At 65.9% G+C, this 55,028-nt stretch carries 58 protein-coding genes (2 of these 58 cut by a window edge); 31 read left to right on the top strand and 27 right to left on the bottom strand.

Features of this window, described 5'->3' with window-relative positions; genetic code table 11:
- The 4 genes from G6N75_RS06920 to G6N75_RS06900 form a co-directional block, all read left to right on the top strand.
- On the top strand, window positions 1–488 hold the 3' portion of the coding sequence (locus tag G6N75_RS06920; RefSeq protein WP_165347620.1) for a hypothetical protein. It extends 52 nt beyond the left edge of the window; only the last 488 of its 540 coding nucleotides appear in the window; its start codon lies beyond the left edge, outside the window; it ends in the stop codon at window positions 486–488.
- Window positions 489–756: 268 nt separating this feature from the next.
- Window positions 757–1,056, top strand: a complete 300-nt coding sequence (locus tag G6N75_RS06915; protein ID WP_165347619.1) for a DUF4258 domain-containing protein — start codon at window positions 757–759, stop codon at window positions 1,054–1,056.
- A 6-nt stretch (window positions 1,057–1,062) separates the two neighbouring features.
- Window positions 1,063–1,506, top strand: coding sequence for a transcriptional regulator (locus G6N75_RS06910; protein ID WP_165347618.1), 444 nt, complete (start codon window positions 1,063–1,065; stop codon window positions 1,504–1,506).
- Window positions 1,507–1,963: 457 nt separating this feature from the next.
- The gene (locus tag G6N75_RS06900; protein WP_165347617.1) at window positions 1,964–2,503 is read left to right on the top strand and encodes a nuclear transport factor 2 family protein; all 540 of its coding nucleotides are present in this window, start codon (window positions 1,964–1,966) and stop codon (window positions 2,501–2,503) included.
- A gap of 146 nt (window positions 2,504–2,649) precedes the next feature.
- Here G6N75_RS06900 and G6N75_RS06895 read toward each other — a convergent pair whose 3' ends face one another.
- The 5 genes from G6N75_RS06895 to G6N75_RS06875 all read right to left on the bottom strand — a co-directional run bounded on the left by G6N75_RS06895 (window position 2,650) and on the right by G6N75_RS06875 (window position 8,313).
- Window positions 2,650–4,860 (bottom strand): tetratricopeptide repeat protein, encoded by a 2,211-nt coding sequence (locus G6N75_RS06895; protein ID WP_165347616.1) that lies wholly within the window; start codon window positions 4,858–4,860, stop codon window positions 2,650–2,652.
- Window position 4,861: 1 nt separating this feature from the next.
- Entirely contained in the window at window positions 4,862–5,614 is a 753-nt protein-coding gene (locus tag G6N75_RS06890; RefSeq protein WP_165347615.1) for a hypothetical protein, read from the bottom strand.
- 387 nt (window positions 5,615–6,001) lie between these two features.
- Window positions 6,002–6,451 (bottom strand): hypothetical protein, encoded by a 450-nt coding sequence (locus tag G6N75_RS06885; RefSeq protein WP_165347614.1) that lies wholly within the window; start codon window positions 6,449–6,451, stop codon window positions 6,002–6,004.
- A 395-nt stretch (window positions 6,452–6,846) separates the two neighbouring features.
- The gene (locus G6N75_RS06880) at window positions 6,847–7,512 is read right to left on the bottom strand and encodes an exopolysaccharide biosynthesis protein (RefSeq protein ID WP_165347613.1); all 666 of its coding nucleotides are present in this window, start codon (window positions 7,510–7,512) and stop codon (window positions 6,847–6,849) included.
- A gap of 348 nt (window positions 7,513–7,860) precedes the next feature.
- Window positions 7,861–8,313 (bottom strand): hypothetical protein, encoded by a 453-nt coding sequence (locus tag G6N75_RS06875; protein ID WP_206202981.1) that lies wholly within the window; start codon window positions 8,311–8,313, stop codon window positions 7,861–7,863.
- 247 nt (window positions 8,314–8,560) lie between these two features.
- Between G6N75_RS06875 and G6N75_RS06870 the strand changes: the two genes are divergently transcribed.
- From G6N75_RS06870 to G6N75_RS06835, 8 genes are all read left to right on the top strand, one after another.
- On the top strand, window positions 8,561–8,845 hold the full coding sequence (locus tag G6N75_RS06870) for a CDK5 domain-containing protein (protein WP_165347612.1): 285 nt from the start codon (window positions 8,561–8,563) through the stop codon (window positions 8,843–8,845).
- A 419-nt stretch (window positions 8,846–9,264) separates the two neighbouring features.
- The gene (locus tag G6N75_RS06865; protein WP_165347611.1) at window positions 9,265–9,744 is read left to right on the top strand and encodes a hypothetical protein; all 480 of its coding nucleotides are present in this window, start codon (window positions 9,265–9,267) and stop codon (window positions 9,742–9,744) included.
- A complete protein-coding gene (locus G6N75_RS06860; protein WP_165347610.1) occupies window positions 9,741–9,950 on the top strand; it encodes a helix-turn-helix transcriptional regulator in 210 nt (69 codons plus the stop codon). The genes G6N75_RS06865 and G6N75_RS06860 overlap by 4 nt, the downstream gene beginning before the upstream one ends.
- Before the next feature lie 373 nt (window positions 9,951–10,323).
- Complete coding sequence (locus tag G6N75_RS06855; protein ID WP_165347609.1) at window positions 10,324–10,812, top strand: hypothetical protein; 489 nt, start codon at window positions 10,324–10,326, stop codon at window positions 10,810–10,812.
- Window positions 10,813–10,956: 144 nt separating this feature from the next.
- Entirely contained in the window at window positions 10,957–11,253 is a 297-nt protein-coding gene (locus G6N75_RS06850; protein WP_165347608.1) for a hypothetical protein, read from the top strand.
- A 37-nt stretch (window positions 11,254–11,290) separates the two neighbouring features.
- Entirely contained in the window at window positions 11,291–11,512 is a 222-nt protein-coding gene (locus G6N75_RS06845) for an amphi-Trp domain-containing protein (protein WP_165347607.1), read from the top strand.
- A gap of 16 nt (window positions 11,513–11,528) precedes the next feature.
- Window positions 11,529–12,515 (top strand): calcium/sodium antiporter, encoded by a 987-nt coding sequence (locus G6N75_RS06840; protein WP_165347606.1) that lies wholly within the window; start codon window positions 11,529–11,531, stop codon window positions 12,513–12,515.
- Window positions 12,516–12,864: 349 nt separating this feature from the next.
- The gene (locus tag G6N75_RS06835) at window positions 12,865–13,560 is read left to right on the top strand and encodes an outer membrane beta-barrel protein (RefSeq protein WP_165347605.1); all 696 of its coding nucleotides are present in this window, start codon (window positions 12,865–12,867) and stop codon (window positions 13,558–13,560) included.
- Between the two features lie 555 nt (window positions 13,561–14,115).
- Here the strand turns inward: G6N75_RS06835 and G6N75_RS06830 are convergent.
- The gene (locus G6N75_RS06830) at window positions 14,116–14,583 is read right to left on the bottom strand and encodes a GNAT family N-acetyltransferase (RefSeq protein ID WP_165347604.1); all 468 of its coding nucleotides are present in this window, start codon (window positions 14,581–14,583) and stop codon (window positions 14,116–14,118) included.
- A 35-nt stretch (window positions 14,584–14,618) separates the two neighbouring features.
- Window positions 14,619–15,155 (bottom strand): hypothetical protein, encoded by a 537-nt coding sequence (locus G6N75_RS06825; protein WP_165347603.1) that lies wholly within the window; start codon window positions 15,153–15,155, stop codon window positions 14,619–14,621.
- Window positions 15,156–15,293: 138 nt separating this feature from the next.
- Here G6N75_RS06825 and G6N75_RS06820 point away from each other — a divergent pair, with 138 nt between their 5' ends.
- On the top strand, window positions 15,294–16,019 hold the full coding sequence (locus tag G6N75_RS06820) for a hypothetical protein (RefSeq protein WP_165347602.1): 726 nt from the start codon (window positions 15,294–15,296) through the stop codon (window positions 16,017–16,019).
- Window positions 16,020–16,124: 105 nt separating this feature from the next.
- Here G6N75_RS06820 and G6N75_RS06815 read toward each other — a convergent pair whose 3' ends face one another.
- Both G6N75_RS06815 and G6N75_RS06810 read right to left on the bottom strand, forming a co-directional pair.
- Complete coding sequence (locus G6N75_RS06815; RefSeq protein WP_165347601.1) at window positions 16,125–16,607, bottom strand: acyloxyacyl hydrolase; 483 nt, start codon at window positions 16,605–16,607, stop codon at window positions 16,125–16,127.
- Between the two features lie 51 nt (window positions 16,608–16,658).
- A complete protein-coding gene (locus G6N75_RS06810; RefSeq protein WP_165347600.1) occupies window positions 16,659–17,165 on the bottom strand; it encodes a TlpA disulfide reductase family protein in 507 nt (168 codons plus the stop codon).
- Window positions 17,166–17,286: 121 nt separating this feature from the next.
- Between G6N75_RS06810 and G6N75_RS06805 the strand changes: the two genes are divergently transcribed.
- Entirely contained in the window at window positions 17,287–19,203 is a 1,917-nt protein-coding gene (locus tag G6N75_RS06805) for a toll/interleukin-1 receptor domain-containing protein (RefSeq protein ID WP_165347599.1), read from the top strand.
- Here G6N75_RS06805 and G6N75_RS06800 read toward each other — a convergent pair.
- Together G6N75_RS06800 and G6N75_RS06795 are read right to left on the bottom strand one after the other, a co-directional pair.
- Window positions 19,200–20,174 (bottom strand): sulfurtransferase, encoded by a 975-nt coding sequence (locus G6N75_RS06800; protein WP_206202980.1) that lies wholly within the window; start codon window positions 20,172–20,174, stop codon window positions 19,200–19,202. The genes G6N75_RS06805 and G6N75_RS06800 overlap by 4 nt on opposite strands.
- 289 nt (window positions 20,175–20,463) lie before the next feature.
- Complete coding sequence (locus tag G6N75_RS06795; protein WP_165347598.1) at window positions 20,464–21,150, bottom strand: PEP-CTERM sorting domain-containing protein; 687 nt, start codon at window positions 21,148–21,150, stop codon at window positions 20,464–20,466.
- Between the two features lie 281 nt (window positions 21,151–21,431).
- Here G6N75_RS06795 and G6N75_RS06790 point away from each other — a divergent pair, with 281 nt between their 5' ends.
- Window positions 21,432–21,632, top strand: coding sequence for a DUF2905 domain-containing protein (locus tag G6N75_RS06790; protein WP_165347597.1), 201 nt, complete (start codon window positions 21,432–21,434; stop codon window positions 21,630–21,632).
- A 60-nt stretch (window positions 21,633–21,692) separates the two neighbouring features.
- Here G6N75_RS06790 and G6N75_RS06785 read toward each other — a convergent pair whose 3' ends face one another.
- Window positions 21,693–23,075: a serine hydrolase gene (locus G6N75_RS06785; RefSeq protein WP_165347596.1), complete on the bottom strand. Its 1,383-nt coding sequence runs from the start codon at window positions 23,073–23,075 to the stop codon at window positions 21,693–21,695.
- A gap of 106 nt (window positions 23,076–23,181) precedes the next feature.
- Here G6N75_RS06785 and G6N75_RS06780 point away from each other — a divergent pair, with 106 nt between their 5' ends.
- A complete protein-coding gene (locus G6N75_RS06780; protein WP_165347595.1) occupies window positions 23,182–23,724 on the top strand; it encodes a DUF1566 domain-containing protein in 543 nt (180 codons plus the stop codon).
- A gap of 22 nt (window positions 23,725–23,746) precedes the next feature.
- On the opposite strand, the gene G6N75_RS06775 is transcribed toward G6N75_RS06780, so the two are convergent.
- A complete protein-coding gene (locus G6N75_RS06775) occupies window positions 23,747–24,235 on the bottom strand; it encodes a DUF6644 family protein (RefSeq protein WP_165347594.1) in 489 nt (162 codons plus the stop codon).
- Window positions 24,236–24,259: 24 nt separating this feature from the next.
- On the bottom strand, window positions 24,260–24,631 hold the full coding sequence (locus G6N75_RS06770) for a hypothetical protein (protein WP_165347593.1): 372 nt from the start codon (window positions 24,629–24,631) through the stop codon (window positions 24,260–24,262).
- 141 nt (window positions 24,632–24,772) lie between these two features.
- Between G6N75_RS06770 and G6N75_RS06765 the strand changes: the two genes are divergently transcribed.
- Window positions 24,773–25,567, top strand: a complete 795-nt coding sequence (locus G6N75_RS06765; protein WP_165347592.1) for a hypothetical protein — start codon at window positions 24,773–24,775, stop codon at window positions 25,565–25,567.
- 128 nt (window positions 25,568–25,695) lie between these two features.
- On the opposite strand, the gene G6N75_RS06760 is transcribed toward G6N75_RS06765, so the two are convergent.
- Together G6N75_RS06760 and G6N75_RS15295 are read right to left on the bottom strand one after the other, a co-directional pair.
- Window positions 25,696–27,084 (bottom strand): S8 family serine peptidase, encoded by a 1,389-nt coding sequence (locus G6N75_RS06760; protein ID WP_165347591.1) that lies wholly within the window; start codon window positions 27,082–27,084, stop codon window positions 25,696–25,698.
- 177 nt (window positions 27,085–27,261) lie between these two features.
- Entirely contained in the window at window positions 27,262–27,624 is a 363-nt protein-coding gene (locus G6N75_RS15295; RefSeq protein ID WP_240900985.1) for a hypothetical protein, read from the bottom strand.
- Between the two features lie 41 nt (window positions 27,625–27,665).
- Between G6N75_RS15295 and G6N75_RS15290 the strand changes: the two genes are divergently transcribed.
- The 3 genes from G6N75_RS15290 to G6N75_RS06740 all read left to right on the top strand — a co-directional run bounded on the left by G6N75_RS15290 (window position 27,666) and on the right by G6N75_RS06740 (window position 29,707).
- Window positions 27,666–28,163, top strand: coding sequence for a hypothetical protein (locus tag G6N75_RS15290; RefSeq protein ID WP_240900984.1), 498 nt, complete (start codon window positions 27,666–27,668; stop codon window positions 28,161–28,163).
- An 84-nt stretch (window positions 28,164–28,247) separates the two neighbouring features.
- Window positions 28,248–28,592: a hypothetical protein gene (locus G6N75_RS06745; RefSeq protein ID WP_165347588.1), complete on the top strand. Its 345-nt coding sequence runs from the start codon at window positions 28,248–28,250 to the stop codon at window positions 28,590–28,592.
- Window positions 28,593–28,630: 38 nt separating this feature from the next.
- A complete protein-coding gene (locus G6N75_RS06740; RefSeq protein ID WP_165347587.1) occupies window positions 28,631–29,707 on the top strand; it encodes an NAD/NADP octopine/nopaline dehydrogenase family protein in 1,077 nt (358 codons plus the stop codon).
- Between the two features lie 25 nt (window positions 29,708–29,732).
- Here G6N75_RS06740 and dbpA read toward each other — a convergent pair whose 3' ends face one another.
- The 5 genes from dbpA to G6N75_RS06715 form a co-directional block, all read right to left on the bottom strand.
- Window positions 29,733–31,106 carry an ATP-dependent RNA helicase DbpA gene (dbpA, locus tag G6N75_RS06735; protein ID WP_165347586.1) on the bottom strand — a complete coding sequence of 458 codons (1,374 nt, stop codon included), beginning with the start codon at window positions 31,104–31,106 and terminating at the stop codon, window positions 29,733–29,735.
- A 29-nt stretch (window positions 31,107–31,135) separates the two neighbouring features.
- Window positions 31,136–31,702, bottom strand: coding sequence for a hypothetical protein (locus G6N75_RS06730; RefSeq protein ID WP_165347585.1), 567 nt, complete (start codon window positions 31,700–31,702; stop codon window positions 31,136–31,138).
- Window positions 31,699–33,072 (bottom strand): MipA/OmpV family protein, encoded by a 1,374-nt coding sequence (locus tag G6N75_RS06725; protein ID WP_165347584.1) that lies wholly within the window; start codon window positions 33,070–33,072, stop codon window positions 31,699–31,701. The genes G6N75_RS06730 and G6N75_RS06725 overlap by 4 nt, the downstream gene beginning before the upstream one ends.
- 81 nt (window positions 33,073–33,153) lie before the next feature.
- The gene (locus tag G6N75_RS06720; protein WP_165347583.1) at window positions 33,154–33,651 is read right to left on the bottom strand and encodes a hypothetical protein; all 498 of its coding nucleotides are present in this window, start codon (window positions 33,649–33,651) and stop codon (window positions 33,154–33,156) included.
- Window positions 33,652–33,684: 33 nt separating this feature from the next.
- On the bottom strand, window positions 33,685–35,874 hold the full coding sequence (locus tag G6N75_RS06715) for a tetratricopeptide repeat protein (protein ID WP_346765502.1): 2,190 nt from the start codon (window positions 35,872–35,874) through the stop codon (window positions 33,685–33,687).
- A gap of 223 nt (window positions 35,875–36,097) precedes the next feature.
- Between G6N75_RS06715 and G6N75_RS06710 the strand changes: the two genes are divergently transcribed.
- A complete protein-coding gene (locus G6N75_RS06710; RefSeq protein WP_165347581.1) occupies window positions 36,098–37,876 on the top strand; it encodes a TIR domain-containing protein in 1,779 nt (592 codons plus the stop codon).
- Between the two features lie 51 nt (window positions 37,877–37,927).
- Here the strand turns inward: G6N75_RS06710 and G6N75_RS06705 are convergent, their stop codons facing one another.
- The gene (locus tag G6N75_RS06705) at window positions 37,928–38,545 is read right to left on the bottom strand and encodes a glutathione S-transferase family protein (protein WP_165347580.1); all 618 of its coding nucleotides are present in this window, start codon (window positions 38,543–38,545) and stop codon (window positions 37,928–37,930) included.
- A 117-nt stretch (window positions 38,546–38,662) separates the two neighbouring features.
- Between G6N75_RS06705 and G6N75_RS06700 the strand changes: the two genes are divergently transcribed.
- The 6 genes from G6N75_RS06700 (at window position 38,663) to G6N75_RS06675 (ending at window position 46,108) form a co-directional block, all read left to right on the top strand.
- Window positions 38,663–39,127, top strand: coding sequence for a nucleotidyl transferase AbiEii/AbiGii toxin family protein (locus G6N75_RS06700; protein WP_165347579.1), 465 nt, complete (start codon window positions 38,663–38,665; stop codon window positions 39,125–39,127).
- The gene (locus G6N75_RS06695; protein ID WP_165347578.1) at window positions 39,124–39,375 is read left to right on the top strand and encodes a CopG family antitoxin; all 252 of its coding nucleotides are present in this window, start codon (window positions 39,124–39,126) and stop codon (window positions 39,373–39,375) included. Before G6N75_RS06700 ends, G6N75_RS06695 begins: the two co-directional genes overlap by 4 nt.
- A gap of 149 nt (window positions 39,376–39,524) precedes the next feature.
- Window positions 39,525–41,558 carry an alkyl sulfatase dimerization domain-containing protein gene (locus G6N75_RS06690; RefSeq protein WP_165347577.1) on the top strand — a complete coding sequence of 678 codons (2,034 nt, stop codon included), beginning with the start codon at window positions 39,525–39,527 and terminating at the stop codon, window positions 41,556–41,558.
- A gap of 21 nt (window positions 41,559–41,579) precedes the next feature.
- Window positions 41,580–43,010, top strand: a complete 1,431-nt coding sequence (locus G6N75_RS06685; RefSeq protein WP_206202978.1) for a coniferyl aldehyde dehydrogenase — start codon at window positions 41,580–41,582, stop codon at window positions 43,008–43,010.
- A 133-nt stretch (window positions 43,011–43,143) separates the two neighbouring features.
- The gene (locus G6N75_RS15550; RefSeq protein WP_165347576.1) at window positions 43,144–44,922 is read left to right on the top strand and encodes a TIR domain-containing protein; all 1,779 of its coding nucleotides are present in this window, start codon (window positions 43,144–43,146) and stop codon (window positions 44,920–44,922) included.
- Window positions 44,923–44,968: 46 nt separating this feature from the next.
- Window positions 44,969–46,108 (top strand): hypothetical protein, encoded by a 1,140-nt coding sequence (locus G6N75_RS06675; RefSeq protein WP_165347575.1) that lies wholly within the window; start codon window positions 44,969–44,971, stop codon window positions 46,106–46,108.
- 1 nt (window position 46,109) lies between these two features.
- Here the strand turns inward: G6N75_RS06675 and G6N75_RS06670 are convergent, their stop codons facing one another.
- Window positions 46,110–47,120, bottom strand: a complete 1,011-nt coding sequence (locus G6N75_RS06670) for an L-threonylcarbamoyladenylate synthase (RefSeq protein WP_165347574.1) — start codon at window positions 47,118–47,120, stop codon at window positions 46,110–46,112.
- Window positions 47,121–47,191: 71 nt separating this feature from the next.
- On the opposite strand from G6N75_RS06670, the gene G6N75_RS06665 reads away from it, so the two are divergent.
- From G6N75_RS06665 to G6N75_RS06655, 3 genes are all read left to right on the top strand, one after another.
- The gene (locus tag G6N75_RS06665; protein WP_165347573.1) at window positions 47,192–48,112 is read left to right on the top strand and encodes an SDR family NAD(P)-dependent oxidoreductase; all 921 of its coding nucleotides are present in this window, start codon (window positions 47,192–47,194) and stop codon (window positions 48,110–48,112) included.
- 147 nt (window positions 48,113–48,259) lie between these two features.
- Entirely contained in the window at window positions 48,260–48,730 is a 471-nt protein-coding gene (locus tag G6N75_RS06660) for a hypothetical protein (protein ID WP_165347572.1), read from the top strand.
- A gap of 30 nt (window positions 48,731–48,760) precedes the next feature.
- Complete coding sequence (locus G6N75_RS06655; protein WP_165347571.1) at window positions 48,761–49,735, top strand: transporter; 975 nt, start codon at window positions 48,761–48,763, stop codon at window positions 49,733–49,735.
- Here G6N75_RS06655 and G6N75_RS06650 read toward each other — a convergent pair whose 3' ends face one another.
- The 3 genes from G6N75_RS06650 to G6N75_RS06640 all read right to left on the bottom strand — a co-directional run bounded on the left by G6N75_RS06650 (window position 49,736) and on the right by G6N75_RS06640 (window position 53,509).
- The gene (locus G6N75_RS06650; protein WP_165347570.1) at window positions 49,736–51,775 is read right to left on the bottom strand and encodes a hypothetical protein; all 2,040 of its coding nucleotides are present in this window, start codon (window positions 51,773–51,775) and stop codon (window positions 49,736–49,738) included.
- 167 nt (window positions 51,776–51,942) lie between these two features.
- Complete coding sequence (locus G6N75_RS06645) at window positions 51,943–52,329, bottom strand: cupin domain-containing protein (RefSeq protein ID WP_165347569.1); 387 nt, start codon at window positions 52,327–52,329, stop codon at window positions 51,943–51,945.
- A 286-nt stretch (window positions 52,330–52,615) separates the two neighbouring features.
- Window positions 52,616–53,509 (bottom strand): DMT family transporter, encoded by an 894-nt coding sequence (locus tag G6N75_RS06640; RefSeq protein WP_165347568.1) that lies wholly within the window; start codon window positions 53,507–53,509, stop codon window positions 52,616–52,618.
- 121 nt (window positions 53,510–53,630) lie between these two features.
- Between G6N75_RS06640 and G6N75_RS06635 the strand changes: the two genes are divergently transcribed.
- Window positions 53,631–54,596 carry a hypothetical protein gene (locus tag G6N75_RS06635; RefSeq protein WP_165347567.1) on the top strand — a complete coding sequence of 322 codons (966 nt, stop codon included), beginning with the start codon at window positions 53,631–53,633 and terminating at the stop codon, window positions 54,594–54,596.
- Between the two features lie 17 nt (window positions 54,597–54,613).
- On the opposite strand, the gene G6N75_RS06630 is transcribed toward G6N75_RS06635, so the two are convergent.
- A protein-coding gene (locus G6N75_RS06630) for a DMT family transporter (protein ID WP_165347566.1) crosses the window boundary here: on the bottom strand, window positions 54,614–55,028 show its 3' portion. Its footprint extends 479 nt past the window's final position; 415 of the gene's 894 nt are visible here — the last part of the coding sequence; its start codon lies off the right edge, out of view; it ends in the stop codon at window positions 54,614–54,616.

Raw genomic sequence — 55,028 nt, 5'->3', positions numbered from 1 at the left:
GTACCTGCCCTTCCCTGTCCGGCAAGAGCCAGATCACCTACCAGATCGGAAAGCATCCCGAGGGGACTGTTCACTTAAGGGTCGTCGCCAACACCGGCGGCGGGTTCTTCAGTCCCGAGTGGGTGGCACTTAGCGATCTACAGAAATGCATCGACGACGCACCCAAGGACAGGCCGCTGTCTTCCTGGACGCTGCACCCGATCTTCCGGGGCAAGTCAGTGAACACGCCGGCGTTCCTCTCGGCGGCACTCGTCCATGAGAAATGGTTGCGAATACTCAAAGGCAAGAAACGCGGCCTGGAGGTTTACGACCCGAAGGCCTTCGAGGCCAAGCTGGAGAAGCTGACGGGCGGCAAAGCGGGTACGGCATCGTCGGGTCGTCAGGTCGCGAAAAAGAAAATCACGACGAAGAAGGCACCTATGCGTCAGCCCGGGGCCGCCAAGAAGAAGGCTATGCCCGCCAAGAAGAAGAAAGCGGCAAGCGTCTGAGTGGTACTACCTGTCCCTTGGTTTCCACTCGTAACTCACAGAAAAACAACAAGAAAAATTTGGCCACTTAGGGTCGCCCGATCTTATACCGACCCGGCCGTTTTCCGTTTCCATTCAAGCACTTAAGCGAAAAGGGCGCATTTCCCACGTTTTCTTGGGCTCCCGTTGATTAGGACCTTCTGCTGGACTGCTTCCGAGGGGTTGTCCACGAGACCCAACGGGCGTAGCATGACCGTTAAATTTTAACGGTCTCTTGTTTGGAGACCGCGTGAACCCGGGCACGGCACGGAAGCATATTCGGGAGCGGGCATCCAGGCCTGCTGGCGTGCTCTTCGTCGACCACGCCCGGAAACAGATGCGCCGCCGGGACGTCGATGCCCTCCAGGTGCAGAGATGCCTCCTGCGGGGCGAGATCACCGAGGGTCCGTACGTGCCCATCGCGTCCCGCACCGGGACCTGGCGCTGCAACATCGAGGCGAATGTCAGCGGAGACCAATTGCGGGTTGTGGTTGAGATCCCGGAGGACGCGACTTCCATCCTGGTGATCACGGTAATCCGTGTTGGATGAACAAAGATGTACCACTACTTCGAATCCGGCCTGCCCAACGTCTACCTGGCCAACGGCTACGAGTGGCACGACACGCCCTACGGGCCCGCCATTTCGATTCACGAGGCGGAGGCGCTTCATGAGGCGATCGCATGCACGCTCGTGGAGCAGAAGCCCTGGCTCACCGGAAGGGAAGTGCGCTTCCTCCGCCATTACCTCGACCTGTCGCAGGCTCAGCTTGGCGAGCTGCTCGGCGTGCAAGACCAGTCGGTTCGGCGCTGGGAAAAACTTGGGCGGGTGCCGCGAGCAGCCGACCATGCAGTCCGGCTCGTGTTCCGGGACCTGACGGCATCCAGTTCCTTACGCCTTCCGGAGCTGGTGCAGCACCTAGCACAGCAAGAGTCTCCGGACTCGTTGCATTATCGCTTCCGGCCACGGGCGCGGAAGGAGCGTTGGCAGGCCGCAGCATGAAGAGGACGCCACGACTAGCCTAGATCGCCGCCTGGCTGACGCGGGCGTCCTCCCGCAGGCTCTTGGTCTTGCGCGGCGGCATTTCTTGCACGTCGAGATGACACAGCGCCTCGAACTCGCCCATGTGATGCTTGCTGATTACGCCCGCATCGTGCAGGCCGAGCGCCGGCCAAGTTCGGGCGGGCCACCTGAGGGCTTTCGCTAAGCCGTTGACCGGCATGCACCAAGGGACCTGCGATCCCTTGGTTCGTGGCGGTGGGTTCGGAAGGTGGTTCGGACGAGTCAGAGGGTCAATCAGAACGCTGCACGCATGTGCCGGCGTCGGTGAGGAGCGGGCACCAGCCAGCGAAAAGGTGGTATATACGGTTCACACTCTTTGATGCTGCCGTGCTGGAGGCCTTCGGCATGACCGAGTCGCTGGCGCTCCCACCCAATTTCATCCCTGAAGGAAAACACTATGCCTGCAAAACCCGCCACCCTCGCCCAGGTTTCTCTGCGCACGCGCCGCTTTCGCACACGCCGCTTTGCAGGCATAAACCGCTTACTGCTTGCGCTCTTCGCCGTCGTGCTTTGCACACCTGTCCTCGCGCAGGAGCACGACAACCGCGCGATCGTCGAAACCGCCTACGCCAACTTCGCGCGCGGCGACGTCCCGGCCTTTCTGGACATCCTCGATCCGGGCGTCGTGTGGGTCGCCGCCGAGGGCTACCCCTACGCCGGTACGTACGTCGGCCCTGATGCCCTCCTGGAGGGCCTCATCGCGCGCATCGGCGCGGAATGGGACAACTACTCGGTGGTCACCAATACTTACGTCGCCGAAGGCGACCGCGTGGTCGCGCTCGGTTACTACAGCGGCACCTACAAGGCCACCGGTCACAGCGTCGAGGCGCCGTTTGCCCACGTGTGGCAATTCGTGGATGGCAAGGTCGTCAGCTTCCGCACCTACACCGACGGCCCGCCCTGGCAGCGCGCCATTTCGCCGACGCCTGGCGACTGAGCCGTTTTCGCCCTCATCCACCCACCAACTCTGAGTCACTAAGTGTCGCCGGCAAGGCAATCGCAGTGGTGTGTGCCGGCCCGGCGACACCACTCAGAAGTATTCCCCGATTCCAGCGCTGTCTGGGAACGGCAAATACCCGACCGTCACCCGGCATCCGGGACGGAGAAGGTGTCGACCTGACGCTGCAGGTCATCTTCGATGAACGTGAGGATGTCCTGGTATGCAGGTAGCTCGCGCAGCGAGTCATGGCTCGGATTCAGGTTGGTGTCGAAATGCCACAGGACGCGCCAGCCATCGTCGGCCAGTTCTCGAAGGCGCGCCACCGCCTCCTCTTCCCGGCCTAGCAACGCGAGCGCATCGACCACCGCTATGCCCAGCGGATAATTGGCTGATCCCAGGGTGTAATGCTGCTCATAAGCGGCGATCGCCGCGTGCAGCAACTCTGTCGCTTGCTGGTCCGGCCCAACCCGCTGCAGCAATGACGCCAGGTCCACGGCCTTGCGAACGTTTCCGGCGGTGATCTGCGGCGGTGATTCGAATAACCCGGGCTCGTACTTCTGGAACAGGGCAAGCGCCTCGTCGTACTCACCAGAATCCAGCGCGGCATTTCGGATCAGCCTCAGGAAAACGAAGTGCGACCCCCACCGGTCTTCCAGGTCTCTCGCCAGGGCGCCGCGCGCCATCGCTACGGCCTTCTCATTGTCCCCTGTCATCGCAAGCAATAGCGCTTCTGACGACAGGGGATACGGCTCCGCCGGGCCCATCTCGAGCGCCAGGTCTGCATGCCGACGCGCCGATTCGTAATCTCCAAAGCTCGCGTATATGACCACGCAGGTTGCCGGATTCTCGTAATCGTCGGCATCCATCGACAGGGCCTGCCCCGACCAATACGCGGCCTCGACGAGGTCGCCGCTGAGGATTGTCGCCGTGGCTGCGCCGTGGGCGGCATACGGGTTTCCAGGACTCAGCTGGGCGATTCGGGCGAAGGCCTCTAGCGCTGGCTCGAACTGGCCGAGCCACAGGTGCACGCGCCCGAGGTCGTGGTACAGCGGTGCCGATAACGGGTCCAGGTCCAGCGCCTGCCGCAGTACTTCAAGCGCTTCCTCGCCGCGCCGCTGGATTCGAAGATACGTCGCGTAGATGCTGAGCACGTCGACATCGTTCGGCGCGGCGACAGTGGCCGCCTTCATGACTGCGTCGGCTGCCGGATCATCTGTGAGGCTTAGATACCTGCCGCGGACTGCCTGCACGAACGGATTATCGGGATAGAGTTCCACGGCACGGTCGAGGTGTGACTGGCCTTGAGCCAGCGCTTCGGCGGGTGTTATTGCCCCCGTCACGGCGAGCTGTGCGAACGTGTTGGCCAGCGCGGCCCGGGCCAGAACATACTGCGGGTCGATTTCCAGCGCCCTCTGAAAATGGTCGACTGCCTCGCGCAGCGCCGCAAACGAGGCAATATCGACTTGCTGCTTCCCGTACGTGTATTCGCGAAACGCATCGAGATTGTCGGTACGGTCCCGGCCGATGCGCCTGCGTTCTTCGGCCGTAAGCTCCATCTTGAGCTGAGTTGCGATGGTCTCCACGATCTCGCTCTGGATAGCAAACACGTTCTGCGCGGTCAGCGCGCGATCGTAGGTATGAGCCCAGACGTGGCCGTCTGTCCGCGAATCAATAAGCTGCACATTAATACGAACATTGTCTCCGGCCTGTTGTATGCCGCCCTCGAGAACAAATGCGACGCCAAGTTCGTTGCCGATTTCCGGGATGCTCTTTTCGGTATCGCGGTATCTCAGCACCGAAGTTCTCGAAATGACCTTCATTGACATAACTTTTGCCAGCGAGGTCAGGAGATCGTCGTGCACGCCGTCGGCGAAGAAAGCCGTGTCGGCGGCACTGCTATGCGTGGCGAAAGGCAACACGGCGATCGAAGCAGGGTCAATCGCGCGGGCAGTGATGCTCTCTCGTGACTCGTTTCTGCTGCCGGCTACCTGCTCGACCATCCACCAGCCGCTCAGTGCAGCAACGGCAACCAGGGCAGACAAGATGACGAAGTCCGGTGTCTTCAGCGACAGGTCCGCGCTGCCAGTCGCGGGCGGGGTTCGCACGATGCCATGCGCGGTGATGTCATAGCGCCAACCAAATACGAGTGCGACCGGAAACAACAGTAGGGCGGCGATCCACACGAAGCGCAAAGCGCTGGCTGGCACGCCCCACGACTCGAAGCCAAGATCGGCGACCTGTAAAACCACCCAGGCCGCGACAATGTACAACCCGGCAACGCGGAACACATGCCGGCGCCGCAGTTCCCTGAGAAAGGACATTGGGATAATCCGCCTTGGGTCGGAAGCGGTCATTCTATTTCAATCCCGGCGCGCGGCCTTGCCTCGCGGTCAAATCGGCCAGGGTATCTTTGAGTTCGAGGAGATGGTCCCGCCGTTCCGCCACGAAACTGGTCAGCGTGTTGATGCGACTCAGATTGTCGACATATTCGTTCAGGAAGGCTGCGTTCGCCCTCATTCCGTCGACATCACACGCCGGCACCCATCGATAGCCGTCGCCGCTCAGGCCGCCCCAGCTGATATCGCTATCGGAGGTCACCGGCAAGCGACTAACGATTACGAGTGACGGAAATCTGCTGTGCAGCCGGAAAAGTTCGTTTACCGCCTCTTCATAGTAGGCACGGCCGCGTTCCCGAAGCAGCAAATATGCTCGCAGGCTGTCCTTTACTTTCGCATCCCGCAGCAGATCGAATCGACCGGTCTCGAGCATCTCGTCAAGAACTGGAAGTTCGTCGGAGGGTCGCCGGTGAACGTGTGATGCAGAGATGCGGCGGCATTCCGGCTCTGTAATCGCTCTGCTGGGTGCTTGCGAGAACAAGACCGGGTTTACGCCGATCAGCACTTCTGCCCGAGACCGAAGCGAGGCCAGTTCCCGCTCGTGAGCGTCGATCAGCGGTCGAGCCTCCTCGAACAGGCGAACCATCAACACGCCTTCTTCGACTCGCTCCTTGCGGGAGTCATTCCAGTCCTGGACCTGCAAGCCAACGAACACACCGACTACGACGATGACGAAGTCGAGGCCGACCGCGAACCAGTTCTGCGCTTTCACATGCTTGGTGATCCTGCGGAGCAACATGGGCGCACCTCTTTAGTGGAGCTGGGCCGAGTATATGCGACGGTGCCTCATCGACGCGCCGGGGATGCCTGGCGTGGCCCACCATGCTTTTCATAGGGTTCGGGGTTTATGCCGGGAGGCGAAGGGATTGGAATCCCTTGGTGTGGGCATAGCCGGGGCGACCGGGGCTGGGCCCTGGGATGCTGGGACGCTGGCCCGGTCGTGCAGCCGAGCCGTCAGAATTCCAGTGTTCCAGGTTCCCGATAAACGACGACCAATGCTCCCACGACTTCGATCCGGGAAGCAGAAGGACGGTTTCCAAAAGAAAAAAGCAGGCGGGTCATCGACCCGCCTGCCTTTAATTCTTCAACCGGTTACAAACTAGTCGCGGAACTTCATATGGCGCAGCAGTGACGTGCTCATGATCGTACGATACTCGGCGCGATTGCCACTCGCGGCAGCCATCTCATCCATACTCTGCTCTGCCCAGGCCATGTATGCCTTGCGACGCTTTTCGCCCTCTTCAACGGTCGCCATGTTCTCGAACACTCGAATGAGATAAAGGTCCGGCTCATCAGCGCGAGCATGAACGTTGTTGATGACCATGAAATCCTTGATCCATCCTTGCGACTTGGCGAACTCGCTGTTCTTGCGCCATTCGCCGGCAAGCCATCGCGCATACTTCAAGCCTGCGCCATCGGCGGTCTTAACGCCGGTTACTTCCCAATAGTCACCCGGAATGAAAGGTGGCTCTTCCTGCGCCTGCGCAATGCTCATCGCCGATACGCTCAGCAAAACGACGGCAAGTACCCTGAAAAAATTATTCTTCATTATTTGACTCCTCTTGATTGATTGCTTTTTTTCGAATGCACCCAGCGAACGCCAGCCGCGGTCACGGCCATACGCTTGATGGTTGGTCGAGATTGGAGTATCGCGCTAACGCCGGCACATAGCCAGAGCAAACGCTGATTATTCCCTGATTTATCGCTGATGCTCAGCAGTGTGCCCGTTGCGAGAAGGCATCTTCTGCCTGACGACACTTGCTGGCGATCCGGGCGTTCACGACAGCGATGCCTAAGTCCGTTTGCTGCGCCCTCGAGCCTTAGGCGACAGAACGGCGCCTCATCGACGCGCCGGGGATGCCTGGCGGGCCCACCAACCTATTCAATGGGTTGGGGTTTTATGGCGGGAGGCGAAGGGATTCAAATGCATTGGTGGCAGCCGCGTCAGCCAAGGCCTAGCAGGCTCTTGACGAAATCTTTGAACAGATCGATGAATGTGGGCCCGAAAACCGAGATGCCGACCACCAGAAGAAGAATCCACGCGCTGCCGATGGCCAGACCTGCCAGGACAAGTAGCCCATCACGGGTTATAAGCCCGATGGACGCGATGGCGATACCTATGCCAGGAATAGTGTTAGTAGCTGGTAACGGTATCAAGATGCTGGCAATGAACACGACAAAGACCGCGCCCACCAACCGCTCCGCAGTGGGTCCTGACAGCAGCAGTAACTGCGGGCGGGCAATGCGCTCGAGCCATCCGAAGTACTTTTCCGCCCCTGCCGCCATTTTCTGCAATCCTTCTTTACTCAGCAGCCGTGCACCGAAACGCCGCGGCACCCAGGGTTCGGGGCGACCGATGGCCATCTGCAACGCAATGGCCATCATCGGCAGCGCAACGATCTGTGGAATGCCGTACAACAGCGGGATGGAGACCGGCAACGACAAGGCGAACAGCATCAAGCCGAAGGCCCGTTCACCGAGGGCTTGCGTGAAGTCGTGCAATGTCAATCCGGAGGCTGGCGCTTCATCAGCTATGACCTTTAATGCGGCGACCAATCCGCCGCTCGGTGCGACCTCGTCTGATACAACTTCGACGGGTTTTTTGTTCATTTGGAATGGGCCTGCGATTTGCTCCAATGTCGAGAGGCGTTGGCTCGGCCTGGGTTTAGGTGATCGAAATGAATCGATCCGAATCTCCCAAATCGATGGCCTCTTCCGGCGGCATCCGATACTACCGCGCACGGCTTGAGTGCGTCGATTTTCAGACTGGCACAAACAGGATCGAAATGACCGCTCAGTGCCGGGAGGCGAGGGGATTGGAATCCCTTGGTGTCTCCATAGCCGGGGCGACCGGGCTGAGCCCTGGGACGCTGGGACGCTGGAATCCTGGGAAGCTGGAAGCCTGGGGCGGATCCCCGGCCAGGAAGCTCGCCCACCGACTCGACGAGAATGCCGTCTTCAGCCGCCCCAAATCCCCATCATCGCGCCCAGGCCGATGACCACGCTACCGCCAATCTCGCCCAGAATCAGCAGTCTCATGGAGAGGCGCATCATGCCTCCGGCGATCACCGATTTCCCGAGCACATGGGGCTGACGCAACTGGTTGTCCGTGTCCCGAAGATAGCCGTGGATCAGGTAGGTGATGATGGCGAAGGCGAAGAAGAACAGCACCGCAATCATGGCCGCCGCATTCACGGCCTCGGGAAAGACGCTGTAACCGGCGAGGACCGCCAGCAGGACAGAGGCGAACGAATATTGCAGCGAAGCCCGGTGGGCGATGTCCACATAGTAGGGCGCCGTGGCCTCGGCGCTCGCCATGATGCAGCGATATTTCCAGACGCCCGTCAGTAGGCCCGACATAAAAAAGACCAGGGCCCCGGTCAAGGCCAGTTTTACCGCTAATGTCATCATCGTGATTCGTCTCCCACCTTTTTAGAAAGTCATCATCAACCCTGTGATGGGATTAGATCGAGGTCAGATCACCGCCTCCAGCCCCTTCCGCTCGATCAGGTTCAACAACTTCAGGGAAGGCCCGCTCGTGTTGTAAACCAGCCACGGAGGGCGCGTAATATCGATGGTGGCGCCCCGATTCCGGTGACCCCGCCATTGTGGCCAACCCCGGCTGCGATGCATTTTGGATCTGTACAGGAGGGACATGATGTCCAAGCGAGACGAATACGCTGCCAGAATGAAGCAGCAGATTGACGAGATGAACCAGAACATCGACGAACTCGAACGCAAGGCCAAGGAGGCCAACGACGCTGTCGAGAAGAAATACGACGAGCAGGTCGCCAAGTTGCGCGTGCAGGTAAACCAGGCGACGGCCAAGCTCGATGAGCTCAAGTCAGCTTCTGAGCGCACCTGGGAGAAAATGGTCGACGAGGTCGAAAACGTCACCAAGGCTCTCAAGCAATCCTATAACTACTTCAAGTCACAGCTTTAAAGCGCTTGGTGGACGGGCTCCTGCGAGCCCGTTTCGCTTTACGTCATCGATGCGCGGGAGGCCGGTAGCTCGCGTCGCTCACCGTGCTCTTGTCCGCCGTTAGCACGACTGGCTATGGCTTGGTCACGCTCGGGAGAAAACCTGAGAGACACCCTGCGCCATGCCCCCCAGTTTACATCGGCGGGGCGGCGCCCGCCCGAGAGGGAGGCAGGGACCCTGGGAAGCTCCCAGATGCGCCGCGATCTCTTGCCAGGCGGTCTCCCACGCCATCAGTCGTTCTCTAGCTATCTCCACAACTGACGATTGGGACTTTTTCGCCTCATATTGACACCTTTGGGTATCCTCTTGTAAAGTTGAGGTTCCTATCTGAACAGCAAGTTCGCAACAACTTTGGATACGCATGCACAGGAGAGTCCATCTTGAATGATCAACCCAACCGCGCCGAATTGCTTGACCGAATCAACACGCTGATGGCTACCGGGGCCCTGCCCTTCGCAGCGCTCCTTTTGCTCGATGCGCTGGCCGATGCCGGCGTGGATTCAATGCTGCTCACGGTGCTGGATTGGGCCGCCAAGGGCGCGCTGGCCGTGGTCGTCGTGCTGCTCTCAGTCGCCGTCGCACGCAAGGCGAAATCTGGCAAACCGGCACCCGACGAGGACAGTTACTCGGCGACCACGCTGCGGAAAGCGCTGGCGGCTTCCTGGGCGGCGACCTTCGTCGTTCTGACCCAGTTCGACAGCCTGTTCAAAGGCGCAGGCATACTTGGTGTAGTGCAGTTGCCGTTGGTTTACGCAGGCGAGATCGTGACAGCGTTCATGCTGGTGGTGCTCAGCCTGACCTATTTTGGTCTGATGATGCTGGCCAGCGACGAGCCCGACCCTTCGGACGAAGCCTCTTGAGCGCCCTCCACAACCGCATCCGAGTGTTTCGCGCCGAGCACCGGATGAGCCAGGCCGATCTGGCCCGCGCCATCGGGGTCTCGCGCAAGACCATCAGTACTATCGAGGTCGGACGGTTCGTGCCATCGACGGTGATAGCGCTGAAGATCGCGCGCCATTTCGAGGTTCCCGTGGAGGACGTATTCCAGCTCTCGGACGGGGAATAGCTCCCAGCATGGCGATTCGGACAAGGACCGCTGGTCAGGACCCAAAGGCCCTGCGCCATCGCCATCACTAGGGAGGCTTCGTCAATCCTTATTCCAGGTTCGCCCTCGAGCCGAAGGCGAACGAATATTGCAGCGAAGCCCGGTGGCCGATGTTCATGGGATGGGATTAGATCGAGGTCAGATGACCGCCTGGCTGACGCGGGCGTCCTCTCGCAGGCTCTTGCCCGGGATCCTGCTCTTACGCTTTTTCGTCGCCATCTCCAACCTCCATTGGAGCAACAATGGTCCTGGCCCGCCGCGTTCACACTGGCCGGGTAGGGCTACGCGCTTCAGCTATCCTCATTATTCTTCTTGTCTGCATCCAGGCCTGCTCATGCCCAACCACCTCAAGACCTACCTCGCCGACCATGCCGCCCTAACGCTTGCCGTGCTGGAACTGGCCAAACGGGCCAGGAACAGCAACCCCGAGGGCGAACTGGGCGAATTCCTGGCCGGGATCATCCCGATGCTGGAAGCGGAGCGAAAGACTCTCAAGGAAATGCTCCGCCGAATCAAAGCCTCTGATTCTCCGCTCAAAAACTTCGCCGCCTGGGGCGCGGAGAAGGCGGGCCGCTTCAAGCTCAACGACAGCCTGTTCACCTACTCCGACCTCTCCCGCGTGGTCGAACTCGAAGCCCTTCTCGCCGCCACCGAAGTCAAGACCGCCATGTGGGACGCCCTGGCAACCCTTGCCATGACCCGATCCGATTTCCGGGACCTGGACCTCGGCGCGCACCTCCGCAAGAACAAGACCATGGGCGAAAAACTCCGAGCCTTCCACCGAACCGCCGCCCACCGGGCGCTCCGCCCAGAAGAGTCCTGATAAGGCTATTTCCTGGAATATTCATACCCATGCCGGGAGCGACGATTCGTACTCATCGCCCGATTCCGACCCCGACCCGAAATGCCAAGCTTCCGTACGCCGTGTAACTGAAGAGCGACACTACCCCATGATGAGTTCGACGCCGTGACCGAGGGGCATCCGGGCAACTATTTCTCCCGCCGCTGGCACGGCCGAGTACCTTTCCCGCAGCTCCTGTGGCGGGATATCATCGGCATGGGCACCCTGGTGAACCTGATCGCGACCATGCTGGCGCTGGCGGCGGTCACCCAGGGCGCGCCCTCGGCCCTGGCAGTTGCGCTGCATTTCGCTCCCGTGCCTTACAACCTGTTCCTGTTCGGCGCGCTCTGGCGCACGCCGGGACGGAACGATTTCGCGGTCGGGCTGGTCGTAGTCTGGCTGCTCGTAATGACCCTCGTATGAACCTCACCCCAACCTTTGCCCACCCCGCGGAGGACACATGACCACCAAGCCGGAAAGAGATGTCGAAAAGGGCTACCCGAAGGCGGACTTCGTAGCCAAGCTGCGGCGCCTGGCCGATGCCATCGAGAACGGCGAGCGTTTCGACATCCAGATTGATGGCGAGCGCATCTATGTACCGGTGCGGGCCGAGTTCACCATCGAGCACGAGCGCTCGGACGGCGAAGAGGAGATCGAGTTCCAGATCAAGTGGGCCCGGTAGACCCCTTTATCCGGGTATGACGCTCGCGTTTATCGCGGTCGTCCTTTGCCTGGTGCTCCTGGTCTGGAGCGCCGATCGCTTCGTCGAGGGCGCGGCTTCCATCGCCCACCATTACGACACGCCGCCGCTCCTGATCGGCATGGTGATCGTGGGGTTCGGCACTTCGGCCCCCGAGATCATGGTGTCGATCCTGGCCGCCTCGCAAGGCAATCCCGGCATCGCGCTGGGTAACGCCTATGGCTCGAACATCACCAACATCGCGCTGGTTCTCGGGGCAACGGCCCTGATCGCCCCGATTGCCGTCCAATCGGAGGTCCTGCACAAGGAACTGCCGATCCTAATGGGTGTCACGGCCCTGGCGGCCTGGCAACTCTGGGACGGCGAGATCACCCGTCCGGAGGCGGTCGGGCTGCTGGCCGTGTTCGTGGGATTGATGGGCTGGGCCATCTGGCAGGGCTTGAAGACCAAGGCGGACACGTTGGGGCAGGACATTGAGCAGGAACTCGAGGCTCGGGCCATGCCCGTGCGCCGTGCCGTCTTCTGGCTGGTCGTCGGACTCGCGCTCCTGGTGGTCAGTTCCCGCATCCTCGTCTGGGGCGCCGTGGAGATCGCGCATGGCTTCGGCGTCAGCGACCTGATCATCGGCCTGACCGTCATCGCGGTGGGCACTTCGCTGCCCGAACTGGCGGCGTCGATTATTGCCGCCCGGAAAGGCGAACACGATATCGCGCTCGGCAACATCATCGGTTCCAACCTGTTCAACACCCTGGCCGTGGTAGGGATCGCCGGCACGATTCATCCGCTGGCCGTGGGGCCGGAGGTCTTCACCCGGGACATGATGGTCATGGCTTCGCTGACCCTGGCGCTGTTCCTCATCGGCTACGGCTTCCGCGGCCGCGGCGGCATCAATCGCGTCGCGGGCGCCTTGCTGCTGGCCTCTTACCTGGGCTACACGGGCTACCTGGTCAGGGAAGTACTGCTGGCGCCCGCGGTGGTCAGTTGAGCCTCGTATTCTATTGGGGAAACTGCCTGCTCCCCCGGGGATACAGGAACTCGCGTTAAGTTTTCGTTCACCGGCATGTGCTCGCCGCCGGATTCACGGCGACGGTCAGCCAGCTGCGGGGAATCCGGGAACCGCTTTAGTTGCGCGCCAAGGCTAAATCACCGCCTCCAGTCCCTTCCGCTCGATCAACTGCAACACCTTGAGCGAAGGGCCACTGGGCTTCTTGTCGCCGGTCTGCCCCCGGAGTAGAGTTGTTTGTGCAACGCGGAAAATCGGTCACAAAACCGTTCCCCACAGTCCCGGCCGTGATGGCCGGCAGCATTTGCCAGTTCCCAAACAGGGGTGATGTATGTCCACTCGTCACAAGATGCTCGCACTTGCCGTGACGGCCGCGCTGGGCGCGCCGGCGGCTGCGGGGGCCCAGGATCTCGGCTTCACCTACCTCGAGGGCGGCTTCATCGCCGGCTTCGTCAACGACGTGGAGGAGTCCGACGCCTTCACGGACAACGGCACCCTCGACGTCGAGTCCGATGCCGGCGGCGGCGCCTTCATCGGCGGCGCGTGGGAGTTCCGCGAGAATATGCACCTGTTCGGTGATTATGCCCTGACCGGCCAGGAGCTCGAGGTCAGCGACGGCATCGACACCGTCGAGGGCGATTACGACGTGGTGCGCTGGCGGCTCGGCGTCGGCTATGCCTACCCGTTCTCGCCCACGATGAGCTTTTACGGCCGCCTCAGCTTTGACAACATCGAGTTCAAGGACGTGAAGGTCGCCGGTTTCGATCTCGACGCCGACGTCGACGACAGCGGTATTGGCGGCGAGATCGGCATGCTCTGGGCGGCGACGCCGGCGCTCCACCTGCAGGGCCACGTGCGCTACACCTCGGTCGGCGAGGTCGTTGGCGAGGGCTCCGATGCCTTCGACTCCGACATCCTGCTCGCCCTGAACGGCCGCTGGTACTTCCGGCCCGACATGGCGCTGGTCACCGGCTACGAGTTCGGCAAGATCACCTTCTGGAACGTGGGCCTGCGGTTCGCGTTCTGAGTTTTCCAGGCCCGCTGCCCATCCCTCCTCAGGGGGGATGGGCTTGACCTGATCTCGAGCAGCTTCGGTTCGGACGAGTCCGCGGGGCAATGAAGGGCCCTGAAGATCCCCTTGGTTCCAGCTTCGCCCTCGAGCCATCGGCGAGAGAACGGGACCGGCATCGTTTCACCGGGCCTTTATTTGGAGCGAGGGAATGAGCCTGTTCGAATTCGTCACGGTGATGATCTCGATGATCCTCGCGACCTTGCTGCCCAAGTCGAATCGAGTTGTGCGCTGGCATGCTCCCCATGCGCTATGGAACGGCAGTACGCGCGCGTTCGCCGTCCGTCCGGCGCATACAGCAGGGCCAACGCCCGGGCTCAAACGAGAGCCGCCCCTGCATCGCCGGGCGCGAGGTTCGCAGTGCTGCCAAGTCATAGGACAGTATCGCGCCCGCGGTCTCCCGCCTGCTCGATGGCCCTGCGGAGCAACCTAAGCAGCCTCTCGAGTTGCGATCGGAGGAGTACAGGCAACCCCTTCCGGTGGCCGCTCCACCACGCGCCCGGTCCACAGCCACTAGGAGCCTTCGCTGGTCGCGATCTGGTAAATCCGGAAACGATCGCCATCGCTGTTGTAACCATCCTCCACGCGGTTCCAGCCGAACTTCTCGTACAGCCCGTCATGGGTGGTGCTGAGGAACAGCCTGCTGAAGCCTGCGCGTCTCGCCTCGGCCCTCGCATGCTCCATCAAGGCCCCGCTCAGCCGCCGGCCCCGCCACCCGGGCTCGACGTACAGGCAGCCCAGCCAGGGCCAGAGATCCTGGCGGCTCAGGAAGTCACTCACCAGCAGGGCGCAGCAGCCGATGATGCGGTCGTCTTCAACCAGCACGTAGAACCGGGGCAGACCCTCCGGCCCACGGGAAGAATGCCGGGCGCAGTCGAGGTAGAAGGCGTGATTGTCCTCGTCGCCCCACTGGCGGTGGATGTAGTCCACGGCCGGCTCGAGCCCGCCGGGATAGTCCAGGATATTGATGATGCGCGGCATGGAGCCCTCCTCGCAGTCGACAAGCACGCCCCGAATCACGCAAGAAACCTCCTCACCACGAGCGCCCAGGCCAGGATGGAGACCAGGAACCAGGTGCTCAGGAAACGGTGGAAGACGGCCGACTTGATGAGGTACCCCGCGCCTGACAGCACGATGTAGTGGCCGACGAAAGGCAGGTAGTACCAGGGCTCGAAAAGGTTTCCTCGCATCGCCGTCTGCGCGATGTCGAACAACCCCGTCACGACGAACGCCAGCAGGAACAGGTGCAGTTCGAACCGGCTGTCCGATTCCCGGTCATCGGGTCGATACAACGTAATGGCCACGGCGTAGTGGGATATCGCCCAGAGCACCAGCACCAGGAAAATCTCGAAGCTCCAGACCTCGTTGTTCCGCCAGCTGAAAAACACCCACCAGTTCAGGACGAGAACGACGACAAAGAACGCGGCATACGAAAGACGGAGATCCAGGGCCTGCTTGCGGAAGACCTGGCTGACGGAGCCTCGCAGGATATGAGTGAGCCCGAAGCCGAAGATGATCGAGACCAGGACGGATAAGAACTCGAACTCGCTCATGGGGTTGATTCCGCCTGGCTCAAAGTCCGGGCATTATCGGCAACATCGCCGTGCGGGGAAACCGTCCGCTTGGCGTGACGGCCGGATGGTGGTATCCATGAACGCTGGTCATTGCACCTGCACAAGGCTTCAGGCCACATGTACAAGAGAACCTCGGCATTAGCCCTGGCGACCCACAGCCACCAGCGCTTCGGCGCCCGTTCACGCATCGTGGCGATGTTCGCGGACATGCGGGGCTTTTCCAACTGGAGCGAGACGCAGCCGCTCGACCATGTGGCGGACCTGGTCAAGCTGCAGTTCGGCTATGTCATGCAGCTCTGCGACGACTACCAGCAGCCCTTCCAGAAGTTTCTCGGCGACGGCTTCGCGCTGCTCTGGGAACAGGAGAGCGATGAGGACCTGCCGCGCTGCCTCGCCAGCGCGCTGGACGCCACCTTCGCCCTGCACCAGGGCTACGCCGCCCTCGCCCAGTCGCTGCCGTATGCCGCGCCGAAAGGCTACGGCGTGGGGATCTCCATTGGCGAGGCGATCCGGATCCAGCTCGAGCCTCACCTCAGCGCCGCCAGCGAAGTGGATTTCGTCGGCTACCCGCTGAACTGCGCCGCACGGATGCAAACGCTCGCCGCCAGCTTCGGCACCGCCTTGTGCGCGAGTACGGTCGTCGCCCTGCAGGCGGATCCCGAGCGCTACCTGCGCACGCTGCTGCCCGGTTTCGGCCGCCGCCTGCTCCCTCCGCCGCAGGACATGCTGGATCGCGCCGCGGTCACCAAGGGACTGAAGCCGGCCGACCGGGAAGGTTTCCGGCACCTGTCCTTCGTGGACGGGGAAGACTGGCTCTGGCGGACGCCCGGCCTGCCGCAATAGGTAGCGCTACCTGCCGAAGTGATAGCGCAGCTTGGCGCCGGCGGTGCGCGGCGATCGAGGCCGAGTTGAAAGCGCGCGGCGGCAAAATCTTGCCCGACCGTTCAGTCAAGGCTTGAGCGGAAACCTGACGCCAAGAGTGACCAGGCTGTCTCCGTCGTTCTCACCCTTCAGCCCGCCGTTGGAGATGTGCTGCACCTGGAGCACCAGTTGCCCGAGGTGAAATCCGGCGGAGGTTTTGAAGTTGACATGGGAACTGAGCCGCTGGTTGGTCTGGTCGACGACCACGACGCCCAAACCGACGAACAGCCCTTTCCAGCGGGCCCGCTTGGCGATCCCCAGCCACACCGTGGCTTCGTCATTGTCGAGATAGGACGGGTTCTTGTCCTGCGCGAGAAGGACGCCGATGGACCATTCGGTGGGAAAACGTCCTTGCGGGTTGGTGACCAGGTTCAGGTTGGCCACGCCACTTTCATGCAGGGTTTCGTAGCGGTCGAAGGTGGTGCCGCCGGCCAACTCCAGCTCCGCCGCCGCAAGCTCGAACGGCAGCGCCAGCAGCAGGCAGAAAAGCCAGTAATTCTTCGCGTTCATTTGCTCGCGTCGGCCGCGGTCAGCGATTCAAGAAAAAAAAGGGCGACCATGTCAGTTAAACGAGGGGATTACGGCCGGCTCGGCGAGCACCACGTCAATGGCCTCGAAGAGCTTCTGGATGCCGGACTCGGAGTAGCCGTAGCGAACCATCGCCACCCGGCCCGACTTGTCGATCAGGAAGGTCCGGGGCACCGAGTTCACGCCGTAGGCCTCCGACACGGTGCCATCGCGGTCATGCGTCCAGGTGACCGGGGACTTGCGCGTTTCCCGGACGATGTCCCGATAGACACGGGGGTGTTCCTTGAAATTGACCAGGACCACCCGCAGCCGGTCGGGGTCGACGTGCTGCTGCAGCAGGTCGAGCGCGGGGAACTGCTCGTGACATCGCGGACACCAGGACGCCCAGAAGCTGACCACCATCACCTTGCCGCGATGCTCGCTGATCCGGATCACTTCGCCTTTGGGAGTCTCGCCCAGCAGGTCCGGCGGCATGTCACCGACTTCGATCTCCGCCTGCGCGGCCGCCGCGAGCAGCGCCAGCGGCAGAAGGAACAGCACTGTTAAGCAACGACTGGCCGGGTTCATCCTGGCATGCACCGATCCGTGTGGGCCCGGCTGGGAGTATAGAGCGCCCCAACTTGCTAGGATCAGCGCTCACGAAGTCAGGAGGCTCGGCACCATGGCGCTCAAGCTGCCCCCGCGGGACGCGCCCGCCTTTTGCGCGTTCATTTCCTACAGCCACGCCGACGAGCGCCACGCCGTCTGGCTGCAGCGGGCACTGGAACGCTGGCAAGTGCCGCGGCGGCTGGTCGGCAGCGAAGCACGCTTCGGGCCCATCCCGGAGCGCCTGGGCAAGGTCTTCCTCGACCGGGACGAACTGCCCTCCGCGTCCAGCCTGAGTGACGAGATCCAGGCGGCCCTCGCGGCCTCCGCGACGCTGGTCGTCATTTGTTCCCCCGCCGCCGCCCGTTCCCGCTGGGTGAACGAGGAAATCCGCAGCTTCAAGGCCCTTGGCAAGGCACAGCGGGTCCTGGCCATGATCGTCGCCGGCGAGCCCTGGGCCTCCGACCAGCCGGAAGGGGCCGACGAGGAATGTTTTCCCGAGGCCCTCCGCTACACGGTCGATGCCGCCGGCGAGCTGACCCCGGAGCGCACCGAGCTGATCGCGGCGGACCTGCGCCCGGGCAAGGACGGCAAGCAGGCGGCGCTGCTGAAGATCGTCGCCGGCATCCTGGGCGTGGGCTTCGACACGCTGCGCCAGCGCGAAGCCCAGCGCCGGCAGCGGCGGCTCGCGGCCGTAGCCGCGGCCGCGGTCGTGGGGATGGGCATCACGTCGTTGCTCGCGGCCAGCGCCTGGTTCGCGCGCATCGAGGCGGACGTGCAACGCGCCAAGGCCGAGGCCAACTTCGACCTGGCGCGCGACGCGGTCGACCGCTACCTGACCCGCGTCGCGGAGAACCCGGAGCTCAAGACCGGCGGCCTGACGACGCTGCGGCGCCAATTGCTCGAGACCGCCCGCGAGTTCTACCAGGACTTCGCGGCCCGGCAGGAAGGCCAGGAGATCACGACGGAACTCGCGCATGCGCACCACCGCCTCGCGAACATCAGCCGCGTCATGGGTGACCTCGACGTAGCCGAAGCGGAGATCCGCCTCGCGATCGATAACACCGCGCAGTTGCTCGCCGGGGAGCCGCAAGACGAGCTGCATGCTTTCAACCTGGCGAACATGGTGAGCGCACTCGGGCTGGTGCTGGCGGACCGCGGCAATCCGGAGGCTGGCGCAGCTTACGCGGAGGCCCTCGAGCGCATGGAGGCGCTCGACCTGTGGCACAGCGACGACCTCTTCCGCCGCTCCGCCCTCGCCAGCCTGCTCGACAACTACGGCCAGTGGATCGAAACGCAGGGCCGGACGGCCGACGCCGAAACCCGGTTACGGGAAGCGTTGCGACTGCGCCAGGAGCTCGTGCTGGCGGATCCGGACAACCTGGAATACCAGAGCCTGGTGATATACAGCGCCATCAACCTCTCGGCGCTGTATGGCCGCACGGGGCAGCTGGAGGCGGGCCGGGACACGGCCCGGCTCGGCGTCGACCACGGCGAGGCCCTGCTGCCCCGCCAGCCCGCCAACCCGGAGACGCGCATCAGCCTCAGCGCCGCCTACGAGAACCTGGGCGGCATCGAGATGCTGCGGGAGGACTACGAGGCCTCCGCCGCGGCCTACGACCGGTCCCGCGAACTCAAGGCGGCGCTGGTCATGGACCACCCGGCGGTGCTCGACTACCGCCTGAAGCTGGCCGGCACCTACACGAACCTCGGCGAGCTCGCCAGCCGCCAGGCGAAACACGACGACGCGCTGCCTTGGTATGACCAGTCCACCGAGCTGCTCCGGTGGATCCTCGGCCGCTCCCCGGACATGGCCCTGGCCCGCTATTACCTCAGCTACACCTGTGGCTGGCAGGGGCGCGCCCTCGACGCGCTGGAGCGCCGCGCCCAGGCCGTCGCCGCCTGGCAATGCGCCGTCGAGAACGACCCCACCGGGGATGCAACCCTGGTCGAGGCGCTGGATGCGGCACGCAGCCGGGATGCCGGGCGCTAGTTGCCGTTCGTCTCCGCGTCCGGCGCCACCTCCATCGGCAGGGATTCGTCCGCCGCCCATTCCTGCAGCGAAGCGGCGTAGACGGCCACGTCCTTGTACCCGAGCCGGGTCATGATGAAGGCATTGGCCGACGCGGCAATACCGCCGCCGCAATAGGTGATCGAACGGGCGTCACGGTCGCCCGCGAGCAGCGCCTCCAGTTCCTCCCGGGACCGGAAGCGCCCGGTCTCGTCGACGAGGGACGTCATCGGCACGTTCGTGGCGGTGGGGATATGCCCCGGCCGCGCGTACATTGCCATCTCGCCGCGGTAATGCGCCGCGGGCATTGCGTCCATGATTTGCACCGCGTCATTACCGACCGCCGCAAGCACTTCCTCCTGGTCGGCGATGAGTTCCGGTCGCAGGGCAATCGTCAACGTCCCCGCCGGCCGGGCGGCGGGTTCGGTCGATAACGGGTAACCCTCGGCGGTCCACGCAGCGAGTCCGCCATCGAGCAATGCGGCCTCGTCGAACCCGATCCAGCGCAGCATCCACCAGACCCTCGCCGCCCACGCGGTTCGACCGTCGTCGTAGAGCACGACCCGGGAGTCGTCGCTGACTCCGAGGGCCTGCATGGCGGCGGCAAACTGCTCAGGCGAAGGCACCGCGAACCCCAGCGGACTCTCCGTATCGGACAGTTCCCCCATCAGGTCGGCGAACCCGGCCGTGGGAATATGGCCGTCCTCGTAGGCGTCCCGGCCGCTGAGCATGCTCAAGCCGCCGCTGCCGTCGGGCTGGACGAGCACCGTGCAGTCGATCACCACCAGGTCTGGGTCGTCGAGATGCGCCGCCAGCCACTCGGCCGTCACGAGCGAATCCATCGTCTTGCCGGCCGCTGCGGGGTCGTGCTCTGGTGTTGTCGAACAGGCCGTGCCGAGCCCGAGCAGCACGCTCAGCGCCAGCAACCTGGCGGACCAACTGGGTTTCAGCATCGGAGTCTCCTCGCGTTGAGCCGGCCCTGGGACCTTAACACTCTCTGGCATGCTCAGCGCGCTGCCCCGGCAACCAAGCCCATCATGACGTGGTTGTATCGGCTGTGCCAATTGTGATGGGCTCAAGGGATTTCATGCCGGGAGGCGAAGGGATTGGGAATCCCTTAAGTGCATGGGCAACAGCATAGAAAAAGGGCGACCATGGTGGTCGCCCTTTTTCTCTGCGTCTCTCCGTCCGGGGCAGGTCCCGCGGACGGCGCTAGCGCCGGATGCCGACCCGGAGGTCGATTCAGCGGCGGCGGCGGCGCGCCAGCCCGATACCGGCGAGGCCGAGGCCCAGCAGCGCCAGGCTGGCCGGCTCGGGCACCGGCTTCGCGACCATCTGGACCAGGGTGAAGTCCGACTGGTTAGAGCAGTTACCCGTGCTGTGATTACCGCAATCCCCATTCAACGCAGTGAAGCTGACGGAAGTGACGGGCGACAGGTAGGACGCGAAGTCGATACGCCACACCCCGCCACCGTTACTCGTCGCCGCAGAGAGAGAGGTCACCGAAGTTCCGTCGGGCGCATTGGTCAGCGTTGCGTCCGTTTGACCGGTTGCGGTCAGCAAGATGTACCCGCCGTCGAAGGTAATCTTGGCGACTTCGTTGACGTCATTGAACTCCGGACCGTCAAACAGCACCCCAAGCGTGATCGACTTGATGGCGAACGGGTTCGCGGAAGTACCGGTCAGCGTCTCGCCGATATCGATCTCGTCGTTGGTGCTGCCGCCCATGATCCCCACCCCGGTAAAGCCGTCCACGGTCTTGGTCTGGAAATTGCCGGGCGCGGAGGACCACGTGATGCCGCCGATGACCTGGTTGTTCGTCCCGTTGGTGAAATCGGCACCGTTGATGGTGATGGGAGCCGCCTGGGCGACGGCGGAGAAAGCCATGGTCGCCGCAGCCGCAATCACGATCTTGAGTAAATGACGCATCGCTTGTTCCTTAGTTTCAGTGCTTTGCCCATAGTGGGCACGAGAGTCCGGTAAATCTTGCAAGGATTAATGCAAGATACGCGCCAGTTTACGGTTATCCTTTATAATCAATTAGTTATCCGCTCCCGCTGACCCGAGGTTGAGGCAAAGTGTAAATCCGGTCGACACTTCAGGGGGCGTTTCGTGCTGTAGCGGGACCGGCAACCGAGATGGCGGCGGTGGCGGATCGAGAAAGGTCAAGGGCCTTTAGGCTCGAGCAGCAAATGGGGCGTGTCTTGAAGATGCAGAGATTCCTGATCATTCTCGGCCTGGTGATCCTCCTAGTCGGCCTGCTCTGGCCGTGGCTGTCGAAGCTGCCGCTTGGCCGGCTGCCCGGCGACTTCGTGATCAGGCGCGACGGCTTCACTTTGTACTTCCCGCTCGCCACGGGCCTGCTGGTGTCGCTCATCCTGACGCTGTTGTTGTGGCTGTTCCGGCGTTGAAGGGGACTGGCTGATGCACCAGCAGCCTTTCCGGTCCGAGAAGACTTGCCCGGCAGCTAGCTATTCGACCGGGACCTCATCGCTGATCCGCTCGGCCCGTTCCGCCTCGGGCGCGCCGCCGTGGTGCATTTCCATCGCCACGACGCGTCCGCTGGAGTCGCGCACGAAATCCAGGTAGCTGAAGCTTTCCAGATAGAAGAACCGGTCGCCGCCGGCCGCGGCGATTCGCAGGCGGGGGCCGCCGGTACGCTGGGTGTACAGCCGGCCTTCCTCGAGCACGACGCTGCGGCTGTCCTCGTCACCGATGCGGTAAACGCCCTGGTAATCGGCGAGCCGCGCGGGATCCACCTCAACCGCGGTGAAGCGCGGGTAGTCGGCACCCGCAGCATCAAAGGCCATCCGGGCGGCGACATAGCTGGTGGCGCGGCTGTCCTGGTTGTTCGACAGGACCACGGCATAGATCTTCCGCTCCGGCAGCCAGATACCGCTGGTCGAAAAGCCGTGAATGCCTCCGTCGTGGGTGATTTCCCGCTCGCCGAATCGCTCGCCCACGGTGAGGCCAAAGCCGTACCCGATACGCTCGCCGTTATTCAGCTGGAAGTCAGTCGTCATCTTTTCGAGCGATTCTTGGGACAGCAAGGCACCGCCGAACAGGGCCGCCGACCATCTTGCGAGGTCGTCCACCGTGGACAGCAGGGCTCCGGCCCCGTGCGGCTGGGTCATGCTGATGAAATCGGCATTCTGGTACTCGCCCGCCTCGCCCTGATAGCCCTTTGCCCGGCCCGGGATGATCTGCAGTCCGCCATGGCAGGTCTTGTTCAATGCCAACGTGTCGAAGATGGCGGTCTGCATGAAGTCCGCGTAGGACATGCCCGAGACCTTCTCGATGATGGCCCCGAGCAGCACGTAACCGGAGTTCGAATAGCGAAAAGCCTCGCCGGGCGCGAAGTCCATCGGCAAGCCCGAGAAAACCGCGATCAGCTCTGCGGTGGAAACGTCCTTACGGATCGCGCCGCCCTCCCAATAGCCGGGAATGCTGGTGTAATTGGATATGCCCGAGGTATGCGTCAGCAGGTGCTCGAGCCGTATTTCGTGACCGTGCGTGGGGTAGTCGGGGAGAAACTTCCTGATGTCGTCCGTGACGCTCAGCTTGCCCTGCTCCTCCAGCAGCAGGATGGCCGCCGCCGTGAACTGCTTGCTGATCGACCCGATGCGGAACACGTGATCCGGAGTCAGCGCTACGCCCAGCTCCATGTCCGCCATTCCCGAGGCAGAGCGAAACAGCACGTCGCCGTTTCTCACCACCATCGCGGCCGCGCCCGGACCCTCTGCCGGCCAGGCATCTTCCAGCCATTGCGCGTATTCGCTCGAAGCACTGGCCGGCGACGCCAGCAAGAAATTGAGGAGCAAGCTGCCGATTGCAGCCGGTTGAAGGGTTCGCATGGGTTACTCCCGGTGTGTGCGTCGGGCAATAACGCGAGAAGAACGGCCGAAGTGTCCGACAGGGCCTGCGTAAACCGAACCACCTATATACTACCAACGGCAAATCGTGGCCATCGACCGGAGCACCGTCATGCGCATTCCTTTTCAAACTTCGTCTATCGGAATCCTGCCGGTGATCGCCGCCTCGATTGCGGTGTCGATCGGCGCTTCGATCGCCATGCCGATCCACGCTGAAGTCGACGAGGGTGCTGCAGCCGGGACGGTCGCGAGCGACGGCCTGGAATGGGCGCCGGCGACCAACGGCGAAGACATCACCTGGCCCGAGGCGGTGGAATACTGTGCCGCACTCTCGCTGGCCGGCCATGATGACTGGCGCTTGCCGACGCTGGCGGAGCTGGAGGGGCTCCACGACGCCGCAGCCGAAGGCGGCGAAGGTATCCGCAGTCCCTTCGTCATCGGCGGCTGTTGCTTGTGGAGCAGCGTGTCGCTGGTCGATCGTCCGGCGGAGGACGGCGAGGAGATCGCCGGACGGCCGGAGATGTATCACTGGGGCTTCATGTTCGACGGCGGCTTTCCCTACTACGCCGTCCATATCTTCGATGATGGCCGCGCCCTGTGCGTGCGCGATGCCGGGGCAGCCGCCGAATAGGCCGCGCCATTCCCGGCGGGACTTACCAGTAGCCGATCATCCGGCCGCAGCTGATCACGGTCAGCCAGATCAGCAGGGAAAGACCGCCGAAGACCGCGAGCGTCCTTGCATCGCCGGGTTCGGCCGGCAGCCCCGCCGCGGCCCGCCGCCAGGCCGCCAGGCGCTGGATGATCGCGACATTCACCAGGCCGACCACGATGACCGGCAGCTTGACGTACAAGAACGGGTTGCCGTGGTATTCGGTGGTATTGAACGACAGCATCATGACGCCGCTGACTGCGGCCAGCACGAAGCCGAGCGCGGCCAGCGGCACCGTGGGCCGGATCAGGCTGGCGGCGGGGATCGAGGGCCAGAGACCCAGCAGTTTCAGGTCCAGCAACAGCACCGCCCCGAACAGGCTGCTGATGCCGATGATGTGGGCCAGGTTGAGCAGGCCGTAGGTCCAGATGCCCAGGCCGCGCAGGAACTCGGCCAGCGCCGAGGTCTCCAGCCACGCCATCAACTCGAGCATGGGCAACGCCCCGGGAGGCCGGCGTTACTCGGGCGGATAGACGTCGAACACCTGGTCTTGCCAGACCACGCGCCGGACCTTGGCCTCGAAAACCTCCGGATCCTCGTTGCGCTCACCGAACACCGTCACTTCGGCGCCGACCGGAATGATGTTCTCGCGCAGGCCGGCCCGATGGGTGCGCGGCCCCGGCGCCAGCGTGATGTCCCAGATGTTCCCGTCCGCATCCTTGATCTGCATGGTGCCGTGCGCACCGGCCAGGGTGACACCGGTCACGACCGTGCCCGTCACTTCGACCTCGCCGGCGCTGTTGCCCGCCCAGCCATGATGCGCGAGTACGGGCATTGCGGTCGCGGCCAGCACCAGGAGGAGAAATCCTTGCAGCAGGGGGCGTTTCATCGGCGTTCCAGCTCAGATTGGGGAAAGTGGCCCTGATCCTACCAACAATTCCGACCAGGTGACATGCATCCCGGCCAGTCAAAAAAGGTCTGGTGCTGCTGGTATCCTTGCGCCAAGGCCCCTGCCGAGGCTCCCAGCCCCATGCCGACTACCCATCGTTCCTTCACGTCCTGCACGGTCGCCCTGCTCGCGTTCCTGGGCTGGAGTTTCCCGCTGCCCGCAGCCGCTGCCGCTGCCGGCGGAGACGACGCGGACTCCGCCAGTCCCGGCGCCCTCGTGCTCGAAACCGGGCCGGTCTGGTTTTCACGTAACGACGTGCGCATCCCCGGCGACACGGGCACCCGGTTCGACATGCTCGACCTCATCGGCAACGGGCCGGATGCCTTCGTCCGGCTGGAGGGCACCTGGGACTTCAACGAGCGTCACGGGATACGCGTCCTGGTCGCGCCCCTCGAGGTCTCCGGCACGGGCAACCTGCCGCAGGAGACCCGGTTCGCCGGCGAGACGTTCGCAGCCGGTCCGACCCGGGGCACCTACAAGTTCAATACCTACCGGGTCACGTATCGATACACCTTCCATGACCAGGGTCCCTGGCGCTGGCGGGTCGGCGGGACGGTGCTGGTGCGGGACGCGAACATCGACCTGCGACAGGGCTCGCTCCAGGCCAATGACGACGATCTGGGCTTCGTTCCGGTGCTGTACCTGCACGGGGAGTACGCCCTGGGCGACCGCTGGCGGCTGGCGCTGGACTTCGACGGCCTGGCGGGCGGGCCCGGCCGCGCTTTCGACGTGGCGCTGAAGGCCACTTACGAGCTCGGTTCCGGCTGGCGGGTCGGCGGCGGCTACCGGCTGCTGGAAGGCGGCAGCGATACCGACGACGTCTACAATTTCGCCTGGCTGCACTACGCCGTCGCCAGCCTGGAGTACCGCTTCTAGCGGCCAGGAAGCCAGGCGCCAGCGCCGCCTCACCGAGAAGACCATCGCCACCCTGCAGCAACAAAACGGGGGGCAGGCTGGTCCGCCCGCCCCCCGTCATCAGAGTCGCGACTCACACCAGGGTGCGGTCACTCCAGGCCAAGAGTCCGGGAGACGTTGATCCTGCCCTTGCCGTAGAACTTGTCGGTGCCACGCTGCCCGAGGTCGTCTGCACCCTGCTGGATGGCAGACTTCACGCGACCGGGCCGGCGCCCCACATCCTCCACCACCAGGGCAGCCAGGCCGGAGACATGCGGCGTCGCCATGGAGGTGCCGAAGACGCCCACGACGAAAGTGGGGCTCGTCCGGCAGACCGATATCAGCAGGCTGGTGGTGCTACATGCGGCCCAGACCCGTCCGCCCGTGTTACCGCCGGGGGCCGCCACGGTGATCGAAGAGCGGCCGAAGTTCGTGTACACGGCGGGCGCATCCACGTTCGTCCAGGGACCGTTCACGGAATCCGCGTCAGTAGGGCCGGTAGCAGACACACAAATAACGCCCGGCGCATCACAGTAGCTGGCGAAGATGTTGCCATTGCGATCCAGGTCGGTCGCCGCATTACCGGCAGCCACCACCATCGTCGCCCCGTTGCTGCGCGCGTAATTGTAGACCTTGTTGATGAACCCGACGAAGCGGCCGTTGCCGGCCTTCGGGAAGCCGCCGCCGAGGCTCAGGTTGACCACGTCGGCGCCGTTGTCCACGGCATGGAGAATGCCCGAGATCACCGCCGCGAAAGAGCAGGAGAAATCGGTGAAGGTGCAGACCTTCACGCCCATAAGGGTGGGCTTCGACGTCACGCCGGCTGCCACGATGCCATTCGATACCGCAGTGGCCGCGACATGGGTGCCGTGGAAGTGGAGGTCGGCGATCAGTGCGCGGCCGGGGAAGAGGTTCTCGGTAAAGAAGTCATCGATCCCCACAAAAGACACCGAGCGAGAGAGATCCACGCGCCCCTGTAGGTCCAGGTGCTCGTAGTCGATGCCAGTGTCGAGGATCGCCACGGTCACATCGGACGAGCCAGTCCGGCCCGCGGCCCAGGCCGGTTCGGCGGAAATCGCCTGCAGATGCCACTGGCGCGGGTAGAAGAACGCCGCTGCCGGGTCATCCGGGCTGAACACCTGGGAAGACGCCAGGGCCTCGGACTCGATACTCGTGTCGCCGGCAAACCACTCGTCGGCCTGGACGTCGGTCACGCCCCGGACGACCGACAGGTTGGCGGCCGCCTCGTCGCTGAGACCGCGGACAAAGACAATCCCGAGATCGTGTTGAAATACCACTTCCCCGCCGGCGCCCTCGATGGCCGTCAGCAGCTGCCTGTTGGGGGCCCCCCGGGTCATGACCAGGTGCTGGGGACTCGGCTCGAAGTTCATCAGGTCGACCTGGGCCTGTGCCGGGCTGCCGACGCCTGTCCCGGCGATCAGCAGCGCGGCCAAAGCCCCGACTGCACCACTTTTCGATACAGCAAGCTGCAAGCTCATTAGAGATTCTCCTCCGGTTTTTGTTGGCTGTTTCTTAGCCGGTAACTCCCCAGGCGGCCGACTCCCGATTGACCGCACGACAGGGGTTGCCGGAGCATAAATAGCACCGCGGTCCGAGTCCAATGCCGGAGTGATTTATCTTGGCGAAAGGTTATTGAACTTAAGCGCAACACGAGTTTAAGCCGCTTCAAGACCGGGGACCGCCATGAACAACGAGACGTCCTGCGCGCATCTCGTCGCGCGCTGTACAGCATCTGCTCGATTTCCAAGCTGTTCACCAGCGTGGCGCTGATGCAGCAACGAGACGCCGGCAAGCTGCGGCTCGATCACCCGGTCGCGCAGCAGACGCTGTACCCGGCCGCACCCCATTTCCGTTACTCCAACCTCGGGCTGAGCCTGGCCGGCGAAATTGTGGTGGCCACCTGCGGCCAGACCTTTGATGCTTACATGCGTGAGCACCTGCTCGACCCGCTCGGCATGAGCGACACTTCTACCGACATCCCGGTCGAACTGCGCGTTGGCCGAATGGCTATCGGCCATACGGCGCTGAAGCGTGATGGACAGCGAGCGGGGACGAACTGGTGCGCGCCTCCACCTTGCGCGAGATGCAGTGCGTGCACTGGGTCGATCCCGACTGGGAGACGACCTGGGCCCTGGGTTTCAGCGTCGGGCGTGAAGGGGAGCGCACGCTCGCGCGTCACGGCGGCGGTTGTCCCGGCTACTTCACCGGGTTCCGGCTCGAGCCGAGAACCAGGTGCGGCACTATCGTGCTGACCAACAGCATCGGCTCGGAGCCGGGTTTCTACGCCGCCAAGGCCTTCGACCTCGTTGCACCCGCGATCGACACAGCCCGCAAGGCACTGGGCGAGGCGCCCGCCCGCAACACGGATTGGGATCGTTACACGGGCGTCTACGACAACATCCGGGGCCAGGTGGCGATCGTGCCATGGCAAGACGGCCTGGCAATGCTCGAGCTGGGGAGCCGCGACCCGGCGAATGACATGGTGCGCCTGGAGCATGTCGGCGAGCACACTTTCCGCCGCGCAGCGGTTCAAGCGGCACGGCATCTGGATGGATAAGGTACGCTGAGCGCCGGAGACAGGATTTCCATTGCCAGGTCGGCGGGTCCCGCCGTCCATCAACTATTCCGGGGGATATCGACGATGCCCAAACCGACCCTAGTATTCGCCGCGCTGCTGATCGCCCTCGGAGTCGGCGCGTTTTTCTTCTCCGGCAGCCGCACCGCGCTGCTGCCGGCCTACGTCGGCCTCGCGCTCGCGATTCTCGGCGGCCTCGCGCTGGCCTTCGAGGGCGGACGGCGCCACCTGATGCACGTCGCCGCGGTCGTCGCGCTGCTCGGGGCGCTGGCCCCGGCCGCGACACTCGGCATCCGGGCGGCGCAGATGAGCCCGCTCGCGCTGACGGTCAACCTCGGCATGCTCCTGCTCTGCGGCGGGCTGCTCGTACTCATGGTACGGTCGTTCATCGCTGCGCGCCGGGCGGCCTGACGCCCGGCGGCCCTACGGATACCAGCGACGAGGTAGTCATGCGAATCACCGTACTTGGGGCAGGCGCGGGCGGCACGGCGGTCGCGTTCGACTGCGCGGCGCACGGGCACGAGGTCCGGCTGTTCGACTTCGAGCAGTTTCCGGCCAACATCGCGGCGATCGCCGCGCAGGGCGGCATCCATGCCGAGGGGGACATCGCCGGCTTCGGCGCCATCGCCTATTCGGGTCACGACATCGACGCGGCGCTGCGTGGCGCCGAGCTGGTTTACGTGGTGGGCCCGGCCTACAGCACCGAGCCCTTCGGCGCCGCGGTCGCCGGCAAGCTGCAAGCCGGCCAGACGGTCATCGTCAGCCCGAGTTCCTGCGGCGGCGCCCTCGCCTTCAAGCGCGCTGCCGGGCTGGACCTGCAGGATGAATCCGTCCGCGTCGCAGAAACCTCGACCCTGCACTACGCCGTCCGGGTCACCGCGCCGGGCCGGATCCGGGTGTTCCTCAAGCTCAAGGCAGGCAACCTGCTGGCCGCGCTCCCCGGCGCGCACACGGGCGCCATCCTCGAACTCATCCGCGACGTTTACCCGGGCATGGAGCCGGCGCAGAGCGTCCTGCAAACCAGCCTGCAGAATGCCAACCCGATCATTCACCCGGCGGTGACCCTGAGCAACGCCGCCCGCATCGAGACCACCGGCGGGAACTTCCTGTTCTACGAGGACGGTGTCAGCGACTCGGTCGGGCGCCTGATCGAAGCGCTCGACCAGGAGCGCATTGCGATCGGCCGGAAGCTGGGCCTTGCCATCCTGCCGGATCCCGAGATGGGCATGCGCCAGGGTTACATGCTGGAAGCCAACTACGGCTCCGGCTATCGCAAGGCGCCCGGCTTCCGGGGCATCGGCGCCCAGCCGCGCCTCGATCATCGCTACCTCAACGAAGACGTCGGCTACGGCCTGGTGTTCATGTCCGAGCTGGGCCAGCAGCTCGGCGTGCCGACCCCGGGGATCGACGCCGTCATCCAGGTCGCCTCGATCGTGATGGCGCGCGATTACCGGGCCGCAGCCCTGCGCACACCGGCGACCCTCGGCATCGCGGACTGCTCGGCCCAGGAGCTCGCGGCACTGTGAGCGCGAAGCTCGCGCATAGCGTGCCCTAGAGCCCGTAAATCCGAAAATTCCGCCCCTTGATGTGGCCCCGGCGCAGCGCGGCCAGCGCGCGGCCGGCCTGGTCGCGCCTTACGGCGACGTAGGCCCGTCGCGGGAAGATATCAATCTTGCCGATGGCGTCCGCGTCGAGCCCGGCCTCGCCGGTGAGCGCGCCGAGAATGTCGCCGGGGCGCAACTTGTCGCTGCGCCCGGCCTCGATGCGCAGGGTGCTCATCGCCGCCCGGGGCACGTCCTTGCCGTCTACGTGGACCGGCTTCGCCACGCGCCACTGCAAGGTCATGCCATGGTGGCCCTCCAGCTGCAGCGCGCGGTGCATTTCCCGCGGCGTCACCAGGCTCAGCGCCAGGCCGGTACTGCCGGCGCGTGCGGTGCGGCCGATGCGATGCAGGTACACATCCGGGTCGGCGGGCACCTCGTAGTTCACCACGCAGGCCAGCTCCTTCACGTCGAGGCCGCGCGCAGCCACGTCGCTCGCCACCAGCACCCGCAGGCTGCGGTTGGCGAAGCGCACCAGCACTTCGTCGCGCTCGCGCTGGTCGAGATCTCCGTGCAGGGCGGCGCAGCTGAACCCCATCGCCTGCAGCGCCTGGGTCACGGCATCGACATCCCGCTTGGTGTTGCAGAACACCACCGTAGATTCCGGTCGATGCTGCAGCAGCAGTCCCGCGAGCACCGCCGGCTTGTCCGCCAGCGCCGCCTCGTGGAACCACTGCTCGATGTCCGGCTGGCTGGCCGCGCTCTCCACCGCGACTTCCAGCGGGTCCTGCAAGGCGCTGCGCCCGATGGCGCGAATGGCCTCGGGCCAGGTGGCCGAGAACAGCAGGGTCTGACGCCGGCGCGGCAGCTGGCCGAGGATCTCCTGCAGGGCCTGCTCGAAGCCCATGTCGAGCATCCGGTCGGCCTCGTCCAGCACCAGCGCCGTGATGCCGCGCGGATCGAGCGCGCGCCGGCGGAGCATGTCCTGCACCCGGCCGGGCGTGCCGACCACGATATGCGGGGCGTGGGTCAGCGACGCCAGCTGCGGGCCCAGCGGCACGCCGCCCGTGAGCAGGGTGAGCTTCACGTTGGGAATGCCCATCGCCAGGCGCCGCAGCTCCCGCGCGACCTGGTCGGCCAGCTCGCGGGTCGGGCACAGCACCAGCGACTGGGTGCGAATGCGGGCCGGGTCGAGCCGCTGCAGCAGGCCAAGGCCGAAGGCCGCCGTCTTGCCGCTGCCGGTCGGCGCCTTGGCAATGAGATCGCGCCCGGCGAGGATGGCGGGCAGCGTCTGCGCCTGGATCGGCGTCGGCGCGGTGTAGCCAATCGCATCGATGGCCTGCCGCAGGGCGGGGATGAGCGGCAGGTCGGTGAAGGAGTTCATGCGCCATGATCGCATGGCGGCCGGCGTGGCTAGGGGCTGGGCGCGGCAGGGGTGAACCGGTAGCGCACGCCGCCGGCCGCCAGTTCGAGCATGAGGCCGGCGCGGGAGAGGCTGAAAATCGCCACGTCGCCGATGAAACCCGGGTCCGCCGAGACGCCGGCGCGGCCGGCCTGCACCGACGCCCGGCCCTGGAATTCCAGCCGGCCGGACCATCGCCCGAGGTTGCCGCTCTCCGTGAACTCCTCCATCGCCTCGCAGGTGCGGAAGAAGATCAGCTGGCGGAAAGACTGGGCGCCGGCCTGGAAGCCTAGGGTGAGTGCACTCTGCGACACCTCGCCCAGCACCCCGTCATCCGTGAGCAGCAGGCCACGCCCGCGCCCGCCGCCGAGGGCCAGGCCGACCCGCACCACGCGCGGGAACACCGCGATCCCGCAGGCCTCATCGAAAAAGCGCTGCAGTTCCGGCTGCTGCTCCAGGGCCACCCGCATGGTGTCGGCCACCGCGACCTGCAGGGCAACGTCCGGGTCCGGCTGCCAGTCGATGGCCGGCGCCGTACCGGCCCACAACAGTGCCGCCAGCAGCAATACGCTCCTCATCGCATGCACTCCAGGTGCAGGGTCACCCAGTCCGAGCCGCCCGAGACGTTGCCGAGGATGTCGGAGGTGCCGAAGATGCCGGAGCGGTGGACCACGGTGACCCCCGTGAAGCAGTTGCGCAGCGGCTTCCAGCGGATGAACTGGTCGATCGGCACGTCCGCCTGGAATTCCAGGTAGTTCAGGAACCGGGCGTAGTTCTCGTCGCGGGAACTCTGCTTGATGACCTCGACGGTGGGCACGCGCTCCGCGTAGGAGACGCCGAAGCCGAAGCCGTAGCGGAACGCGAGCCGGTCCGACCATGGCAGGTAACCCTTGCCCATGGCCATGATGTAGGCGGTGTAGTTCCAGAAGTCCGGCTGGTTGTCGCGCTCGAAATGGCGGAACAGCGCCAGCTTGCCGTAGAAATCGACCCGCGGCCCGCCGCTCAGCAGCCTGCCGACCGTCAGGCCGCCGATAGGGGTCGTGGTGCGCGAGCTGCCCTTCCAGTCGCCGACCATCAGGTAGGGAAAGATGTTTTCCTCGGCCAGCCAGCCGGCGTTGACCCGGAACGACCACTCGCCGGCGCGATCGTAGGGCACCTGGTCCTGCTTGCGCACGCTGCCGAACAAGTAGCCGGAGCCGATGAAGGCCTCGACCTGCTGGCGCTCGTCCACCAGCGGGCTGCGATGAATGCTCTTGTCGTAGGACGTGAAGCCGACGTTGCCGAACACGAATACGCGGTCGGTCACCTGGTACCAGGTGTTCAGGCCGTAGGTGAAATTGCGCGCGCTGCCGGGGTCGTACGCCGGCAGGCCCGGGCCGGACTCCTCGGCGCTGACGCCGAAGTAGTAGCCGGCCAGGTCGCGGTCCTGCCAGCTGGAGGTGATGAAGGGCGACAGCTTCAGGTCGCCCCGCTCGAAACGGTAGCGGTAGGTAAGGTTGAACTCCTCGCCGTCGTGGCGGCCGAGCGTGTCCGCGAGCCACTCGGCCTGCAGCTGGCCCCACCCGCCCCGGACCTGCGCCGACACGCCGCCGTCCAGGGTCTGGTCGCGATCCTCCAGGTTCGCCAGCCGCGGATCGTCGCCGGCTTCGATGCGCTGGAAGCGATAGCGCCCCAGGACGCCGAAGCGCAACCAGTCGTTACGAAACAGGTGCGCGCCGAACTCGGTGCCGTGCGCGTAGAGGTAACGCCCCTCGTAGAGGTACAGCGGCACGAGGTCCACGACGTCGAGGTCGCCGATCGTAGGGTTGTTCGACAGGCGCAGCCCGCCGCCCAGGGCCGGCGTGCCCTCGGGCGCGTAGATGATCGGGATGGTGTGGACGTCCGTGGCCAGGGCCGGGGCGGCCGCCAGCAGCAGCGCTAAGGCTGCGGCCAGCCGAAAGGAGCGCATGCTGCTCGACACCTCCGCAGTATAGCCAAGCATCGCAGTGACCTGGACGGTTAGTGCTGCCGCTACGCCGGTCCCTGTGTCTTAGCGGTCGATGATGATGTAGGGATCGAGCACCGGCCGCTCGGCTTCGCCCTCGTTGACGATATCGAACTTGCAGCCCGGCGGGTCGAAGCACTTGTGCGCCTCGTCCTCGCGGATGAACAGCGTGGTCCTGCCGGACGGATTCAGCCGCACCTCGGTGATCGGCTTGGCGTTGGCGCCGCGATTCTCGACGAAGGGGGTGTAGGGCTGACCCTCTTCCCCGGGCCCTGCCTTTTGGAACACCAGCGTGGTCGCCGCCTTGTCGGGCCGGCCGCGCCGGTCAGTCACCGTCACCTGCAGGGCGGCGCCGCGAACCGCGATGACGACCTGCTGGCCGTCGGGAATGCTCGGCGGTGCCGCCGCATCCGCGGGCAGCTCGATGTCGATGCCGCAGCGCGGCGGACATCTTTGTTCCGCCGCGGCGGGCGCCGCCGCCATCCCGGCCATGGCGAGCAGGCCCGCGGCCGCCATCATTTGTTTCGTCACGTTGCTGCGCATGTTCGTCTCCCTCGGTGTGGTCTAAGGTCCTGTTTAGTTGTCATCGAGCAGGGCCCGGAACTCGGGCAGGTCCGCCAGCGGCGCGAGGCGTTCGTCGGCGCTCAGCAGCCAGGCCGGCAACCCGGCAGCCCTGGCGGCGGCCAGGTGTTCGACTGCGCCCGCCCGGTCGCCGAGGAACAGGGAGGCCATGCCGATCTCGCGAGTGGCCTCCAGCGGCAGGTCCTCGACCTGCAGCAGGGAATCCATTAGCTCGCGGGCTTCCGCGTCCCGGCCGAGCCGCGCCAGGTAGCCGACCACGCGGCCGCGCGCCGGATGATCGCCCGTGTTCACGTCCAGCCGGTCCTGCGCCAGCCGGAGGGCCTCTTCGAAGTACGGTTTGGCGTCGCCCGGATCCCGGGCCGCCTGCATCAGCATCGCCTCGGCGACATAGCCCTGGAAACGGTCGTCCGCGGGGCTGAGCCTGGCCGCCTGCAGGAACATCTCCTCGGCCTGGGCAAACTCGCCGGTGTAGAAATACATGGTGCCGGCGTTCGAATAGGCGTACATCTGCTCCGGGTCGCGGCGGATGGATTCGCGGAAGGCGTCGCCGGCCCGCAGGAACTCGCCCTGCAGCCAGTAGACCCCGCCCAGGCTGTAGTAGGGCGCGGGACTGTCCGGGCTCAGCCGGATGGCGCGCCGGAAATTGTCGGCGGCCGGCTCGAGCTGGCCCTGCTCGACCAGCGTGGCGCCGAGATCCCAGTAGTAGCGCCAGAAGGCGGGATCCAGCTCGATGGCCCGGCGCTGTAACCGGACCGCCTCCTCCAGGTCGCCCATGGCGCGGAGGGTGTTGGCGAAGCCCGAGTTCACCTCCGGGTCGTTGGGGCTGAGTTCCAGCGCCTCCCGGAACAGGGTCATGGAGTATTCGTTGTCGCCGATGCCGCGGTACAGGTTGCCCAGCGCGACCATCAGCTCGGCCGAGGAGTCCGACCCCACCCGGGCGTAGGCATCGACACAGGCTGCGATGGCCTCGTCGGCGAGCGCCCGCTCCCGGCTGAGCGAATACAGCTCCCAGCGCGCGGTACAGATGCCCGCCAGGGCCGCGCCCATCTGCGGATCCCGCGCCAGCGCGCTTTCGAAGTAACTGATCGCCTGTTCGAGGCCGGCGGCGGTCCCCCCGCGGCGCAGCTGGTCCCGGCCGCGCAGGTAGTCTTCATAGGCCACCTCGTCGCGGGTCGGGATCGGGACCAGCGTCTCGCTGCCCAGCAGCTGGATCTTGAGCGCATCGGCGATCTTGACGGAGATCGTTTCCTGCACCAGGAAGATGTCCTGCATGCTGGCGTCGAAAGTCTCGCTCCAGAGCGGGCGACCGGAGCTGCCCTCGAGCAGCCGCGCGCTGATCTTGAGCTGGTCGCCCGCCTTGCGGACGCTGCCCTCGAGCAGGTTCGTCACCTGCAACGCGCTGGCGACCTCCGGCACGCTCGGTCCGGCCTCCCGGAAAGCGAAGGAAGCGGTGCGGGACGCCACGGTCAGTCCCGGAATCCTGGCAAGGCTGTCCATCAGCGCTTCGGAGAGCCCGTCGCTGAAATAGGCGTTGTCGCCCTCGGGGCTGAGATCGACGAAAGGCATCACGGCAATCGAGGGATCGGCGGCGACGGCCGCCTCCACAGCAGGCGTCTCGGCGCCATTGCCGGGCGTCTGCGCGGGGCCGGAGACGGGTTGCGGCGCGTAGTTCCTCACCAGCACCGCGCCGATCGCCAGCGCCAGCACGGCGACCAGCGCCATGCCCACCCGGCGCCGCAGCGGGGATCCGGTCGCCGCGGCTCGCGGCCGGGGCGGCCGGGCCGCGGGTCCGGCGGCCGGCGGGTCGCCCAGCTTGGCCGCCAGCACCCGGCGGATGCGCTGGAAGCTCTCGCTGCCGGCGTCTCCGTCCCAGTCGTCCAGGTCGATGGTGTGCACGGCGCGGAAGTCGATCGGCAGCTTGGCCTGGTCGAAGCGCACGGGGACCAGCACCCCCCGGTCCGACGCGTCCCGGGCTTCGCCGCGCACCCAGCGGGAGCCCACGGAATTGGGCGTCCAGACGACGACCACCGAGCGAGCGCGCTCGAGGGCGTCGGAGATCAGCGCATCGAATTCTTCGCCGGGCGAGATCTCGGGATCCCACCAGACCGACCAGCCCTCCGCCTCCAGCGCTGCGACCAGTGGCGCGACGCGCGCGTAGTCGAGACGGGCATACGAAACGAACACGTCAACCAAGCCAATCCCCCCGCGGACCAGGCGAATCCTGCCGCCCCCTCGCGGTCCCGCCTGCGCACACTAGCATATGCACCTTGCACCTGGGATGTCCTCGCCGCCCGAAGTATCGAAAAGGGTGTGGGAGCCGCGCCTGCCCCGGTATGGAGCATCGGATCAATGCGGTATCCTTACTATTTCCGGGCTGCGGGGCCGGTATTGCGAGGGTCTGACCTGCATGGCTGATGTGTTCGTGTCTTACGCTCGCGCCGACCGGGATCGGGTGGCGCCGCTGGTGGCGGCGATCGTGGCCAAGGGCTGGTCGGTCTGGTGGGATCCCGAGATCACGCCGGGCCAGGAATTCGACGACCAGATCGACGCCGAGATCGATGCGGCCAAGGCGGTGATGGTGGTCTGGACCCCGACCTCGGTGGCCTCGCGCTGGGTGCGCGGCGAAGCCCGCGAGGCGGCGGATCGCGGCATCCTGGTGCCGGTGCGCTTCGACAACGCCCGCCTGCCCATGGACGTGCGCGCCATCCATACCACGGACCTCGACGACTGGGCCGGAGATCCCGCCAGCCCGCCGGCGCGGGAGTTCCTGCATGCCCTGGGGGCGATGATCGCGCGGGCGCCGACCAGGGCCGTCAGCGCCGCGCCCGGCGCGACCCCGGAGTCCGACAAGCCCGGGCCGCTGTTCAGCATCTGCGTGCTGCCGTTCACGAACATGAGCGGCGACTCGGAGCAGGAATACTTCAGCGACGGCATCACCGAGGACGTGATCACCGACCTCAGCAAGGTATCGGCGCTGGCGATCATTTCGCGCAACAGCGCGTTCCGCTACAAGGGCACGCACGTCGACATCCCCAGGGTCGCGAGCGAGCTGAAAGTCAGCCACGTGCTGGAAGGCAGCGTGCGCAAGGCCGGCGGCCGCGTGCGCATCAGCGCGCAGCTGGTGGACGCCAGGACCAACAACCATATCTGGGCCGAGCGCTACGATCGCGACACCAGCGACATCTTCGCGCTGCAGGACGAGATTTCCGAGGCCATCGTCAAGGCGCTCCGGCTCACGCTGCTGCCCAAGGAAAAGAAAGCCATCGAGCGGCGCGGCACGGACAACGCCGAGGCCCACAACCTTTACCTGATGGCCCGGCAGACGCATGTCACCGGACAGGAGGCCGATGCCCGGTCGGCGGAGGCCATCGTTCGCCTGTGCACCCGCACCGTCGAGATCGATCCCAACTACGCGCAAGCCTGGGCGCTGATGGCCATCGGCCACTTGCAACTTCGCGACGCCCGGCAGGGCTATGCCGACGAGGGCATGATGGCGGCAGAGCGGGCCTTGGCGCTCGATCCCGACCTCGCCGAGGCCCATGCCGTGAAGGCGCAACTCCTGCTGTCCGACGGTGATGCCGAGGCGGCCGCCAAGGAGGTCGCCATCGCGTTCAAGCTCAATCCCGAGTCCTACGAGGTGAACCGCTCGGCCGGGCGGCTCAACTACCAGCTGCGCCGTTACGAAGAAGCCGTGGGGTTCTTCGAGAAAGCCGCGGGGCTGATGGAAGCGGATCTCAACTCGGCTTCCATGCTGGTCAGTGCCTATACAGCACTGGGCGACGAGGCCGGCATGCGACGCGCGGCCGAGCTGGCGCTCCAGCGCGCGGAAAAAGTGCTGGCGCATGACCAGAACAATTCCATGGTGGCGGGTTACAGCGCCTATGCCCTCGCCGCGCTCGGCCAGGGGGAACGGGCCAAGGCCCGCATGGAACGTGCGCTCCTGATCGATCCGGAGAATTTCAACATGCGCTACAACTTCGGTTGCGCGCTGTGCACCTATCTGGCGGACAAGGACGCGGCGCTGGACATGCTGGCCCCGGTCTTCGCGTGCATCACGGAAAGTTTCCTGCCCTATGCCAAGGCCGATCCGGACCTGGAACTGCTGCGTGACGAGCCGCGTTTTCAGGCCATGATTGCCGACGCGGAGACCCGCCTGGCCGGTGAGGCCGGGCCGCCGGCAGCCTGATCCCCACCCGGCTGCAGCGGTTCCACAGGCCCGGGCTGATTGCGTCCCGCGTCAGGCGCCGTCCCCCGGGACGTCGTCGAGCCCCTGGGCCCGGCGGTAGCCGTCCCGGTCGCTGATCCTGGCCCAGTAGGCCGTGAACGCCGGGCGCTTCTCGATGGTGCCGAACTGCAGCCCCCAGCCGACCTGCGAGCCGCAGTACACGTCCGCCGCGCTGAACGCGTCACCCGCGATGTACTCGCTGGCGGTCACCGCCTGCTCGACCACGTCCATCATCGTCTCGAAGGCGCCGTAGCCGGCCATGGCGCGCTTGTCCGCCGGGACTTCGACGCCGAGCGCCCGGTTGATGATGGCGGCTTCGAGCGGACCAGAGAAGAAGAACAGCCAGCGGTAATAAGCGGCGCGATTCTCAGGCGGTGGCGCCAGGCCGGCGTCCGGGAAGGCGTCGGCGAGGTAGGCGCAGATGGCGGCGCACTCGGTGATGACGGCCGTGCCGTGCCGGATCGCCGGCACTTTGCCGAGCGGGTTGATCGCGAGGTAATCGGCCGCCTTCATGGTCGTGCCGTAGTCGAGGATTTCCGTCCGGTAAGGGGCACCGACCTCCTCCAGCATCCAGCGGACGATGCGGCCGCGCGACATCGGGTTGGTGTAGAAAACCAGTTCTTCGGGCATGACAGGGTTTCTCGCAAGCCCGCGGTATTCGGGCGACACCAAGAATAGGCCATGCGCCGGCTGCCCGCCCATGACCCTCAACTTCCCCCCAGGTATATACCGGGATATACTGCCCTCATGACTTTCCTCTCCAGGGTTTGCCGGGCGCTCGATGATGCCGGCGTGCGCTACGCGGTGGTCGGGGGCTATGCCGTCGCCCTGCACGGCGCGGTGCGCGGCACGGTGGACATCGATTTCGTGCTGCGGTGGACCCTGCGCGATCTCGAGGCCGCCGAGGCCGCGCTGGGCAGCCTCGGTCTGGTGTCGCGGCTCCCGGTCACGGCCGGCGACGTCTTCCGGTTCCGCGACGAGTACCTCCGGAACCGCAACCTCATCGCCTGGAATTTCTACCATCCGCAGGACCTCAGCGAGCAGGTGGACATCGTCATCAGCGAAGACCTCAAGGGCAAGCGGAGGGTCCGCATGGAGACGCTCGCCGGCCCGGTACAGGTGCTGAGCCGCAAGGACCTGGTGGCAATGAAACGGGCGAGCGGCCGGCCCCAGGACCTGGCCGACGTCGAGGCGCTGGAGAAACTCGGATGAGGCCGGTGCAGCACTTCACCGACGAGTACCTGGGGCGGTGCCGGGGGATGACCGCCGACCAGGTGATCCGCTTTCTCGAGGACTTCCGCAAGCTCAACGCGCAGCGCCCGGCGCGCTCGAAGCTGATCAGCCTGAAGGTGCCCGAAGACCTGCTCGAGGCGTTCCGCCGGCGGGCAGAGCTGGCCGGCATGCCCTACCAGTCCCAGATCAAGCAGCTCATGCGGGAGTGGGTGCTGGCAGGTCGGTAGGCGCCGGTCGCGACATGGCGGCTGTATCGCGGATCCATGTCCATGCCTGAAACGCATCGCCCTATGACGTCCTATGTATTGGACGTATGCGCCGGCAGGCCTTTAGGGTGCGTCGATACCCTTTCCGAATTCAGCCCGAGCACCTTCACATGACGACACTGACCCCCGGCCCTGTAAGCCGTGTCGCGCCGCTGCTCCTGCTGCTTGTCTGCGGCAGCGCGGTGAGCGTCGAGCACTTCCATCCCGGCGGCAAGCCGCCCTCGGTGACCACCATCGAGTACCACGCCGCCATGCGCGCGAGCCTGCCGTTCGAGGACGAGCGGGACTTCGAGGAGTCTCGCCGCGGCTTCATCGCGGCGCCGGCCGAGCGGCAGATCCTCAACGACGCCGGCGGGATCGCCTGGGACATGGGCAGCTACGAGTGGCTGATGGGCGGCGAGGACTTCGCCAGCATTCATCCCTCGCTGCAGCGCCAGGCCATCCTGAACATGGCCTACGGCCTGTTCGAGGTGGTGCCCGGCAGGATCTACCAGGTGCGCGGCTTCGACCTGGCCAACATCAGCTTCATCAAGGGCGACACCGGCTGGATCGTCTTCGACACGCTCACCACCAAGGAAACCGCGGCCGCGGCGCTGGCCCTGGTGAACGAGCACCTGGGCGAGTTCCCCGTGGTCGCCGTGGTCTATTCCCATTCCCACGCCGATCACTTCGGCGGCGTCCGCGGCGTGGTCGACGAGGCCGACGTGCGCAGCGGCAAGGTGCCCGTCATTGCCCCGGCCGGCTTCCTGCACGAGGCGATCGCGGAGAACGTCTACGCCGGCAACGCCATGACGCGGCGGCTGTTCTACCAGTACGGGGTGCTGCTGCCGCGCCACCCGGCGGGCCACGTCGACCAGGCCATCGGCAAGAACATCGCCGTCGGCAACGTCGGCCTGATCGCGCCGACCCGGGTCATCGAGGCGGACTTCGAGGAGTTGACCATCGACGGCGTGCGGATGGTGTTCCAGAACACGCCCGGCACCGAGGCGCCGGCCGAGATGAACACCTGGTTCCCGGACTGGAAGGTGTTCTGGGCCGCGGAGAACATCTCCGCCACGATCCACAACATCTACACCCTGCGCGGCGCGCTGGTGCGCGACCCGCTGGAGTGGTCGCGGCAGATCAACGCCGCGCTCTATCATTTCGGGCGCGAGGCCGAGGTGATGTTCTCGGCGCACTCCTGGCCGCGCTGGGGCAACGAGCGGATCCAGGAGGTGCTGCGCACCCAGCGGGACGCCTATGCCCACCTGAACAACAAGGTCCTCAACCTCGCCAACCAGGGCGTCACCATCAACGAGATCCACAACGTCTACCGCCTGCCCGAGAGCCTGCAATCCGAGTGGACGGCGCGCAGCTACCATGGCTCCGAGGGCCACAACAGCCGGGCGGTGGTGAATCGCTACCTGGGCTACTGGGACGCCAATCCGGCGACCCTCCTGCCGCTGTCGCCGCGCGACGCGGCGCCCCTCTACGTGGAGATGATGGGCGGCCCGGACGCGATCATGGCCAAGGGGCGCGAGCTCTACGCCGCCGGCCGGTACCGTCATGCCCAGGAGATCCTCAACAAGCTGGTGTTCGCCCGCCCCGACCTGCAGCCGGCGCGGGACCTGCTGGCCGATACCTGGGAACAGCTCGGCTACCAGCAGGAGAGCACGAGCGTGCGCAACAGCTTCCTGGCCGGCGCCCTCGAGCTGCGCTCCGGCATCCCCGAGGGCGTGACCCCTACGAGCTACGGCCCCGACCTGGTACGCGCGATGAGCACCGGCTTGTGGCTCGACTACCTCGCCGTCCGGGTCAACAGCGACAAGGCGGGAGACGCCCGCAGCGTCATCAACATCGTCACGCCGGACAACGGCGAGCAGTTCGTGGTGGAGCTGAGCCACGGCACGCTCACCAGCATCGAGGGCTTTCGCCGCGACGATGCCGACCTGACGCTGACCATCGACCGGCAGGACCTCGAACCCGTCATGATGCGCCAGGCGACGATCGCGGACCAGGTTGCGGCCGGCAAGGCGAGGCTGGAGGGCGATGCGCAGCATCTCGCGCGGCTCTTCGGCATGCTGGACACCTTCAACATCGATTTCCAGATCCTGCCCGGCACGGGGGGCACCGTGCCGCCGCAGCCGCGCGAGACCGGGTTCTAGGCCGCGCACCGGAGCGACCTCATGAACGCCACCATCGACAAGATGCATGCCGTGCTGGCTGCCCAGCGCGCGGCTTTCGCGCAGCATCCCTGGCCGTCGGCGGCGGAGCGCAAGGGGAAGCTGAAGGCTCTCAAGCGCGCGATCCGCGCCTGGCAGGGCCGCGTCATCGAGGCGGTGAACGCCGACTTCGGCAACCGGTCGACCACGGAAACCCGGCTGCTGGAGCTGCTCGGGCCGACGCTCGCGGCGTCCCACGCGATGCACAAGCTGAAGCGCTGGATGCGGCCGCACCGCCGCACTACCGAGCTGCTGTTCGTGACCAACTCGGCCTGGGTCGAGTACCAGCCCAAGGGCGTGGTGGGCATCATCGTGCCCTGGAACATGCCGGGCTATCTCTCGCTCGGGCCGCTGGTGGCCGCGCTGGCCGCCGGCAACCGCGCCATGATCAAGATGTCCGAGCTCTCGCCGCGTACCACGGAGGTGCTGGCGCAGATGCTGGCGACTATCTATCCCGAGGACGAAGTGGCGGTTTTCGGCGGGGAAGTCGAAGAGGCGCGCGCGTTCAGCGCCCTCCCCTTCGACCACCTGATTTTCACCGGCTCGCCGGAGGTGGGGCGCCATGTCATGCGGGCGGCCGCCGAGCACCTGGTGCCGGTGACGCTGGAGCTGGGCGGCAAGTCACCCGCCATCATCGGCCCCGAGGCCGACCTGGCCGACGCCGCGCGGCGCATCGCCCACGGCAAGGCCTTTTCCGCCGGCCAGGTCTGCGTGGCGCCGGACTACGCGCTGGTGCCGCGCGCGAAGGCGGCCGAGTTCGCCGATGCCGTGGCGGCGGAATTCGGCCGCATGTACCCGGCGGTCCAGGGCAACCCGGACTACACCAGCATCATCAGCGCGCACCATGCCGAGCGGATTCGGAAGCTGGTCGCCGACGCGGAGGCCAAGGGGGCGGAAACGCGCGTCGTCGGGGAGCACGGGCCCGGCCGCCAGCTGCCGCTGGTCATCGTGCTTGGGGTGCACGATGAAATGGACCTGGCCCGGGAGGAGATTTTCGGCCCGGTGCTCGCCCTCGTCGCCTACGACACGCTCGAGGAAGCCATCACTTATGTCACCGAGCGGCCCCGGCCGCTGGCGCTGTATACCTTCGGCCTCGACCAGCCCGCCCTCGAGCAGGTGCGCCGGCGGACGCACTCCGGCGGCATGGCCATGAACGACTGGGGCTGGCATGCCTTCCAGCACGACCTGCCCTTCGGCGGCATCGGCAATTCCGGCATGGGTTCCTACCATGGCGAGGAAGGCTTCCGGGCGCTGTCGCACCCGAGGGCCGTGTTCCGTCGCCACCGCTTCTTTCCGACCCAGCTCCTGTACCCGCCCTACGGGTCCTGGTTGCAGCGCATCACGCTGAAGCTGTTCCTGGGCGAAATCCGGGACGGCGGCGGGTCCGCGCGCTGACGACCGGCTCCCCGGCCATTCGACCGCGTCCTTCTCAGCGCCGGGGCATTCAGCTAGTCTTGGCGGCTCAGGCCGACGTGGATCGCGGGGATGGCCCCGTGAAACCATCGGGCCGACACAGGCAGGCGATGCGGTGAGAGAAGCGGCGGACGTATTCATCAGCTATTCCCGGGAGGACCAGGACAAGGTCACTGCCCTGGCGGAGAAGCTGCGCGCGTCGGGGGTGGCGGTCTGGATGGACGTCGGCGGCATCGACGCGGCGACCATGTGGAGCGAGGAGATCGTCAACGCGCTGGACGGCGCCAAGGTGCTCCTGCTCATGGTCACGCCCTCCGCGGTCAACTCGCACAACGTGGCCAAGGAAGTCATCCTGACCAGCGAGCGCAAGGGCCACATCCTGCCGGTGCACCTCGAGCCGACCCAGATCCCGGCCGGCCTCAAGTACCAGCTCGCGGGCATCCAGCATATCGAGTATTTCCAGGGCGACCCGGAAGAGAACGTGCGCGTCATCGTGCGTTCGCTGGAGCGCATCGGGGTCGCCGTCAAGCAGGCCGCGCCGGCGGCCCGGGCCGAAGCGCCGAGCGTGCAGGCAGTGGCCCCGTCCCCGCCCGAGGCCGACCACGCCATCGAGCCCGGCGCGCTGGCGGTGCTGCCCTTCCACAACATCAGCCCGGACGAAGAGACCGACTATTTCAGCGACGGCCTGACGGAAGAGCTCATCGCGCGCCTGTCGCTGGTCAGCGAGATCGACCTCATCTCGCGCTGGGCCTCGACGCAGTACAAGGACACGAAGCAGGACATCCGGGCCATCGGCAAGGAGCTCGGCGCGCGCTATGTCGTGGGCGGCAGTGTGCGGCGCTTCCGGGAATCCGTGCGCATTACCGTGCAGCTGGTGGACGCCGCGACCAACCGGCAGCTGTGGGGCAACACCTACAAGGGCATGCTGGACGACATCTTCGACATCCAGGAGCAGGTGGCGAAGCAGATCGTCGAGGCGCTGAAGCTGCGGCTCAGCTTCGCCGAAGAGGTCTCGCTGACCAAGCGCCAGACCGTCAACGCGAACGCCTACGACCTGTACCTGCGGGGCCAGGACTACCTGTATCGGCTCACCAAGCGCAGCGTCGAGTACGCCATCCAGCTGTTCGAAAAGGCGATCGAGCTGGACCCGCGCTACGCCGCCGCCTATGCCGCCTGTTCCAGCGCCTACGGCCAGATGTACCAGTATTTCTCGCGCAAGGAGGAGTACCGGACCAAGGCCCAGGAGCTCAGCTTCAAGGCGCTGATGTACGACAACAACCTGCCCGAGGCCTACACCGCCATGGGCCTCTCGTATTTCAGCTGGGGCAAGTTCGACGAGGCGGCGGAATCGGGCCGCAAGGCCATCGAGCTCAACCCCGATGACTTCATCGCCCACTGGATCCTCAGCAGGATCCACCTGACCCTGGGCAACGCCAAGGAAGCGGCCGAACTGTGCCGGCGGGTGATCGAGCTGAAGCCGCGTTTCTACGTCGCCTACAAGGACCTGCGCATGGCGCTGCAGGTCATGGGTGAAATGGAGGAGGCAGACGCCCTGGCCATCAAGCTGGCCGACGACGTGTTGCCGACGTATCTGCTGCAGAACCCCGATGACTCCCGGGCCCGGATGTTCTACGCCATTTCACTGGTCGAGCTGGGCCGGCGCGACGACGCGATCGAGGAGGGCTCCACCGCGCTGGAAATGAGCCCCGGCGACTCGGTGATGCTGTACAACGGCGCCTGCCTGTATGCCCAGCTCGGCGAAATCCGGAAGGCCGTGGACGCGCTGCGCCAGGCCATCGCCGGCGGCACCGACATCCCGGGCTGGACCAAGAACGACCCCGACCTCGATCCGCTGCGCGAGGATCCCGAGTTTATTGCGTTGACGGGTGGTTAAGTGCGCAACGCATATTCCCCCAGGCGGGTTTGCCGATAATCCGTTCATGCCTGGAAGGCGTTTCAGGCTGCTGACATGGCTCGCTGTGGGAGGCCTGCTGCAGGGCTGTGGCGGCGGCTCGAATCCGGCGCCCCTGCCGCCGCCCGCAACCGACACCAGGACCTACGAGCTCGGTTTCACCCCCTGGCCCTATGCCGCGACCCCGGACGCCGTCAATTTCGTCTACGCGGAGATCGCTGCGCGGGGCGACTTCATTGCCCACCATCTGGATGCCGGCATTCCATGGCAGGAAGCCCTCGATGGGATCCCGTATCCGGCGGCAGTCGAGGATGAAATCCGGACGCGGCTGGACCGGACTCCCGCCGGCATGCGCAGCTACCTGGCGCTGAGCCCCCTGAACGGCGCCCGGGACGGGCTGGCGGGTTACTGGGGCGACGCGACCAACCAGCCGCTGCCGCCGCCATGGGATACGCGCTCGCTGGACGACCCCGCCGTGATCACCGCCTACACCAACTTCGCCGCGGACCTGGTCCGGCGCTTCACCCCCGAGTATTTCAACCTCGGCATCGAGGTCAGCGAACTCGCGTTGAACGACATCGCCGCCTTCGACAGCCTGGTGGCTTTCACGGCCGCCGTGGCCGGCACGTTGCGCGCCGAGTTCCCGGATGTCCAGCTCATGGCGAGCGTTGGTCTCAAGTCGCCGGATTCGCCCGCGGCAGCGACCCTGCGCGCCGCACTGCCCGATTTGCTCGAGCACGTCGACGTCGTCGGCATCAGCGTCTATCCCTTCGTGTTCTTCGACCATGAGAATCGGGGCGACCCGGCCAGCCTCCCGCCCGACTGGCTGTCCCAGGTCACGGCCCTGGCCGGGGGCAAGCCGGTCGCCATCGCCGAGACCGGCTGGCCGGCGGAGCGGCTCACGATCCCGGCCTTCGGCGTCGACATTGCGAGCGACGCCGCCAGGCAGGACGCCTACCTCGGACGGCTCTTCGCCGCGGCTGCGTCGCTGGACGCGCAGTTCATCGTGTGGTTCTTCCTCGTGGACTACGACTCGCTGTGGAACGACCCGCTGCAACAGGATCCAATCGCGCGGATCTGGCGCGACACCGGCCTGTACGACGAAAACCTGAATCCGCGCCCGGCCCTGGATACCTGGACAACCGAGCTCGACCGCCCGCTCGAGTAGCTCATGCGGGCCCGGGTGCCGGCCGGTCGCGATGCGCAGCGCGACTGAGGCGGTCCCGCACCGCCAGCCACTCGGGCGCCGGCGGCGGCGCTTCCACCAGGATCAGTTCGTGGCCGACTGCGTCGAGCCGGCGCAGCGTGGCGTACAGCAGCTGGCCGTACTCCGCAGCAGCGGCCGGCATCTCGGTCACCGCGGCGCCGGCCACCCCGGCAGCGGCGATGGCCTCGGGGCTGTGCGCGAGCACCGCGACGTGCGTGCCCGCCGCGCTCGAAGCGGCAAGGCGCTTCGGGAGTTCGCTCGCCGCGACCAGCTCCAGCGGCGTGGCCGGCGCATAGTGTGAGGCGAGCCGGCCGGGCGCGCGCAGCGCCTGTGGCGGCGGGACGACCGGGCGGCCGAGCACCGCCTCGATTTCGGCCACGGTGACGCGGCCGGGGCGCAGCAGCGCCGGCTCGTCGTCGATGAGGCTGAGGATGGTGGACTCGAGCCCGACCCTGCAGGGACCGGCGTCGAGAATCATGTCCACGTCGCCGCCGAGCTCCGCCAGCACATGCTGGGCGGTGGTCGGCGAGACTCGGCCGAAGCGGTTGGCGGACGGCGCGGCCAGCGGCCCCGCCAGGGCGATCAGCTCGCGCGCCACCGGCTGCGCCGGCACCCTGAGCGCCACCGAGTCCTGGCCCCCGGTGACCTCGTCGGGCACCTGCGGCTGGCGCAGCAGTACCAGGGTGAGCGGCCCGGGCCAGAAGCGCTCGGCCAGCCGCCAGGCCGAGTCCGGGATCTCGCGCGCCCACTCCGGCAGGGCCTCGGCCGAGGCCAGGTGGACGATGAGCGGGTGGTTTGCCGGCCGGCCCTTGATGGCGAATACCCGCCGCACCGCGGCCGGGTTCATCGCCACCGCGCCGAGCCCGTAGACCGTCTCGGTCGGGATCGCCACCACCCCGCCGTCCCGCAGCAGCTGTGCCGCCGCAGCAATGGCGGCGGGCGACACCGGCACGGGCGCAGTAGTGGCCTTCATGGGCGCGGATGATAGCAGCGGCGTGGCGGGCGGGCGCTTGTTAGACTCCGTGACCGGCGCCTGGGACGACCATGACGACACCACACCCCCCCAACAACCCCTGGCTGCGCACTGCGAGCTGCTGGCTGCACCAGCGCAGCCGCGGGCTGGTCTGCCCCGACACCCCCCGGCTCGACGGCAAGGTCGCGCTGGTGACGGGCGCCACCAGCGGGATCGGCGCGGCCACGGCGCGCGGGCTGCTGGCCCGCGGCGCGACGCTGCTCGCGACCTGCCGCAATCCGGCCAGGGGCGAGGCTTTCCTGGCATCCCTGGGCGACGCCGCCGGACGCGTCACGCTGGTGCCGCTGCGGCTGGACGACCTGCACACCGTGCCGGCCTGCGCCGCGGCCGTCGCCGGCCGCCTCGGCGGGCGACAGATCGAGATCCTGGTCGAGAATGCCGGGATCTGGCCGCAGCGCTACGCGACCACCGCCCAGGGGCACGAGATCGCCTTCGGCACCAACGTGCTGGGCCACTTCGCGCTGCGCCGCGCAATGCTGCAGGCGGGGCTGCTCGCCGCCGACGCCCGGGTGGTCGTCGTAACGGGCGACATCTATGCGTTGCAGGAGGACTGCACGCCCGACTACCGCTACCGCGGGCTGCTCGGCGGCATGTACGCCTACTGCCGCAGCAAGCTAGGCAACCTCTGGATCGCCGGCGAGCTGCAGCGCCGGCACCTGGGACTGACCGTCACGGCCGCCCATCCGGGCGTGGTCACCAGCGAGCTCTTCGGCAGTAGCACCGGCCTGTTCGGCTGGGGCAAGTCGCTCGTGATGCTCGACCCGGTATCCGGCGCCCAGACCAGCCTCTACTGTGCGACGCAGCCAGGGCTGGTAAAGGGCGGTTACTACCACAGCACGCGGGGCCTGATGCGGCTCCGCGACTCCGACCCGGCCCTGCGCCGGGAGCGCGCCAGCGCGTTGTGGGCGGCCTGCGAGGCGCTGGCCGGCTGAGAAAAGCCGCGTTCCCGTCCGTTCTGCGGCGGGCGCGCGATGCTGCGCCGCGCCAAACGCCCCGGCAACAAAGGGCTTTGCGCTGATACAGACCTGTGCTAGTAATGTTGCAGACTGCCCTGCGCTTATCGGGTGGAGGATCGAACAATGCAAAGCCGCCTCAAGGTTCTCGTTGCTCTGATGGCGATGTTCGCCTCCTCATCCACGCTGGCTTGCGGGGACAGCCTCTACCGTGTCGGCCAGAACGTTGCCTACCGGGTCTATACGGCGCCCTTGCCGGGCAATGTCCTGGTGTATGGCCATTCCGAAAGTGCCCAGCAGCTCGCTGCAGCGCTCGCCGACGCGGGGCATGGCGTGCGCGTGGTGGACAACCAGGTCGAACTCAGCAATGTGCTCGCCCGGGGCGAGTACGATGTCGTGATCGCCCCTTACAACGACCGCGCCGCAGTGGAGGTGAGCAACACCGCGGCGAGGACCGACTTCCTGCCCGTAGCCCTGAACAAGAGCGAGGCGGAAATCGCGCAGCGAGACTACGCCAAGGTCATGGTTGCCGATCGGCACGAGATCAAGCATTACCTCAGGGCAATCCATGAGTCACTGAAGCGCTCAGGCACCTAGGCCTCGTTCAATCGGGGAGCATCGCAAGCCGTGACTTCCGTGTTCTCCGACCACCACCAGCCGTTACCCCTGATCGCGCTCGGCGCGCTGGGTCTTCTGCTCGAGGCGGCCCCAGCGGCTGCCCAGGCCCAGTCGAGGGGCGACGCCAGCCTGCGGATCGAGTACCAGTACATACGCACCGGTGATTTCTACGACGACTCCGCGCTCTTCCAGCAGGGCGGCGACGTCGGCACCACCGACTCCCATGTCCTGCTGCTTTCCGGCGACTACGCGCTGGGTCCGCGCTGGACGGTGTTCGCCAGCCTGCCGTACATCCAGAAACAGCACCAGGGCACAGGGCCGCACAACTTCGCGGAGTTCGTCAACTTCGACCCGCCGGACCGCACGCTCGTGGACGACGGCGATTACCACGGCGGCTTCCAGGACCTGACCGTCGGCGTGCGCTACCACGCGCTCGAAGGACCGCTGAGCGTGACGCCCTTCATCTCCTACGGCGTACCCACGACCGATTACCCCTTCTACGGCAAGGCGATCATCGGGCCGAACCTGTGGCGTGTCCCCATTGGCGTGGACTTCGGCTTCCAGCCCTACTTTTCCGACTGGTATTTCGGGGCCAGCGTCGCCTACGTCATCAGCGAGCAGTCGCTGGGGGTCAACGTCAACCACTGGCTCGCGTTCGGCTCGGCCGGTTACTACTTCACGCCGAGGTTCTTTGCCAGCCTGTTCGTCTCCTACAAGAACACGCCCAACGGGCTGCGGATGCCGCAGGACATCACGGACGATCCGCTCTACGGAAACCCGGCGGACTTCGACACGCCGATCTGGTGGCAGCACGACCGGTTGCTGGCGCACCGCTACACGAACGTCGGCCTCGGCCTCGATTACGTCCTCACGCAAAGGAACGTTGTTTCGTTCCAGTACTACACCGGGGTGTATACGGACCAGTCGAACGAGGTCGACAATGCGTTCACCCTCGGGATCACCCGCTACTTCGGCCGCGACTGATCAGAGCGCCACCTTATGGGCCGCCAGGGTCGCGGGGAGGCGTTCGCGGAGCGCCTGCCGGCGCGCTTCCGTATGACGCAGCACGTCCTGGTAGACCGGGTCTTCGGCCAGCCGCTGCACGCAGTATGAATCGCGCAGCAGTGACTCCCAGGGCAGCTCCGGGCTGTCCTTGATCAGGGCGAAGCGGTCGAGACTGACTTCGGTCCGGCCCAGAAGCGCCGTCGTGCAGCCGATGTGGAAGTGGTACCACCAGCTGGTGTTGTAACCCGTGTGAAACCGGTCTACCGCCTCGGCCAGCATGCGGGCCGTTTCCTTTTCTCCTGCCGCGGCCAGCGCGTCGATCAGGGTAAAGAAGCCGAGCTGGTCGCCGATGGTCCGGGTCGTATTGTTGAGCATGATGTCGGGCTGGCCGGTCATGCTCAGGATACGAATGGCCGCCGGGTGATCACCGGTGGCGTGGTAGGCGAAGGCGAGCAGGTGGCGCACGCTGATGTCGTCCGGATACTCGATCATCAGGAGTTCCGCCAGGTCGATCAGCTGCTGGTAACGCCGCATCAGGAACAGCAGGCCGAGGCTGGGCTCGGGCTCGAGCGCCAGGGTGGTCTCGAAGTCGCCGAGAATGGCATACAACTCGGCCAGCCGGCCGCGGTGATCCGGGTTGTCGGGTTCGGCATCGCGCGCCCGCAGGGTCCAGGCGATGGCCTCGTCGACGTTGCCCATGAGGGCCTGCAGATGCCCTACCAGGCGATAGGACTCGACGCCGTCAAACAGCTCCTTCACGTCGCCGATGATGGCCCGCACCTTGTCGACCTGCCCCTCTTTGCCGTAGTACTCCCCGAGCGCTGCGTGGCGCGACAGGGAGAGCGGGTCGAGCGCCACCGCCCGCTCGAGCAGTTCCGGCAAGCCGCCCCGGTCGTACTGGAACCAGTGCCACTCGGCGTAGTTGTGCAAGGCATCGACGTTGTTGCTGCTGAGCGCCACGGCCCGTTCGAACGCCGGGCCGGCCGCCGGCAGGCCCCGGGCCCAGTAGTAGAGCCCGACGGTGTTCTGCACTTCCGACAGCGCCGGGTCGAGCGCGAGCGCCTTGAAGATCGGCGCCTCGGCGCCGTCGACGTCGCCCAGGTACAGCAGCGCGGCGCCCAGCCGGGCATGCGCCAGCGCCGATGCGGGATCGGCTGCGGTGGCCTGGCGGTACAGGTCCACGGCCTGCACCAGCAGGTTCACGTCCACCGTCTCGCGATCCCGGACCCGCTGCTCGTAATACCTTGCCAGCAGCATCAGCTCATGGGCGGACGCGTCCAGCGTCGCGGGGTGACCCAGTTCGTGGTCGCCTTCCGGCAGCACCAGCCCGGCCACCGCGCGGACGATCTCCTCCTGGATCTTCACCAGCTCGGCCGGGCTGCGCTCATAGGTCTCCGACCAGAGCGCGAGACCGGTCCGGCCTTCGATCAGCTGCACCGAAATGCGCAGCCGGCTGCCCTGGCGGCGCATGCTCCCCTCGACCAGGGTAGCGACGCCAAGCTTCTCCGAGGCGCCCTGGGCGCCCAGGCCCTGCCGGCGGGCGGCGATCGACGAAGACCGCGCCGCGACCCGCACCCCCGGTACCCGGCTGAGCTGGTCGCGCAACTCGTCGCTGAGACCGTCGCTCAGGTAGGCGTCTTCGAGGTCCTGTCCGGTGTTCTCGAACGGCAGGACCGCGATGCTGTTGGGCAGGACCGAAACCGCTCGCGCCTGTTCGACATTGGACTCCAGTCCCGGCCTGATGAGGAAGAACAGGCCGGCCGTTCCGGCGACCAGCAGCAGCAGGGCGGCGACGATGGTGGCCTTGCCCCGCCGGCTGGAAACGACGGTGCGCTCCAGGCCCTCGGCAGTGAGATCGAAGGTCCAGGCGAGGAACATCGCTACCGGAAACCCCATGACGAAGGCGCTGACCGTGACGGTCGACACCCACTGCGGCAGGAACAGCTGCTCGACGACGGTGACCGTGACCTCCACGACAGCCCAGGCCACCGCAAAGTAGATCGCGGCGGACTGGATCACCTTCCGCTTACGGAGTTCCGCGAAAAACGAGCTCCCTGCCATGGCCTCCCGCGTCGCCCTTTCTGTCGTCGAGAGATGCAGGATAAACGCGATTCGGTCAGTTGTGGACTGCTAAAGAAAAGCCCCGCACGGAGCGGGGCTTCTCCCGGACCAGTCGCCGGCTTCGGCTAGCCGTGCAACTTCCGGTTAATGTGGTCCATGACCGGCGTGTGCTCGTGCTGCGGGCTGAACAGGATCATCTCCGCGTCCTGCCCGACGCGCACCGAGTGGCCGGGCGGCCAGTAGAACAGGTCACCGCTGCGCACCGTCTCCTCGCTGCCGTCGGTATAGCTCACCGTCACCTCGCCCTTGATGAGGTAGCCCCAGTGGGGCGCCTGGCAGGCGTCGTCCTCGAGCCCCTCGAACATGGGCGCCAGGTCGGTCCCGGCATCCATGGTGAAGTACTCGGCGCCGATGTCGCCGTAGCCCGAGGCGTCGCCGAAATCCTGCTGCTGCCGCGCGACCGCGCCGGGCGCGTCGATCTTGATCGGGATGTCCTCTTTGGAGATTCGCATGCCGCTTTCCCTCGTTGTGGATGCATGTCTCCCGAGCTTAGACCTTTCGCGGGAGTGCTGCAGAGGCGGCCCCAGCGCGCGATCGGGCAAAAAAAGGAGGTTGCAGCCGCGCTGTAACCTCCAAGCGTTTGCCATCGGGGGCTTCGGGTTCGGGGTCGCCGGAACCGGGCCGCGACCGTGGCGAACCCGTTTCCAGCTGGCCTGCGGTAACCCTAACAGGAATTCCCATCGAATGCGAGTGATTATCATTCGTAGATATACCTAAAGGCCGTCCAGGGCCGGGGCCTCACCGCGCACGGGGCCGCAGCCACTGCTGGGCCGCGAGCCCGGCGACGATCAGGCCGAGCCCCAGCCAGGTCGAAGGCAGGATCGCCTCGCCCACGAAGGTGCGGATGAAGAACAGCGACAGGAAGGGCGAGAGGAAGATCAGGTTGCCGATGCGCGAGGCGCTGCTGGTCAGGCGCAGCGCGCTGAGCCACAGGGCGAAGGCGAGCCCCATCTCGAACACCCCCACCCACGCGGCGCCGGCCAGCCCCCGCCAGTCGCCCGGCACCAGCCCGTCGGTGAGCGCGCACACCAGCAGCACGAACGGCAGCCCGAGGGCGAAGTTGCAGAACAGCGCCACCAGCGGATCGCGCTGGTCGCGCGTGCTGTAAACCCAGTACAGCGCCCACAGCACGGTGCTGCCCAGCGCCAGCGCGACCCCGGCCGGGTTGGCGAACTCGAGGCCGAACACATTGCCGCGCGTGGCGATCACCCACACGCCCGCGTAGGCGACGAGCCCGCCGAGCACGTCCGCGCGGGTCAGGCGGTGGCCCAGCAGCGGCACGGCCAGGAGCGCCAGCGTGAATGCCCAGGTGTAATTCAGCGGCTGCGCCTCCTGTGCCGGCAGGCGGTCGTAGGCCTCGAACAGCACGAGGTAGTAGCACAGCGGGTTGATCAGGCCGAGTGCCAGCGAGCGCAGGTAGTCGCGGCGGCTGCCGCGCAGCACCTCGGCGAACCGGCCGGCGGCCAGCAGCAGCGCCCCGAGCGTGAGCAGCGACACCATGCTCGCCCAGGCCAGAAGCTGCACCGGCGACAGGTACTGCAGCGAGAGCTTGAAGGCGGTGGCGACGGTGGACCAGAGCAGCACGGCGCCGAGGCCGAAGAGCAGGGCGCGCTGGTCATTGCTGGATTGCATCGCGACTACCGGGCCGGGCGACCGCGGCAGTCTAGCAGGCGCCGACCGGTTTACTCGCCTCAGCGGCAGGCCTGGGCCAGGCCCGCGGCGGACCCGGGCCTTACGTGCTAAAAAGGGTGCGATGGTCAGGATCCACCGTGTTCCAAGCCTGGTCACATTGCTAACGCTCGGCATCCTGCTGCAGGCGCCGTGCCGTGCCGAGGAGCCGTTGCCGGAAAGTGGTGACACGGCCGTGGACGCGGTGCAGCAACTCGTCTCGGCCCGGGTCGCGGACACCGCGGCCTGGATCGACTCGTTCTTCGGCCACGACAACTTCGAATCCGAAGCCAACACGACTCGCCTGAGCCTCGGGGTCAGCAGTTTCACCGAGCAGGGGGAAGGCACGGACTTCCGGGTCAGGAACAGCCTGCGCCTCAACCTGCCCTACCTGGAGGACCGCGTGCGCCTGACCGTCTCCCAGTCGACCCAGGACTTCGACACGACCGACACCGACTGGGAAGATATCGAAGAGGATATCCGCGGCACGAACGACAGCAGCCTCGGGGCCGCCCTCACCTTCTATTTCCGCCGCAGCGATCGTCGCAACCTGAGCCTGAGCGCGGGCGTCCGCTCGCGCGACGGCAGCGCCGCCTTCTATTTGCAGCCCCGCTACCGCCACACGTGGCGACTGGGGAGCTGGGACCTGCGGTTCGTCCAGCGAGTTTCCTGGTACACCGACACCCTCTGGGATGCGCGCAGTGAACTGCAGCTGGAGCGGCTGCTGGGCAGCCAGTGGCTGTTTCGTACCACGGCGCTGGTGGACTGGTACGAGGATGAGAACGGGGTGTTTCCCCAGTTGAACTTCAGCTGGCAGCGGCGCATCGACGAGCGGCGCGCCCTGGCGATCAGCTGGAACAACTTCTTCGAGACCTATCCCAACACGGTGCTCGAGTCCAGCAGGATCCGGCTGCGGTACCGGCAACAGGTCTGGCGGCGCTGGCTCTGGTTCTCGGTCGCCCCGCAGGTCGTGTTCCCCAGGGACAGCGACTACGATGGCGTGCCCGCGATCATGTTCGAGATGGAGGCCCGCTTCCAGCAGCGCCCCTGACCGGCGAGGCGGGCGGCTCAATCATGGGCGGTGGAGCCGATGCTCAGGGCCGCGACGGTGAACAGGATCAGCACCATGCCGGCGAGCTGCAGCCCGCCCAGGGTTTCGCCCAGGATCGCGACCGCGAACAACGCCGCCGTGATCGGCTCGATCATGGCGACAACCGCGGCGCTCGTCGGCCGGGCCCGGCGCATGCCGACGACGTAGAGAAAGAACGACACACCCGCGCCCAGCACGCCGAGGAGGATGAAGAGCCACAAGTACGACGAAGCCGGGACCGCCGCCACCTGGTCGAGGTCGGCCGGCCAGCTGAGGATGGCGACCAGCGCCGCGAGCGCGATGGTCAGCACGGCCTGGGGGCTGCCATGCAGCGTGGCGTACTTGAAGCCGAAGATGAAGAGCGCGTAGCACATGCCGGACAGCACCCCGGCG

This window comes from Thioalkalivibrio sp. XN8, assembly GCF_011058255.1.
Classification (GTDB): domain Bacteria; phylum Pseudomonadota; class Gammaproteobacteria; order Steroidobacterales; family XN24; genus XN24.
This window is presented reverse-complemented; position numbering and strand designations above follow the sequence as displayed.

What these genes read in the sequence shown, in the direction of transcription:
- G6N75_RS06910 (WP_165347618.1), top strand. Translation starts at nt 1,063, where the DNA reads ATGTACCACTACTTCGAATCCGGCCTGCCCAACGTCTACCTGGCCAAC.
- G6N75_RS06900 (WP_165347617.1), top strand. Translation starts at nt 1,964, where the DNA reads ATGCCTGCAAAACCCGCCACCCTCGCCCAGGTTTCTCTGCGCACGCGC.
- G6N75_RS06895 (WP_165347616.1), bottom strand. Translation starts at nt 4,860, where the DNA reads ATGACCGCTTCCGACCCAAGGCGGATTATCCCAATGTCCTTTCTCAGG.
- G6N75_RS06885 (WP_165347614.1), bottom strand. Translation starts at nt 6,451, where the DNA reads ATGAAGAATAATTTTTTCAGGGTACTTGCCGTCGTTTTGCTGAGCGTA.
- G6N75_RS06880 (WP_165347613.1), bottom strand. Translation starts at nt 7,512, where the DNA reads ATGAACAAAAAACCCGTCGAAGTTGTATCAGACGAGGTCGCACCGAGC.
- G6N75_RS06875 (WP_206202981.1), bottom strand. Translation starts at nt 8,313, where the DNA reads ATGATGACATTAGCGGTAAAACTGGCCTTGACCGGGGCCCTGGTCTTT.
- G6N75_RS06870 (WP_165347612.1), top strand. Translation starts at nt 8,561, where the DNA reads ATGTCCAAGCGAGACGAATACGCTGCCAGAATGAAGCAGCAGATTGAC.
- G6N75_RS06855 (WP_165347609.1), top strand. Translation starts at nt 10,324, where the DNA reads ATGCCCAACCACCTCAAGACCTACCTCGCCGACCATGCCGCCCTAACG.
- G6N75_RS06845 (WP_165347607.1), top strand. Translation starts at nt 11,291, where the DNA reads ATGACCACCAAGCCGGAAAGAGATGTCGAAAAGGGCTACCCGAAGGCG.
- G6N75_RS06840 (WP_165347606.1), top strand. Translation starts at nt 11,529, where the DNA reads ATGACGCTCGCGTTTATCGCGGTCGTCCTTTGCCTGGTGCTCCTGGTC.
- G6N75_RS06835 (WP_165347605.1), top strand. Translation starts at nt 12,865, where the DNA reads ATGTCCACTCGTCACAAGATGCTCGCACTTGCCGTGACGGCCGCGCTG.
- G6N75_RS06830 (WP_165347604.1), bottom strand. Translation starts at nt 14,583, where the DNA reads ATGCCGCGCATCATCAATATCCTGGACTATCCCGGCGGGCTCGAGCCG.
- G6N75_RS06825 (WP_165347603.1), bottom strand. Translation starts at nt 15,155, where the DNA reads ATGAGCGAGTTCGAGTTCTTATCCGTCCTGGTCTCGATCATCTTCGGC.
- G6N75_RS06820 (WP_165347602.1), top strand. Translation starts at nt 15,294, where the DNA reads ATGTACAAGAGAACCTCGGCATTAGCCCTGGCGACCCACAGCCACCAG.
- G6N75_RS06815 (WP_165347601.1), bottom strand. Translation starts at nt 16,607, where the DNA reads ATGAACGCGAAGAATTACTGGCTTTTCTGCCTGCTGCTGGCGCTGCCG.
- G6N75_RS06805 (WP_165347599.1), top strand. Translation starts at nt 17,287, where the DNA reads ATGGCGCTCAAGCTGCCCCCGCGGGACGCGCCCGCCTTTTGCGCGTTC.
- G6N75_RS06800 (WP_206202980.1), bottom strand. Translation starts at nt 20,174, where the DNA reads ATGCTGAAACCCAGTTGGTCCGCCAGGTTGCTGGCGCTGAGCGTGCTG.
- G6N75_RS06795 (WP_165347598.1), bottom strand. Translation starts at nt 21,150, where the DNA reads ATGCGTCATTTACTCAAGATCGTGATTGCGGCTGCGGCGACCATGGCT.
- G6N75_RS06790 (WP_165347597.1), top strand. Translation starts at nt 21,432, where the DNA reads ATGCAGAGATTCCTGATCATTCTCGGCCTGGTGATCCTCCTAGTCGGC.
- G6N75_RS06785 (WP_165347596.1), bottom strand. Translation starts at nt 23,075, where the DNA reads ATGCGAACCCTTCAACCGGCTGCAATCGGCAGCTTGCTCCTCAATTTC.
- G6N75_RS06775 (WP_165347594.1), bottom strand. Translation starts at nt 24,235, where the DNA reads ATGCTCGAGTTGATGGCGTGGCTGGAGACCTCGGCGCTGGCCGAGTTC.
- G6N75_RS06770 (WP_165347593.1), bottom strand. Translation starts at nt 24,631, where the DNA reads ATGAAACGCCCCCTGCTGCAAGGATTTCTCCTCCTGGTGCTGGCCGCG.
- G6N75_RS06765 (WP_165347592.1), top strand. Translation starts at nt 24,773, where the DNA reads ATGCCGACTACCCATCGTTCCTTCACGTCCTGCACGGTCGCCCTGCTC.
- G6N75_RS06760 (WP_165347591.1), bottom strand. Translation starts at nt 27,084, where the DNA reads ATGAGCTTGCAGCTTGCTGTATCGAAAAGTGGTGCAGTCGGGGCTTTG.
- G6N75_RS15295 (WP_240900985.1), bottom strand. Translation starts at nt 27,624, where the DNA reads ATGGCCGATAGCCATTCGGCCAACGCGCAGTTCGACCGGGATGTCGGT.
- G6N75_RS06745 (WP_165347588.1), top strand. Translation starts at nt 28,248, where the DNA reads ATGCCCAAACCGACCCTAGTATTCGCCGCGCTGCTGATCGCCCTCGGA.
- G6N75_RS06740 (WP_165347587.1), top strand. Translation starts at nt 28,631, where the DNA reads ATGCGAATCACCGTACTTGGGGCAGGCGCGGGCGGCACGGCGGTCGCG.
- dbpA (WP_165347586.1), bottom strand. Translation starts at nt 31,106, where the DNA reads ATGAACTCCTTCACCGACCTGCCGCTCATCCCCGCCCTGCGGCAGGCC.
- G6N75_RS06730 (WP_165347585.1), bottom strand. Translation starts at nt 31,702, where the DNA reads ATGAGGAGCGTATTGCTGCTGGCGGCACTGTTGTGGGCCGGTACGGCG.
- G6N75_RS06725 (WP_165347584.1), bottom strand. Translation starts at nt 33,072, where the DNA reads ATGCGCTCCTTTCGGCTGGCCGCAGCCTTAGCGCTGCTGCTGGCGGCC.
- G6N75_RS06720 (WP_165347583.1), bottom strand. Translation starts at nt 33,651, where the DNA reads ATGCGCAGCAACGTGACGAAACAAATGATGGCGGCCGCGGGCCTGCTC.
- G6N75_RS06710 (WP_165347581.1), top strand. Translation starts at nt 36,098, where the DNA reads ATGGCTGATGTGTTCGTGTCTTACGCTCGCGCCGACCGGGATCGGGTG.
- G6N75_RS06705 (WP_165347580.1), bottom strand. Translation starts at nt 38,545, where the DNA reads ATGCCCGAAGAACTGGTTTTCTACACCAACCCGATGTCGCGCGGCCGC.
- G6N75_RS06700 (WP_165347579.1), top strand. Translation starts at nt 38,663, where the DNA reads ATGACTTTCCTCTCCAGGGTTTGCCGGGCGCTCGATGATGCCGGCGTG.
- G6N75_RS06695 (WP_165347578.1), top strand. Translation starts at nt 39,124, where the DNA reads ATGAGGCCGGTGCAGCACTTCACCGACGAGTACCTGGGGCGGTGCCGG.
- G6N75_RS06690 (WP_165347577.1), top strand. Translation starts at nt 39,525, where the DNA reads ATGACGACACTGACCCCCGGCCCTGTAAGCCGTGTCGCGCCGCTGCTC.
- G6N75_RS06685 (WP_206202978.1), top strand. Translation starts at nt 41,580, where the DNA reads ATGAACGCCACCATCGACAAGATGCATGCCGTGCTGGCTGCCCAGCGC.
- G6N75_RS06675 (WP_165347575.1), top strand. Translation starts at nt 44,969, where the DNA reads ATGCCTGGAAGGCGTTTCAGGCTGCTGACATGGCTCGCTGTGGGAGGC.
- G6N75_RS06670 (WP_165347574.1), bottom strand. Translation starts at nt 47,120, where the DNA reads ATGAAGGCCACTACTGCGCCCGTGCCGGTGTCGCCCGCCGCCATTGCT.
- G6N75_RS06665 (WP_165347573.1), top strand. Translation starts at nt 47,192, where the DNA reads ATGACGACACCACACCCCCCCAACAACCCCTGGCTGCGCACTGCGAGC.
- G6N75_RS06660 (WP_165347572.1), top strand. Translation starts at nt 48,260, where the DNA reads ATGCAAAGCCGCCTCAAGGTTCTCGTTGCTCTGATGGCGATGTTCGCC.
- G6N75_RS06645 (WP_165347569.1), bottom strand. Translation starts at nt 52,329, where the DNA reads ATGCGAATCTCCAAAGAGGACATCCCGATCAAGATCGACGCGCCCGGC.
- G6N75_RS06640 (WP_165347568.1), bottom strand. Translation starts at nt 53,509, where the DNA reads ATGCAATCCAGCAATGACCAGCGCGCCCTGCTCTTCGGCCTCGGCGCC.
- G6N75_RS06635 (WP_165347567.1), top strand. Translation starts at nt 53,631, where the DNA reads ATGGTCAGGATCCACCGTGTTCCAAGCCTGGTCACATTGCTAACGCTC.